Origin of the sequence: Brevibacillus sp. (assembly GCF_003521185.1) — a bacterium.
Lineage (GTDB): Bacteria > Bacillota > Bacilli > Brevibacillales > Brevibacillaceae > Brevibacillus > Brevibacillus parabrevis.
In genome coordinates this window covers 1-49602 of the sequence record NZ_DOTK01000033.1, presented here as the reverse complement: position 1 = coordinate 49602, position 49602 = coordinate 1, and the positions used below count along the sequence as shown (strand labels likewise).

The window sequence follows — 49602 nt, the reverse complement described above, 5'->3', positions numbered from 1 at the left end:
CACAAAACTTTTTACGCTCTCGAAAGCTTCGGGATTAGCACTGTAGAGCAGGTCAAATGTAGACGACCAAGCACCTGCGTTCGAAAGCCTAGTGGAAAGCTTCAAAATCAGCACAATATCACCGTTCCATTGACGTTATACTCGTTTTTGCCTGTCGAAAACTCAGTAAAAAATTCAATCCCCGCATAACAAACAATGCCCCTACTCAACGTTAGGGGCATCTTTCTGTTCTTCAAGCCTACGGCAAAACTCCGAAGTCTCCAGCACCACCACTATCCCCGCTTAACACTAGCCTTTTCCCTCTCCTCCATCATATCGGCAATATCCTCTAGTTGCCCCATCACAGAAATCGGATCAGAGAAATAGAAGCGGTAACCGTCAATTTCGTACAGATGGTTTTGTTTGACGGCATCCAAGGTGTTCCAGATTGGATCATTCGCGTAATCAAATGACTCGGCTTTGGCATCGACAGCCATGAAAATATAATCGCTGGCGTATTTTCCAATGACTTCGCTGGAAATTTGCAGCCAGCCTACTTTCGGGTCGATGTCGCGTTTTACATTTTCGTTCATTGGCAGACCCAACTCGCCATGGATTGTTCGTCCGGTAAAGGCGTTGCCGTAAAGGATAAGCGTTTTAACAGCGCCGCCGTCAAAAACAGTAACGGTCTTGTCTTTTCCTACAATGTGGTCAATACGCTTCTTGGTTGATTCGACTTGTTTGTCCAAGTCTTGCACCAATGAGTCCGCCTTGGCTTCTTTGTTCAGCATAATGCCCAACATCTGTTACGACCCGCTCCGGATGGGCTGGGATTTCCACATCGCCCATCGATGTGGAGACGATGCGGGTTGCAGGCTTGGTATCGTTCTCTGCTGTTGCAGCGGGTTGTGAAGCTGCCGTTGCGCTGCCGCCTTTGTTGCCAGTTGCCGACTCGGTCGGATTGCTGCCGCATGCGCCGAGCAGCAGACCAAATGCTAACAATAAGCTGGCGGGCACCATCATTTTGTTTATAAACATGTGACTTGACCCTCCGTCGTTATTTTGATAATAATTATCATTATCAAAATAACATGTCCCATCTGGAGCAACAATGTGATTTCTTCCTGCTGCGGATGTAAGATGTTCATTTGCAGCAAGCTGTTTGCGCAGCAGGCTGGGAGGCAAGCCGAAATGTTTTTTGAAGGCATGGCTGAAATAGTACACATCCTGATAACCGACTGCCATAGCAACCGTCTTTAGCGATATAGCGGTTTCTGCCAGCAGTTTGCGAGCTTTTTCCATGCGCAAGCGGATCAGGCAATCAATCGGACCGCGGTTCAATACTTGCTTGAAGCGATTGGACAAATGCCCCTGGCTGCAATTCAACGCGGAAGCCAACGATTCGAGCGTCAATGGCTCGGCGTAATGGTCCAGCATGTATTCGAGAGCTTCTGTCACCAGTTCGACCGGGCTCGTCGTCCGGGGCGCAGGCGATTGTGAGTGGTATTGCTTCACGACCTGATAAATCCATTGATAAAATTGCGCTTTTAGTTGAAACTGTGCCATCGCATGCTGTTGGCGCGACAAGTCATGCATCTGTTCCAAGATGTCATACAACAGAGTCGGCTGGGCAGGAGTGAAGGAATAGGGCATGTGGAATGAATGCTCAAGAGAATGCATAGGCGTTTCGAATTTGGCAGGAGCAGCACGGCTAACACTAGCTTCGTACAGCACCAGGCTGAAGTCCAGGCCATCTTTGCCAGCGTTCAGTTCAACCCAGCTTTTGGCGGCTGCATGAAACACCTGCATGCCATGTGCGGAGTAAATCTGGTTGTCGAAAAGCATCAGGGCGCTTCCTATGCTTGTGCAGAGAAAGCCGTTTGAGGGAAAAGAGAATGAAAAGGCTTTGGCGCCTGCCGCCAGTGTATGCCTTTGGATCGAAACCATTTGAATATCGGCATGTTGCCATAGTTGAATATGTTCATCCTGGTGCAAATCAAGAGGCAAGGGTTGTCACCTCATTTATAAACGGATTTATTGCGTGCCCATTATACAATTAGTTGGTTTCGCGGCGCAAAGAGAAATTGGGACGCGTCCTTTGAAAAGGGTGAGGAAAGCTAGTAGAGGTCGGCACATCGGATCAGAGCAGGAGCGAGGGCGACAAAAAACAGCGGAGCACACGCAATCCCCCTTTTTCGGTTTGGCCCTGCACGTAGCGGCATCAACCGGGACAGGTGCATCAGCAAGGGCACATTCAGGCAAATTCGCGAGAGGCATGAAGCTGTTGTTGGCTTTTATGTGAAGTTGCTGTTCGCTCTTTGTGAACTTTTTGCCATGGAATTGTCATCGCTTCTTAACGAAATATGACCCGATTGGGGCATTTCGGAGCAGTCCCGACAGGAGTAGGATTAAGAAAAAGCGGAGTGTGGTGAAACTAACATGACAGAGATGATTACAGTATTGATTGCAGACCACAACCGGGAGGCAAGAGAGCAGTTGCGGCGACTGCTTCAGTTGGATAGCGGGTTTCAGGTCGTGGCTGAAACCGATACGGCTGCGGAAGCGGCAGTGCTGGCCAACAAGTTTGCGCCAAAAGCAGTGCTGATTGATTTGAATTTGCAGGATCAGGATGAATGGCAGGCGATTGCGCGAATCAAGGAACAAAATCCTGGCAGCAAAGTTATCGTCCAGTCCGATTCGACGGATGTGCAATGCTTTTTTGAAGCGTTGAAATACGGTGCCCAAGGGTACTTGCTGAAGACGTTGCATCCCGCATCGCGGCACGAATATTTGCGCTCTGTGCTGATAGATGATGCGCCGATGCCGCGTGAGCTGGGTTATCATATTTTGCAGGAATTTATGGCAGACAAGCCATGCCACTTCAACCGCCCTGGCTTGAACCCGACGGAGATGGCGCTGCTCGGCTGCCTGTGCAAAGGGTATAAAAACAGTGAGATTGCGGAAGAGTTGCTGCTTTCCGAGAACGAGGTCAGGAAGCAGTTCAAGGAGCTTTTGTTCAAGCTGCGGTTGAAAAATCGGACGCAGCTTGTTCGGTATGCTTACGAAAGAGGACTCTTTACGCCAAGCCTCCGACCGGGGAGACGAAAAAAGCAGGGGGCGAAGGAGTAGCGCCTGTAGCAGCGAGTGGGAGATCAGTTCTCAGCGAAAAGAAAAAACACCGCTGGAAACGAGCGGTGCCGTGTCTAGAAACAAGCAGTTCCATGTCCAGTAGTAACAAAGCGACAGCATGTTAAAACCAAGCCGTGCAATAACCGAGATAGCCCGACATCCGCTCACTTCCGCAGCTGCGCAAGTGCTTTTTACCCATGCGCTGGCGCTCGCAGCTTGTTTTTCCAATAAACAAACAGCGCAAAGGCAGCGCAGAGTACGACAGCGGCGAACATGTACGGGAAGTTGATGTTCCAGTCGAACAAAATGCCACCGACTGCGGGACCAACAATAATTCCGAGGCTTGTATAGGTGGAGTTCATCCCGGCGACAAAGCCCTGGTCCTCGTCGGCCATCTTCGAAAGCAGCGTGGTTACAGCAGGGCGTAGCAAGTCGCAGGCAAAAAACACGATGCTGCTGACGACCATGATTCCCCAATAGCTGTTGATGAAGACCGTCGCAAAAATAAACAGCGCGGCTGTCACGAGCGTCGTTTGAATCATGTTTTTCTCGCCAAACTTGTCCACCAGCTTCTCAAAGAAAGCGATCTGGGCAACTACGCCGAAAACGGAGCCGACGGTAATGATGACGGCGATATCTTTGGCAGTGAAGCCGAATTTGGCATCAACAAACAGGCTGAACATCATCTCGTATGCGGCAAGGCCGAAAGAGAGCACAAACACAATCAACAGGGGCACAAAATAGATCGAGCGGAACGATTTTTTGATCTCACCGATGAAGCTGACGCTCACTTTTTGCGCTTTATTTTTTGCCATTTGTTCTTTCGTCAGCGACTCTTCCAGGACAAACAGCGAGATAACGGCGGCGATACCAGCAAATCCGGCTGCGAAAAAGAATGGAGCGCGTATCCCAAGCTCTGCGATGAATCCGCCCAGTCCGGGACCGATGATGAAACCGCCGCTGATGGCGGCAGCCTGATAGCCCAGCACGCGAGCGCGGTCTTCCAGCGAAGTGCGATCGGCAATGTAAGAGATGACAGCTGGCATAATGAAAGCGTCGCTGATTCCGCCTAAAACTCGCGACAAAAACAAAATCCAGACCTGGTTGCCCAATCCGAACATAAGCTCCGAGAATGCGAACAAGAACAGGCCGAAGACAATCATTTTCTTTCTGCCAAACGTATCGACCCAGACGCCCGTAATCGGCGAGGCGAGAAGCTGGGCGAAGGCAAAGGCGGAAATCAAGTAGCCCACGACTTCTCCGCTCAGGTTCAACTCATGGGCAAAGGACGGCATGACCGGAACGACCAGGCCAATTCCGACGTACGCAATAAATAAATTAAACAAGACTAAACCTAAAGACCAGTTTTGGTTGTTGTTCCTTTTCATGGTTTTCCCCACTAACTCTCCAATGAATTTACAATCCGCTCACAGCCGCGGCTGCTTGCTTTTACCGGCTTTCTGTATCTGCTGATTCTTTTATGGCCCGGTTGACCTTTTTGATCGTTTCCAGCATTTGTTCGAGCACGCTCATGTCGATTTGGGAAAAGTATTGTTTCACAAACGCTTCGTCTGCTTCATCCATCAACTCCGCGTATTTTTGCCCCGCTTCTCCCAGCAGGATAAACGACTCCCGGCGATCTTCCGGATTGCTTTCCCGCCTGATAAACGTCCTGGATTCCAGATGAGACAACACTTGGCTGACTGCGCTTTTCGTAATGGAAAAAAAGGCGGCGATCTCGTTGACGGTCACCCGTTCATTGCGAATGATGTACTGCAACAAGTTTTCCTGCTGAAGCGTCAACTGAAACTCATCCAGCTTTTTCGCGACTTTATTGTAGTACATGTAATACTCGTAAAAGGCATCGTTCAACTCATGGACGATTTTTCGATATTCGGCAAGCATGGATTTCCTCCTCGTGAACAATAGTATTTGCGCGAAGTCTGAACAAAATGAGCCGGGAGAAGACAGAAGACAGAAGACAAGATCAGAAAGCCCTTGCAAAGTAATTTAGTTTAGTTAACTTAACTATAGTAACTATATATCCCGATGCTTATATTGTCAACGGGCGCATAAAAAAATCGCCTGAACGTCGAGGCGTCCAAGGCGATCTCTGCTATTCGCGAGTGACAGACAGGGGTTCACTCACGCAAGTTTTTACGAATCAAGCCTGTTTTTTGGTTGCGCGGTTTGGGCTACTACCACCCGATTTCTGCCGGACTGCTTTGCCTGATACAACGCTTGGTCAGCAAGCTCAATCAAAGCGGGAACGGAGTGAAGCTGACGTGTGCTGCTGACGATCCCGATGGAAACAGTGATCGTCTGGCCAGTTGGTGTGACACTGTTTTCCATGCTGCATCTGATTTTCTCGGCGATGGAAAAGGCATCTTCGCTGGAGGCGCCGCCGAGCAGGGCAATAAATTCCTCTCCGCCAAACCGCCCGCAAACATCGCTTTTGCGGACAGAGGTTGTCATGATCTGGGCAAACAGCTTCAACACTTCGTCTCCCACAGGATGGCCGAAGGTGTCGTTTACATGCTTGAAGCGATCAATATCCAACAGCAGGATGGAAAAGCTTTTGTTCTCCCGCAACCATTGTTGCAGCAAATTTTCGACGGAACGGCGGTTGGCAAGTCCCGTAAGCGCGTCAGTCGTTGCTTCATGCGTGAGACGGTCTGTTTTCCGCTTGATTTTTTTGGCGGCATTGCGAAAAGCTTTGGTCAACAAATCAGCTTCCCGGTTCCAGTGATGCCGATTTTGGGGAAGCTCTACTTTTTCCGAGCCCATCTTGCTCATCAGGTCGGCAAGCTGAACAAAAGGTCTGGCAAGCGTGTGGGCCAGCTTGATGACAATCAGGAGCAAAAGCAGGGAAGGGGGCAGCAAATAAACCAGCATGAGTCTCACCTGACTATGCAGCTCGTTGTAGACAAACTCGATGGGAGAGGTGACCATGACGCCCCAGCCGTTTTCGGCAACGGGGGCATAGCCGGCCAGCAACTGCCCGCCCTGTATGCTCGCCATTTGTTCATGACCGCTTCGCCCAGCCATCAGCTTCCTTACGACAGGATTGGATTTGAGATCTTTTCCGATCAACTGTTCATCCGGATGGAACAGCAACTGCCCGTTGGAGCCGACGATGGAAAAAGAAGATCCGGTCGTATCCGTTGCCGCGCTGCCGAAGATCATGTTCATGATGTTGTGCTCCTGGAGGTAGATGGTTCCGCCGATGAAGCCGCGATATTTGCCCTCTTTGTCGTAGATCGGCTCGCTCATGAACAAAATATGGCGGTTGCTTCTCGCAGATATGTAGGGCAAGGAAATGTAGGGCTTTTTCAGTTCCAGGGCATAGTTGCCTTCCTTGGTGATAATGTGTTGGCCGACTGTGCCGATGGACGCCGGAGAAACGGTGCGGATAATCCCGTTTTCATCCACGACAGTTAGCGAATTGAAATAGTTGCTGCTTTTGCGAAGGATATCCAGATGTTCGTCGGCTTCTTTTTGCGTCTGCGAGGGGTGGTCGATTACGACTGAGGCGGAATAACGCAAGCTGCTTCGCATGGAGATGAACAAGGAATTGATCATTTGACTCATTTTGCTTGCGCTTGAATAGTTCAAAGTAAGCGTGGTATCGATCAGTGACTTCTTCTTGGACTGATAAGATGCGACGAGCAAAATTGTCACCGTCAACACGATGGACAAGGAAACCAGACCCGTCAGAAGGGCAGTCAGACCAATCTTTTTCCCCGGGCTCAGCTTGAAACGATGTATAACAGGCATATGGCTATGGCCTCTCTTTGCGTTGGATCGATCCATGATGGAAGGAAAGCAAACGGAAAAAATTCATGTGTATTATAAGCGATACCAGGAGGACATGCTATGCAGAAAAAATAATTTGATGGAAAAAAGTTGAGGTTCGTTCACAGTTGTAACAATTAGGTAACATTATTGCCATAAATGCAAAAAACTGCCCTCAAAAGAGGACAGTTTCAGTGGAATTTTTGCCAATGGTTTTTACGTGTTCAAGCCGCGAATTTGTTGCTCGATCTTTTCGAAGCCGCCAGATACTTTGACGATCTCTTCTTTTTGGTCAGAGACGAGCACGAGAACTTCTTCGAGGCTTTCCTTGTTCTTGTCGGTAATGTCTGCGTTGACTTCGACTTTTGCATTGACTTCCTGGATCATGCTGTGCACGTGGACGATGAACTCTTGCAGATTTTTGGTTTTTTCCGCGAAGTTGTGCATGTAGTTGTCCACGTTTGTAAACATTTCTTGGACCTCCATAATGCCTTCGCTGTTCTTTTCAAAAGACACCTGGGACTCGGAGATCATGTCGGAAACGAGCTTCATTTTTTCGCGAATCGTCATCAACAAGGTCGAGATCGATTCGGAGGATACTTTGGAAGACTCGGCCAGCTTGCGCACTTCATCCGCTACGACGGCAAAGCCACGGCCATGCTCACCGGCTCTGGACGCCTCGATGGTGGCATTGAGTGCGAGCAGGTTGGTCTGTGCCGAAATATCGGAGATCGTTTGGATGATTTTTTCAATCGATTCCGTTTCTTTGTTCAGCTCTTGAATCAGTCGGTTCGTATCCTGGATGTCCTTGATGAAGCGTTCAAAGTCGCTGCCGATGTTATTGATGCGCTTGCCGCTTTCATTGGTCGCTTCTTTCGTCGATTCTACGTAATCGTGCATCTCTGTAACAGAACGGGTCATGTCTTCTACCTGGAGATTGGTCGTGCCCATCTCGCGGCGCAGCTCGTTTGTGTTGTCGGTTTGCACAGAGAAGGAGCGCATGATTTCCTGAAGGGAAGCGACGGTTTCAACTGCCCGGACATTCACGCCATCCGTCACCTTGTTCAGATTCTCCTGGTATTCCTGCACAGAGCTGAGCGATTCGTTGATCTGATCCAAAATGCGTTGCAGCGATTCTTTGGAAGCGATCGCCTGCTGCTTCTGTTCTTCGCTCTCCTGTTGCAGTCTGTTGTTGAATATCGCGTGCATCATGCTTGTTGCCGATACGAAGCAGAAGGTAAGCAGGTAGTACATCAAATGAACCGGATTGGAGGTATAAAAAATCGCCTCGCCATTTGTCAGGAAGTAGTACGTGACGATCCCGAGCGCTGCCACGATCGTCAAAATGTTGATCAGCCTGTCCTGATAAATCCCCATGACGGCTACGAAGAACATGATGGTCATAATATTGACCAGCCAAGGATCAAGCCCGGTAATTATGAACATGAAGATGCCGATTACCGCGAAGTTGAAAAACTTCATGAATGGAGCCATTTTGTCGCGCCACGCCGGACGATTGGACAAATACGCGAACGGCGCCAGCACTCCGTACAAAATACCGAGCACAGTCAAGACGAAGGAAATCGGCACTCCCATGATGAGATTCACGATTTGCACCACGGTAATGATGCTTGCAAAAACAATGACGACCCAATTATTTCTTCTTTGTAAAAGTTCCATGTCAGCTAACCTCAACTTTTATTTGTTTGCAAAGCGTTTGATACCAGGAAAATGCGGGATGGTCCTTGCTTGTATAGGCTTCCTGCAGGTGAAAAATGGTCGGGATGGCGTTCGCCCCTTTGTAATAGACCATATCCTTCACTTGTGTCGCTTTGACGTTGTATTTTGTATTAATCAACTGAAAAAAAGCCGGGTCTGCTAAACCGACTGCATGCGTATAACCGTGTTTTTCAGCATAATCGATCATGAGGGCAACGCCCCAACGTCCCAGTTTTCCGCGGTATTTCGGCAAGACGGCGAAACTGTCTACTTCCACCACTTTCATATCGGCGCTCAACACGTCCTGAAACAAATCGCGGAGAAAAGCAGAAGATTTTTCATGTGGCGTAAATTCAAAAGTACCGCCTGCTTCGTCATCTTCTGACAATAGCAAATAAGCATCGGAACCATTTTTGACGTATTCCATTTCAAAGCCCATGGAGGTCCAAACGCTCTCCTTGATTTGGTGAAAACTCGCCAAAGACTCTACTGAATCAACCAGTTTGTACATAATACTCCACTCCATTTTTATCTCTCTTTTGATTTTTCATGTACAAGTTTACTGTTGATAGATGGACTGGCGCCTCCTTTCTATGAGATTGCACACAAAACGGCCATGACCGTTTTGTTGACCGCAAGCGGCCACATCCAATTTCCTGAAAAACGTCGAGACGTTTTTCACACAAAAAAGGCCATTCCACACACGGGAACAGCCTTCAGTCACCATCATCGCACAATTACGCACATGATGTATGGCAACCCGGCTGTCATGGTCGAAGACTTTAGACCCGTGGTTTTGCGTCGCCACCTTTCGATGACTTTGCCTTTGTCATTCAGTTTGCGAAAAATGTATAGTCATGTCGAATCATGCAAAATATAATCCAAAAGAAACAGTCTTGTCAAGTTTTGGTAGGGTAAAAATAACCAATTCTTTATAAAAATAGTCAGAATTAAGGTAACGGTAAGAGTAGCGTAACAAAATTTTACCATCCATCCGATAAAGATAGAGAGAAGAGGAGGGATGAGAGGATGGCAGAGACGAAAACAATCGAATTTCACTTTTCAGGGGGAGAAGTGATCCGCATTGAGACGACAGAACCGGAAGAGATCATCCAGATGGTCGCCAACCAGAAAGATGGATGGCTCCAGTACGACGACATCGTCATCAATGTGCGAAACGTTTCTTATATTAAAGTGAAAGAAATCGCTTAACAGCATGTGTGAAAAAAGCTCTCGAATGCCGAGGGCTTTTTTTGTTGCATGTTTGGCGGGAGAGGCATTATAGTGAGTATAAGACTAACGACTAAAGAGGACGATATGGACGACATTTACAAAGAGTTGCAAAAGCTCGGTTTTTCCCAATACGAGTGCAAGGCTTACATTGGCTTGTTGAAGCATTCTCCGATTACCGGATACGAAATCAGCAAGCGCTCCGGCGTACCGCGCTCGATGATTTACGAGGTCATAGGCAAGCTGCTGGAAAAAGGGGCGGTCTATACGGTGCCTTCAGAGCCTGTGACTTACGCGCCGCTTGCGGCCAGAGAGTTGATTCGCAGATTGCGTGGACAGTTCGAGCAGTCCTTCGACTATTTGGAAAAAAGCTTGTCCGCTTTGGAGTCTGAGCAAGAAGTCGATGTGATTCGCCGGATCAGCGGCGACGAACTGGTGCTGACGGAGATGCGGCAAATGATCAAGCAGGCGACAGGAGAAGTATGGCTGTCGATCTGGGAGCCGCAGGTGCCGGCTATCCAGGAAAGTGTAGATGCGTGCACAGAGGCAGGCATTTCTGTTTTTACCGTGCTGTTTGGGCAAGCACAGACGCGGGTGGGAACGACGTATCACCATGACTACATGGCGCCAGATGTCGCAGAAGAGCGCATGGGCGGGCATCTCACGATCGTGGCGCGAGATTTGGAGGAAGTCCTGATCGCCAATTTTGCGCCAAATACGGCTGCCTGGGCCGTCAAAACGAAGGACCCGGCTCTCGTTTTGGTGGCTGTCGAGTACATTCGCCACGACATTATGTTTGCAGAAGTGACAAAGGTGCTGGGACCGGAAAAAGTCGAGACGCTTTGGCGAAACAAACCGGATCTTTACCAGGTGGTTACGGGAAAAAGCTTTCTTAACCAGCAGTGAAAAAGAGAGAGAGGGAGAACAGTGGGGCGAGAGCAACTGCACGTAGAAACGTTGTCGAACGCAAGAGATCAGGGAAGCTTCATGCAGGGGGTCAAAGATTGCATTCCGACCTTGCTCGGTTATTTGAGCATCGGATTTGCGGCAGGTGTCCTGGAAAAGACGGCTGGGCTGAGCATCATGGAAATTGCTTTGATGAGCATTTTGCTGTACGCAGGCTCTGCACAGTTCATCGCGGCAGGCATGATCGCGGCGGGCAGCTCGGCTACAGGAATTATCATTACGATTTTGTTTGTGAATTTGCGCCATATTTTGCTGAGTGCGGCTCTCTCTCCTTATTTTCGCCATTTGTCAGCGTTCAAGAACATGCTGGTAGGCTCGCTGTTGACGGACGAAACATTCGGGGTTGCCATTAACGAAGCGGCGAAGAAAAAACAGATCGACGAAAAATGGATGCACGGTTTGAATGTGACGGCTTATTTGAACTGGATCGTCGCCAACCTGGCAGGCGCCTATTTTGGGCAATGGATTGCCAATCCGGAAGGGCTGGGGCTTGATTTCGCCTTGCCAGCCATGTTCATCGGGCTTTTGGTTCTGGCGATGATGAGCCGCTTGCAGATCAGGCGGGACGTTCTCGTGGCTGTGTGCGCCGTCGTGATCGCAGTCGGGGTATCAGTCGTGTACCCGGGCAACCTTGGCGTCATCGTTGCCACGTTTTGCGCATCGACAATCGGGATGGTGATCGAACGATGGAAGTGAGATGGGACGTCTTTCTTATCATTGCTGGCTGCGCCTTGGTCACGTTTTTGCCGCGGGTACTGCCGTTGATGGTGCTGTCTCGCATGCAGCTTCCCGAATGGGGTGTCCGCTGGCTGCATTATGTGCCGATTTCCGTCATGGCCGCGCTGGTCGGACAGGAGCTGTTTTTGCACGAAGGCAAGCTGGCTCCGCTGTTGACCAATGTCGAGCTGATGGCAGCAATCCCGACTTTTCTCGTGGCGATCTGGACGCGCAGCTTGCTGGGAACGGTGGTCGTGGGGATGGCTTCGATCATGGTCCTGCGCTACCTTTTTTCTATTCTATAAGGGCAAAAGCAATGCAGAAGTGGTTATGCTAGAGAAAAAGGGAGGGCGAAAGACATGACTGTGGAAGAAGTCTTGCAAAAGCTTGAAGCGCTGGGGAGCGAGCAGACAAAAAAGACCTTTTTGCGCCACGGCGCCAGGGAGCCGTTCTTCGGCGTGCGCATTGGCGATATGAAAAAGCTGGTGAAAGAGGTCAAGCGCGATCAAAAGCTGGTGCAGGCTCTGTACGAGACGGGCAATCATGATGCGATGTATTTGGCAGGGCTGGCCATCGATCCAAAAACGGTGACGAAGGAGCAGCTGCAAGGCTGGGTCAGACAGGCGTACTGGTATATGCTCGCGGAGTATACGGTAGCGGGAGTGGCGGCAGAAAGCCCTTTCGCACTGGAATTGGCCCGCGAGTGGATAGAAGCGGAGGCGGAAATGATCGCCGCATGCGGCTGGAGCACGTACGCGAACTACTTGTCGGTCGCTCCTGACGAGCAGCTGGACTTGCCGGAGATCAGGTCGTTGCTTGCGCGAGTCCAACAGACCGTGCACGAGGAGCGAAACCGGGTGCGGTACACGATGAATCATTTTGTCATCGCGGCAGGAGCCTATGTTCCTGCTCTGCATGCCGAAGCGGTGGAAGTTGCCGAGGCTATCGGGAAAGTACACGTCGACGTCGGCAATACGGCGTGCAAGGTGCCGCTTGCGACTGCGTATATCGAAAAAATCGTAGCGCGCGGAGCCATCGGCAAGAAGCGCAAGACGTGCATCTGCTAATTCGCATCCCGTGATTGAGCGGGAGAATCCGCATACAAACAAGCGCACGCTGGGAGAAATCCCGGCGTTATTTATTTGGAATCTTTTTCATATTCGCTTTTCTTTGCTAAAGTATCGACTCTTTTCTGATGATGTGCTATCATGATACCTTGTTAACGTATTACCACTTTATCAGAGTAAAATATAGAGATAGTCGGACTAGGGGGAATCATCATGAAAAAATTTGCTTTGCTATCCTTGCTGGTAGGAGCCGTATTTTCATTGGTAGTCGGCTGCGGCAGTCAAAAAACAGGCGCTGACGCGAACAAGCTGATCATCGGGATCGACGACAAGTTCGCGCCAATGGGTTTTCGCGATGAAAAAAATGAGCTGGTCGGTTTCGATATCGATTACGCCCGGGCTGCTGGCGAAAAAATGGGCAAGCAGGTGGAGTTTCAGCCAATCGACTGGGGTTCCAAAGAATCCGAATTGAACAGCGGCCGCATCGATTTGATCTGGAACGGATATACCATTACGGATGAGCGAAAAGAAAAAGTGCTGTTCACCAAGCCGTATTTGCAGAACGCACAAGTCGTCGTAACGCTGGCGAACTCGGACATGAAAAAGCTGGCGGATCTGAACGGCAAAGTGGTAGGGCTGCAAAAGATGTCGTCGGCAGCTGACGCGCTGAATGCAAGCGAATGGAAAGATCAAATCAAAACGATCACCGAGTTTCCTGACAACGTGCTGGCTCTCAGTGACTTGAAAATCGGCCGCATCGATGCCGTCGTGATTGACCAGGTGGTAGCGGACTATTACATGACCAAGGATCAAGGAACCTTCAAGTTCCTGGAGGAATCGCTGTCTCCCGAAGAGTACGGCGTCGGAGTCAAAAAAGGCAACGAAGCACTGCTGAACGAGCTGCAAAAGGCGCTTGACGCCATGAATCAGGATGGATCTGCCGCGAAAATCTCGGAAAAATGGTTTGGTGAGAATCGCGTCTTGAAATAGGAAAGAAACGTGGCTTCGCCAGGCAGATGGGCGAAGCCACGCTTTTGTCGCGATGAACAAGAGCAAACGCCTACCTTTTTCAAAATAGGAGCATGCACTATGAGTCTAGAATATATCGTTTCGATTACAAAGCCGATGCTGGAAGGGGCGCAAATGACGGTCCTGCTGTTTTTGATCGCGATTGTGCTGTCTATTCCGCTCGGTTTTCTCCTGACGTTGTTGGCCAAAAGCAACGTCAGACCGCTGGCTTGGCTGGCACATACGTACATTTACGTCATGCGCGGGACGCCTTTGCTGTTGCAGTTGTTGTTCATCTGCTTTGGGCTGCCGCTTTTGCCCGGGATTGGCGAATATTTGGTAATGGATCGCTTTGTCGCTGCCTGCTTGGGTTTTGTCCTGAATTACGCGGCTTACTTTGCGGAAATTTTCCGCGGCGGGCTGCTGTCCATCGATCGCGGACAGTATGAAGCGGCGCAAGTTCTCGGCTTCAGCAAATGGCAGACGACAGTCAAAATCATTTTGCCGCAAATGTTTCGCGTGGCGCTTCCGGCTGTCTCCAACGAGTCGATTACGCTGGTAAAAGATACGGCTCTGCTCTACGCTGTCGCTGTACCTGAGCTGCTGCATTTTGCCCAAACTGCCGTAAACAGGGATTTTACGATCGTTCCCTTTTTCATCGCAGGCATCATCTATTTGTTGATGACGCTCCTGTTGACGCTGTTTTTTAAATGGCTGGAGAGAAGATTCAAATTCGAATAAAGGACTGGCGTGAAATGGCAATCATTCAAGTAACCAATCTGAAAAAATCGTTTGGCGAGCTGGCCGTCTTGAAGGATGTCTCGTTTGAGATCAACAAGAATGATGTTGTCGCTGTGATCGGCCCGTCCGGTTCTGGAAAAAGCACGATGCTGCGCAGTCTGGTCTATCTGGAGCAAGTGAACGGCGGGAGCATCCGTGTGACGGACGACTTTTTGGTGCAGGACGGCGTCTATAGCACCCAGCAGCAAATCAAGCGCATCACGGCGAAAATGGGGATGGTCTTCCAGCATTTCAATCTGTTTCCGCATCTGACTGTGCAAGAAAACTTGGAGATCGCCCCGAAGGTGGTCAAGGGAGAGGCAGACAGCGCCATTCGCGCACGCAGCGCGGAGCTGCTGGAGAAGGTTGGACTGGCGGACAAGGCGAAGGTGTACCCCGCCAAGCTGTCAGGCGGACAAAAGCAGCGTGTCGCCATCGCCAGGGCGCTGATGATGAATCCGGATATTTTGCTGTTCGACGAACCGACGTCAGCGCTCGATCCCGAGCTGACTGGCGAGGTACTTCAAGTCATCAAGCAGCTCGCTTCCGAGCATATGACGATGATGGTCGTCACGCACGAGATGGGGTTTGCCAGAGAAGTGGCGAATCGGATCATGTTTATGGACAACGGGGAAGTCGTAGAGTCGGGAACGCCGGAAGAGCTGTTCACGAATGCGCAATACGAGCGCACACGCGCCTTTTTGCAGCGTGCGCTAAAATAATAGCCTATGAAGATGATGACGCGCGCAAAGCCCTCTGGAATGTATCCGGAGGGCTTTTTACAGTCCAGTTATCGCGCTTCTACATAACCTGGTAGTGCAAATAACGATGACTGATGAAGGCATGAAAATGATCAGTGAACGAATCAGCACTACATTTCGCTTAGATGTAACCCTTTTTTGTAGCAGATATTTTATATGCAAAATTTTCCTTATATGATTTAATTATCCTTGTAAAGGAGGATGTATTATGAATAAAAGGAAAAATATAACTGCGTTGATGATTGCATTATCTATATCGTTGTGTTCTGTCGTCTCTGCATCGGGTCCGCTCACTGGAGCAAAAGCATTCTACTCTGGCGGGGGATTTAAGAATTTGTCAGTTACTCAAAATTTAAGATATATGATAGCCCCTAGCGCTAAAAGTTTGTTTTCAGAGGAGATCGATTGGGCGATTTCCGAATATTCCTCTATAGACGATGTTAATTTCGGCTTTGAAAAGGTGTCCTGGATCAGTGACCGTCCAGACTTGATGATTTTTAATTCAGATGACAATCCCCATCTAGGAGATCTGCCTGGGATTATGTTACCTTGCAACTACAATAGTAACGGTGCTTGCAAAGACACAAGCTATAACAGTCGGTGGGACGCATCGGTGGTGCTTTTATCCTATGAAAATATGAGAAAACATAAATTTGACAATACGAACCGAAAAAAGACAGTAGTACATGAATTTGGGCACGTATACGCATTGGAGCATCAGCCAGCGAATACTGACTCAGTTATGGTTAGCGGAAAAGGGACTCTTACTAGCCCCACAGATTTGGATGTCAGCAATCTACAATGGAAATATTAAGGGGTGTAAATCGAATATCATGAAAAAATGGATAATGACAGGATCGGTTGCTTTAGCCGCTGGGTTAGTACTATGGACATCGAATTATTTGACTGTCGATGCGAGAAAAAGCGAAAAAATCATTTCTTATCATGGGCAAGTTATGCCGTTCAGTAATTTGAGTGAGCTGGAAGAAGATGCACCGATAATCGTTCACGCCACGTTTACTGGAGAGCGAGAAACGATACCTTCTAACTTAGTCGAAGGCAAAGTATTTCGTTCAGATTCCGTTGTAGAAATTAAAAAGGTATTCGAAGGAGATCTCCAGAAAAACGACAATATTATCGTATACGAACCTGCTATCGTGGATGAAAACGGCGCCTATTTTACTATTAATGGGTATAGTCTTATGGTCGAAAACGAAACATACACCTTGTTTTTAAAACCGGTAAAAAATAAAAAAGGCTATGCAATTGCTGGTTTGTATCAAGGTAAATATAATAACAGAATCCATGAGAATGGAAAAAACATACGAAAAAACTTTGACTATAATGATTTGAGCGAAGTTGATTATTTTGGAGATCAGATTGAACATTATAACCAGTTAAAAGAACAGGTAGTCAAAAAATACAAGTTAGTTGAGTAATAACATTAGATCCGATTGGAGAACATCCATTCGGATTTTTAATACATCGCGGAAATACGTAACAAATTGGTAATGGATGCGTCTTGGAATTTAGATCAAGGTAATGGAGGGCGTGCAATGAATCTTGCGTTAATCCCCCTGACGATAATGCTTTTGTTGAATGACACGACACATCTTCCCAGTAATCTCATGTCCACGCAAAAACCCATGATCAATAGCGGTCAGCCGACTACGCAAAAATGCAAGATCATAGTCGATGAGTATGATGCCATTTTGATGTGGAACGACGTAAAGTATCTCCGCAATTACGAATCTGATACAAAAGGTTTGGAACGCGGCAAGAAAATAGGCGAAGTCTCTTTTAAGGTAAATGGAAACGTTTGTTTGGGCTATCGCATAAAAAATGGGGACGCAACCTGGGCCGAAATTGGAACGCCGATTTATCAAGTCAAAGGATATTTGGAGAAATTCCGGGTGTTCGTTGGGAATGTACTCTATGAAGCAAATGAAAATCCGGATGCGAAAAAAATAGAGGATTTTTTCGATATCTCAGGAAAAGTGAAGAAAGTCACCTTGGAATATACTGATAAAAACGATAAGGTGTATTCAGTTGATTTATCAGATGAGGATACTTTCCAATTTGCCGCCGAATTTTTATCACTGGACCATGTCCCATTCAAAAAAATTTACAAGAGTCTGCCACCCAGGTCCCAAGAATATATGGTAATCATCTATCTCCATGATGGCTCCAGTTCTCGCACTTTGTACTGGTCCAAAGAAAATGCGTTCATACATGGTTACGGAAATGACAAGATCAAAAAAATCATTGTGGACTATGTGGATCAATTAACGAAAAAAGCACAAAGTCATAAATGAACAGATCAGATATTGCGCTCCGTTAAAGAACGGTGAGTTGCAAGCAGCACTCTGGACATCCTCTCTCTGCGTTGTTCTTTCGGAACTATCATCTGGTTGTAGAGCACAGAGAAATTTTGCAAATGAATCTGTAGGCTATGCAAACCGCTGTACAAAATAGTCTATAGATGACGCGCGCAAAGCCCTCTGGAATGTATCCGGAGGGCTTTTTACAGTCCAGTTATCGCGCTTCTACATAACCTGGTAGTGCAAATAACGATGACTGATGAAGGCATGAAAATGATCAGTGAACGAATCAGCATTCAGGAAGGCATTATAGGCATACGGGGAGACCTTGCAGTAGACAAATTCGCGGCCATCGTGAAACTGGATGTAGAGGTGATTGGCTTCCAGATCGTAGCGGGCTGCTTTGATCAAGTCAGAATCCAGCTGCTTGTACTTGGGCTCTTCTTCGGTCTTTGTTTGTCGGGAAAACATTTGGCGAAAAAATGATTTCACTGCGGTGCAAACTCCTTTTGCTTTTGCTTCTCTTGCTTCACATGCTTCTCATGTTGCATCTATGGCTTCTATTCCTTAGAGGCTTTTATTTTACTCAAAAACTTGTATTCGGCATATAGAAATAGCACACCGATAATAAAATGAGCCAAGAGAACCGTGTTAAGAGCGATGTTTGGAAGGGTAGCAAGCATGTTAATTCCTCCAGTTTGAGAGAATGAAGTCACAAAATGAACGTTGATCTGCAAGCAGTGCTCAGGACATCTTCCCTCCGCCCTGTTCTTTGGACCTATCATCTGGTTGTAGAGCAAGGAGGAATTTTCTGAATAAATCTGTCGACCTATGAAAAGTGTTGTCGAAAATAGTCTATATTACCTATTTTATTTTTGTCAATAATTACATAGAATCAAAAATATTTTGTTTGGATTTGCCTTTTTTAAGTACCTTGTATTGCGATGTATATTGTGCTACTCTCTATTCATGCTCGCGAAGGAGTTGTTACTGTGAACAAGGAGTTGTTAAAAGGGAGCATCGATCTGTTGCTGCTCTCGCTGATTGCCCAGAAGGATCAGTATGGCTACGAGTTGGCCAAAAAAATCCGGGAGAAAAGTGACGAGATGTACGAGATTGGCGAAGGGACGCTTTATCCGGCCTTGAAGCGGCTGGAGACGCAAAAAGCGGTGGAGTCGTACTGGGGAGAATCCAAGGAAGGCGGCCGCCGCAAGTATTACCGGATCACCGGGGAAGGGCAGAAGCTGCTTGCTGCCAAAATGAAAGATTGGCAGAGTCTGACGAGACTGGTTGCACTCTGCAACGAGGGAAGTGAGTAAAAACGTGAAACTGGAAGAATACGTCGACCAGGTCGTTCGGGATTTGCCGTGCTCGCGCAAAGAAAAGCAAGATATGAAAGACGAGCTGTTGGACCATCTGACGAGCATGCAGCAGGAGCTGATCGAAGAGGCGGGACATACGGAGCGGGACGCTGCTTCCTTGACGATCCAGCGCTTCGGGCCTGTGGACATCCTGAAAAGGCAGCTTGCGATGTCTATGCCGCTCATCGACAAGTACGTGAGGAAGTGGGTTCTTGGCTTGTTTGGACTGTATGTGGCGGTGAGCTGCTATTTGCTGCTGCTCTCCCCGGACAGATGGCACCGCAGGGCGTTTACACTGGACTGGAAAGCGCGGATGCTGCAATACGGTGCGGCTGAATATACGCATATTTTTCAGAACACGCTGCCAATGCGGACGCTTTTTGATTATGTGCTCCACTTTGAACATTACAGCGTGTATACGATCGCTTACAATCTGCTGGGGAACATCGCGCTGTTTGTGCCGCTCGGATTGCTGTTGCCGCTGTTGTTTTTATCGTTCCAAAGCATTCATCGCGTGTTTTTTACCGCTTTGTTTGCCAGCTTGGGCGTCGAGTTTTTGCAGTTTTTGCTTGCTTTGGGCAGCTTTGATGTGGACGATCTGCTGCTGAATGTGCTTGGCGGGCTGTGCGGCTACGGATTGTTTCGCGCAGGCGCGGCTTTTGTGTACAAACAACGGGGCAAAGCTGGGACGGACAAGCCGTTTTCCACATTTTCCTGATGAAAAAGCAGGTGCGTCAGCGCAGGAAATAGCAGGAGGAAAGGTCGTTCTTTTTCTCCACGCTTCCTGCGGCCATAAACATCGTAATACGATGTATGTAGTCATTCGATAATGGAGGGAACCATGAAAAGACATATTCCGCGACTAATCGTTCTCGCCTTGCTGCTGCAAATGGCAAGCGGGTGTGAGAGTACCGCGCAAGTTCAGCAAACATTCGAGCAGACAGGCGCTGCAACAGCGGGGCAAGCCGGAGGACAAAAACAGCTTGCCAAGCAGCCGGAGCAAGCGCTGCCGTTTTCTTTTGAGGTGAAGCCGGAGACGTTTGAGCTTTTTGTCGAAAGCGGCGGTAGCCGGGAGCGGGCGTCAGAGCCTTTGCCAGCGCGCCGGGTCGAGAATTTGCACAAGAGTGAACAGGAAGTGAGCTGGAACTACCCGGACGACAAGCTGCAAGTCAAGATCGCGAAAGAGGCAGACCATCTGCAAATTTCCTTGACTTCGACGGGAGCGGAGAGCTTTTCCTGGCCGCAAGTAAAGGCTCAGAGCTATATGCTGCCGCTCGGGGAAGGCAAATGGATTCCGGCGGCAGACAAAGCCTGGCAGTCGTTTTTGCGGGAGGAGAGCCTGGCGTTTAGCGAGTCGTTTTCCATGCGCTTTTTCGCCTTGAACCAGGAAAAGTTCGCCATCTTTTACATGGTGGACAACATGTTCAACAACACGCTCGATTTTGCCGCCGACCCGGCTATCTCGATGCAGTTCACGCATGAGTTTCCTTCGATAAATCCTGACAAGTCGTACAGCTTTCGCCTGTACGTGACCGAAAATGACCCGGTGCAGATTGCCGGACTGTACAAGCAAATCATCCAAAATCAGGGCGAGTTCACGACTCTCGCACAAAAGGCGGCCGCCAATCCGAACGTGGAAAAGCTGTACGGAGCACCGCATTTCTACATATGGAACAAAACGTTTTTGGCGGAGGACGACGTCAAGTGGGCGATGCTCGCTAAAAAGCTGGGCAAAGACTTCACGAACTGGCTCGTCAAGCTTTTGGCCGACAACAAGGAGGACGGGCAGGAGAGCATTGCGCAACTGAAAGAGATCATGAAGCAAGATTACGTCGCTGCCTATCAAAGGAAGGCGATTTTGAACGGCTTCAACTACGCGCTGCGCTCCCGCGACTTTTACAATCCGCAGCTGTTTGCAGGTATCGCGGACAGCAAGGCAAAAGCGCTGATCGCAAAAGGCGTGGAGCAACTCGATGAAGTCGAGTTGTACGAACTGAACAAGCGATTGCTGAAAAGCGTCTTGCAGGATGCCGTTCCCGCTGTGGAGCAATGGGGGGATACCGATTCCCTCAAGCTGTTGCAAAAAATGCAACAGGCAGGCATTGCGCGCGCCTGGATCGGTCTGCCAGACTGGACGGCTGCCTACATGAAGCCTGCGTTCATCGGGCAAGCGAACGATGCCGGCTATTTGATCGCGACCTACGATTCCTACCATTCGATTCATAAAGAAGAGAATCCGGATTGGAACACAGCGATTTTCGCGGACAAAAGCTTGTATGAGAAGGCGACGATTGCGAAGAAAAACGGGGAGAAAAAAGGCGGGTTTTTGCAGCGGGGCAGATTGTTGAATCCGACTTTGTCGTTGCCCAGCGTGAAGCAGAGAATGAGTGAGATCATGGGGACTGGCGTGCGGTTTAACTCGTGGTTTATCGACGTGGACGCCGCCGGGGAGTTCCACGACGATTATTCCAAGGAGCATACGACTACACAGCAGCAGGATATGCAGGCGAAGCTTGCGCGGATGAACTACATCCGCGACGAATGGGACATGGTGATCGGATCGGAGACGGGCAATGACTTTGCCAGCGGCAGCATCGCTTACGCCCACGGGATTGAGACTCCGGTCATTCGCTGGTCAGACCCGGATATGCGCCAAAACAAGACCAGTCCGTACTATGTAGGCGGCTACTGGTCGCCAGCGGGCGAAATTCCCGAGCGCTATGCCAAACAGGTTCCGCTCAAGGACGAATACCGGCATGTCTACCTTGATCCTGCGTACTCGCTGCCTTTGTTCAAACTCGTGTACAACGAGTCGGTCATTACCAGCCATCATTGGGAATGGGGCAGCTTGAAAATCAAAGGCGAGGTCGGCACACGCATGCTTGGCGAGCTTTTGTACAACGTGCCGCCGCTCTACCATCTGGACAACCGCGTCTGGGAGTCCAACAAAGAGACGATCATGCGGCATTTGCAAGTCTGGACGCCGTTCCATCAAAAAGCCGTGCAACGCCCGATGACTGATTTTGCCGTATTGACCAAGGACAGGTTGGTGCAAAAGGCCGTCTACGGACAAGACTTGCAAGTCATCGTCAACTATTCCAGCAAGGATTTTACGTATGAGAACAAGCTGGTCAAGGCGAAATCTGCGCTGATCATCGATGGTTCCATTACCCGGACTTTTCAGGCGGGAGTGGAATAGGAAGACGAGATGAAAGCAGGCGAAAAGGCTGTCCGTCCGTGTACGGCGGCCTTTTTCGCGCTGGACGGCACAGGCTGTCGTCTGTCTTCAGGACAGCGGCCCGAATTTTTTCTTTTTCAAATCCGCCAGAAGACGGTCCGTGAAGCCTTTTGCCAGGCGGGAAAAATGCCGTTCCGAGGATCGGACCCAGCTTAGGTGAACGGGTTGCTGCTCGGGAATGTCGAGATCGAGAGTGCGCATGTCCAGCGTTTGCAAATGCGGGTCGTGCATGAAGGAATAGTCCAGTCCGATCGTGACGGCGAGATTTTCCCGCACGGCATTGCGGATGGCATCCGTGTTGTTTGTCGTGAACAAAATATCGACAGGGCCGTATTTGGCGGCAAAGTCTGCGACAAACCATTTGACGTAGTCGTCGTTGTAGAGCACGAAAGCATGCCGCCGCAGCTCTTCGGGGCTGACAGACTCCTGGAAGGCGAGCGGCGAGCTTTTGCTGATGCCTACGACCATTTTGCCTTCCAGCACAGGCTCGAAGCTCAGCCTTTGCCCGGCGCTTTTTTTCAGCAAACCTTCGTACATAATAATCAGGCCGATATCGAGCTTGTCCTGCCCGATGTCCTCCAAAATTTCCTGCGAACCTTTTTCGGCGATCTCGATGCGGATTTGCGGGTAGTCCTTTTTAAAGCTGGACACGGCGTTCACCAACAAGTCCATCGGGCCGGGAATGGTCGCCAATCTCAGTTCGCCGCTGAGCGTATTGGCACTGCTTTGCGCTTCCTCCTGAATTTCCTCGATCTTGCTCAGCACCTCGAAAGCTTTTTTGATAATGACTCGACCTTCGGATGTAGGAACAGCTCCGAGACGGGAACGAGTGAACAGGGCGATGCCCAGCTCCGCTTCCAGACTGGAGAGGGATTGGCTGATGGCGGACAGCGTGACGTGCTTGTTTTGCGCGGCTTTGGTCAAAGAGCCTGCCTTGGCGATTTCCACGATGTATTCAAGCTGTTCCAGGTGCATGGGATTCCTCCATCCTTTAGCTATACTTAATCTGCACTAAGTATGTTTGCATATGATTGAATATAAAGCAGGTCTATAATAGAAGCAAGGCAAGCCAATATGGTGCTTTTCCTCGCTTCTGACGAGTCTGCCCACGTAACCGGGGCGGGATTCGTCAGCGATGGCGGAGGAACAGCGCGTTCATCTCCTGTGCGTTAGCATCCATTTGAAAACGGAGGGAAACAATCATGAAACTGGCAAATAAAGTGGCAATCGTGACAGGCGGAGCAAGCGGGATCGGGGAAACGACGGTGCGTCTTTTCGCGCAGGAAGGGGCAAAGGTCGTCATTGCCGACTTTTCCCCGCGTGGCGACGAGCTGGCGAAAGAGTTGAATGAAGCTGGCTTCGAAGCGTTGTTTGTGAAGACAGATGTGACGAAAGAAGCGGAAGTGAAGCACATGGTGGACGCTACCGTGGAGCGGTTCGGCCAGGTAGACATTTTGTTCGCCAACGCCGGGATCGCCAAGGACGCTCCTGCGCATCTGCTCAGCACCGACGATTGGCAAAGAACGATCGACATCAATCTGACGGGTGTGTTTCTGTGCGATAAATACGTCATCGAGCAAATGCTGGCGCAAGGAACGGGCGGAGCGATTGTCAACTGCGGCTCGATTCACAGCCATGCCGGAAAAGCGGGAGTTACTGCCTACTCTTCGGCAAAAGGCGGCGTGAAGCTGCTCAGCCAGACGTTGGGCATTACGTATGCGAAACAAGGCATCCGCGTGAATGCCGTGTGCCCAGGCTATATCGATACGCCGCTCATTGCCGGACGCAATGAAGCAATGAACGAGCATCTCGTTTCCTTGCATCCGATGGGACGGCTCGGCAAGCCGGAGGAAGTCGCGAAGGCAGTCTTGTTCCTCGCCAGTGACGATGCATCTTTTGTGACAGGGACAAGCCTTTTGGTAGACGGCGGATACACCGCGCAATAAAAGCAGAGCGAATAAAAGGGGAAAATTCGAGTCTTCCGTGTGGCAGTTGTCATGCGGGAGACTTTTTTTGTGGAACCTATCAACCATCGTCCAATCAGGCGAGTTTTGCCGAACATACTGTATAAGTAGTCCAAAAGCACAAGGGCAGGAGGGAGAGGAGTGCCGACATATGTGGGAAATGTACAGATTACCAACAATTCGGGTACTGTCAATTTTGGCGATACGGCGAACAACTCTCCTAAAAGCGTCAGCAAATCCTTTTCCGGTTCAGGCGGCGGAAACAGCGGGAATGTTGTGAATGTCATCAACAAGCAAAGCGAGACGAATACATGGGGCGTGGGGGAGAGTCGGGGGAGTTTGCGGCTCAAGAGACGGAATAGACGGACGAGACAGGCGGGACGGGTTAGACCGACAAGACGGGCCAGGCGGGCGAAACGGCGGAAACGGAGCTAACGTTTTTGCAGGTTGCCTGCGGCTTTAAACCGGACAAGCTGCAAAACGTCAGTCTGGTGACGGAAGTTTGCAAAACTGTCGCTTCTGACGCATGCGTGGATGTTGATCTTTAAGCAATACATGGTAAAATGAAGCAAACTTGTCGCCAACATATTCAGATCCTTTGAAAGAGGGTCATTTTTTTTGAGAATCTAGGAATTTGTCAGTGCGAAAGTTACTCCTTTTGTTTTTGCTTTGACGGCAAACAAAATTTGGTAAAATTATCGGCGTCGTGCACGGTGCATGAGCGCAAGCAGGTGATAGGATGAGAAGCAAATTGATGGAAGCCTTGACCCCACAAGAATGGGAAGAATTGCTACAGGAAAAGGACGGGGAATTGAAAGTGGTCTTGCGAGAGCTTGCTGACGTAAAGTATGCACTAGATCAGTCGACGATCCTGGCGATCACAGACCATCGCGGGATTATTCTCCGGGCAAACGAGCAATTTTGCCGGATATCCAAATACAGTCGCAGTGAGCTGATCGGGCAAGATCATCGCCTGCTCAACTCCGGGCACCATCCCAAGTCATTTTTCAAGCAAATGTGGAAGTGCATTGGCTCGGGGCAAGTGTGGCGGGGAGAAATATGCAATCGGGCGAAAGACGGCAGTCTGTATTGGGTTGATACTACCATTGTGCCTTTTGTGGATACAAAGGGGAAAATCTATCAATACGTTTCCATTCGCAACGACATCACGGCGCGCAAACATATGGAAGAGGAAGTCAGAAAAAGCGAGGAATTGTACCGACTCATCGCTGAAAATACATCCGACATCATCAGTATCGTCAATGCCGAAGGAGATTTTTTGTACTTGTCTCCGGCTCACAAGGCCGTTTTTGACCACGATGTTCCGGACGAGCGTTTTCACAATCTGTTCGAGTGGATTGTCGAGGATGACCGGGATATTATGGCTTTTGCGATTCAACATACGTATTCCACGCGAAAAGAGTACACGGTGGAATGCCGCATTCAGACGAGCAGAAAAGAAACGATCTGGACCGAAAGCAAGATCAATCCGATTGTGGACGAGCTGGGCAATGTGAGCAAGCTGCTGTTTGTCACTCGAGATATTACAGACCGCAAACAGTCGGAGGAACTGATTCATCATCTGGCCTATCACGATGCCTTGACCGATCTCCCGAACAGGCGCATGTACACCCAGCACCTGAGCAGGGAAATTATGCAAGCCAAACGTTTTCAGTCCAATCTGGCCGTCTTGTTCCTCGATCTGGACCGCTTCAAGGACGTCAACGATTCATTCGGTCACGATGTAGGGGATTTGTTGCTGGTGGAAGCAGCCAATCGCCTGAAGGCGTGTCTGCGGCCCACCGATGTGGTCGCGAGGCTGGGCGGAGATGAATTTACCGTATTGCTCAGCCAATTGGCGGATCGCGAAGAAGCGGCCGCGCTGGCCAATCAGATCATGGAAGCTTTGCAACGACCGTTTATCCTTCAAGACCACTCGTTCAACGTGTCGTGCAGCATCGGCATTGCGCTGTACCCGCAGGATGGAGATAACGCCGACGATTTGCTCAAACGGGCGGACACCGCACTGTACACCGTCAAATCGCGCGGGAAAAACGGATACGACTTTTTCGATCCGACGATGGAAGCCAAGTCGCTGGAGCGCATCCTGATGGAAAACGAGCTGCGCAAAGCGATCGAGCAAGAGCAGTTCCAAATTTACTACCAACCGAAAATAGACATCGCGACAGATACGCTGACGGGGATGGAAGCGCTCGTGCGCTGGGTTCATCCGGAGCTTGGGGTCATACCGCCGAATCGGTTTATCCCGATTGCCGAAGAGACGGGGATGATTATTGCTCTCGGGGAATGGATTTTGCGGCAAGCATGTCGCCAAAACAAAATTTGGCACGATCAAGGCTACTTGCTGAAAGTGTCGGTGAATTTGTCGGCGAGGCAAATTTATCAAAAAGACCTTGTCGAGATGATCAAGCAGATTTTAGCGGAGACAGAGCTGGCTGCGGAGTGGCTGGAGCTGGAAATTACAGAAAGCATCTTTGTGAAGATGGAGGAAGCTACGGCCGTTTTGCAGCAAATTCGCGATATCGGCATCCACATTTCCATCGATGACTTCGGGACAGGCTACAGCTCGTTTAGCTATATTAAAAGCTTGCCGGTGGACACGATCAAAATCGATGCCTCGTTCATCCGCGATATTCACCATAACCAGGAAAGCCAAGCGATCGTAAAAGCCATCGTGACCATAGCGCAAAGCTTGAACATGAACGTAATTGCCGAAGGCATCGAACTGAACGACCAGGCGGCCGCCCTGCAGCAAAACGGCTGTGATCACGGCCAAGGCTACTTGTTCAGCCGACCGTTGGCAACCGATGATTTCGAGCGTTATTTGCGCAAAGATCAAGTGTCGTGATGGTAGTTTGAAGAATACGAGATGAAGCAAAATCAAGGGAAGTCCGACGATTTAACGAATCGGGCTTCTCTTTTTTCTTTTTTGCCAAACGGCTGTTCAACCTGCTTCGGGAGTGCTTTATGCAAGGGAGTAATGGTGATAAGTAAAGTAAGAATGTTCATATTGAGTCTCAAAAATGGTAATATTTTACTTGTAAAAGAGGAAGAGTGATTCTCGGGTTAGGTAAGTTTTTTCTAAAGACTTTTACTTTAAGAAATAGGAGAGATTGAATGAACAGAGTAAATATCGCTTCCAAAAGCTTGCTTGTTATTGCTTGCCTTGTTTTGGGTGTAACAGGTTGTGCTTCTAATAACACAATTGCCGATAATCAAGGCGTGGAAAAAAAGGAGTTTACTGCTAGTGCCAATGTCAACACGACTGCACAAGAAAGCACGAAAGATATATTGACACAAGCAAACGCTGAGGTGCTTGTTTCTCTCCTGGAAGACTACGCTCCTTCTGAGTTGGATGACAGTGTATTAGCCTCAAAAGAACCAGTTTATATTTGGGACTGGTTTAGGAAACTGCAAGTCTGGACAGACGATTTGACTCGTCTAGCAAATGGAAAGCCGAAAGCAGAAGGCGCTGTAAAAGATGTTATTTCTTCAAGACTAAATAAATATTTTACACCAGAAGCATCTGAAAAAATATTTGACTCCTTCTTTAGAGCGGCTACTGATGGTTCGTATGAGACCTTTGAAAGAGAGCGCTTTGAAAAAGGCCTGGAAGCGATTGACGAAAATTTAAAAGTGGACATTCAGAAAAACGATCAGGACATAAACGTTACATTTACCGGAATTGAGTATGATTATTTCAACCCAGGTGCTAAGCAAAAGTATGATGTCAATGTACAATTTAAACTGGTAAAAGACGGAACCAAGTATTTGATTGACGATATTAAACATGATTAAGTTTTTAGTAAACGGACAGGATTCTCTTGCTGTAATGAGCGTGACAGTATTCGCAGACGACAAAAAACGGAAATAGCTGACGTCAGGTGGATACCGACGTCAGCTTGTCGTTTGGCGTTTTCATTGTCTGTAAAATGAAAGATTTACCTTTCTTGCTCGCCCTGTCTTACACCCGCTGCTCGCGGTAAATGCCTTGCTCGTAAATGTACGCGAGGCACGCATCTGGCAGCAGGAAGCTCGGGTCGCCGCCTTTGCGGATTTCATCGCGGATGTAAGTCGAGCTGATGCCCATGTTGATGCCTTTGCTCATGATCAGAAAATGCTCGTCGTGGTTGCGCAGAAGCGCGTCTTCGGCAATCAGGTCGGCGGTCGGGTACCCTTCCCGCGACATGACGATGAACTGAAACTGCGAGACCAGCTTTTCGGCATTGCCCCAGTTCGACAGTCCTACCAGCAGGTCCGAGCCCATGATGAAAAACAGCTCGTCGTTCGGATATTTCTTTTGCAGATGGACCATCGTGTCGTACGTGTATGTTTCGCCAGGCAGGGCATCCATCTCCACCGTGGAAATTTCAAACAGCGGCTGCCCGAATTGGTTCGTCTTATGCTCGCAGGTGGCCAGCGCCAACTTCAACATGTGCAGGCGATGGACATCCTCCGTCTGCATTTTTTTGTCATGGCGTTTGGAGGAGCAAGGGACAAAAATGACTTTGTCCAGACGTCTTCTGTGCGCGACAGTAGCTGCCGTAAACAGATGGCTGTAAGTAATCGGATCAAAGCTGCTTCCGTATATGCCGATTCGCATGATCGTAACCTCCCGTGTGCATCTGGGTGTCCATGCCTGCCAGATGTTATTTTTTCACAACGGCCATGCCCAGTTGATGTTGAAAATGTCCCAAAGCCCACTCGTGTCCTACCGGATTGAAGCTGGCGACGGCGTCCTCGTGAATGACGACGCGAAAACCGTGGTAGAAACCTTCGATTGCCGTGTGCAAGACACAAATGTCGGTGCAGACGCCAACCAGATGAATTTCGCTAATGCCCCGCGCCCGCAGCTGCAAGGCCAGATCAGTGCCCTGGAAGGCGCTGTAGCGCGTTTTGTCCATCCAGTAGATGGTGTCCTCAAATTCCTCGTAGATGCCTTGGATGCTCCCGTACAAGTTCCTGCCGGACGTGCCGATGATGTTGTGCGGCGGATACAGCCCGGTTTCCGGATGGTACGGGTCCTGCTCCTTGTGAGCGTCCACCGCCATCACGACAAAATCACCTTCTGCGAGAAAATCGCGGATCAATTCGCCGATGCGTCCTTCAATAGCTTGCCCTGGTTCTTTGCAGGTCAGGGCACCGTCTAGCGCGACAAAGTCGTTGGTATAGTCGATCACAATCAAGGATTTCATGGCAAAAACCTCCTGAAGTGAATGTGGGTAAGCCTGTCAGTAAATCATGGCAGTCGGGATGAAGTCGGAAAAGCGGTACAGCTTGGCGGGAGAGTTGGAATACTCGGTCGAGTAAACAGGCTGGCCCGAATCATCTACTGCTGCTTCCAGAATGCCTTGCCTTCTCGTAGTGGCGAGCAGGCGGCGTTCAAAATTGCCCCGATCGTTCACTTTGAAGCTGGGCACGACTGTTTCGATGACCTGCAACAGCTCGCTCAGCGTAAACCGCTCAGGCAGGAACGCTTTGGCGATGTTCGTTTGCAGCATTTTTTCCCGCACGCGCTGCAAAGCGTCCGTCAAAATCTCGCGGTGATCGAATGCCAGGTTGAGAGCGAAAGCTTCTTCGATGGGAAATAATTGCGCATCGGAAGCGTCGTCGGCAGCCTGCGCATGTTTGAGCAAATCTTCGTGAACGAGGGAAACGTACGCGACGCTCGGAATCCAGCCGCGCGGGTCGCGACCTGGCTTGTAGTATGTTTTCAACTGCTCAATGTGGACGTCGCGGTCGATGTTCGTCTCTTCCTTCAACTCGCGGTAGGCGCATTCATCCAGCGTCTCGCTTTCCTTGGAAAAGCCGCCGGGCAAAGCCCACTGCTCCCCGTAGGTGTCGCTTTTGCGCTTGATCAAAAGAACAGCCAGCTGCTTGTGCGGCAACGATTTGGTTTTGGTTGCACGCGGAACGGACAGGATGGTAAAGAGACAAATATCGGTCGGAAGCCCGTCTGGCGAGCGATGCTTCTTGGTGCGAAAAAAGAGGCGTTTGGCTGACAGGCGATGCATGCTCACGATCGCATCCTTTCTGTAATGTGCTGGTCGATCCTGTTATGTTTATATTATAATGCCTTTTTAACAATGTCAATATGACAATATAATATTTTTCCAATAACTGACGCTGGAACGAACGAACGCAAAAAACGCCTGAGCTGCTCATGCTCAGGCGCTTCGTTTATGAAAAAGGCGAGACGGTTTCCAACGGGGCGGTAATCGGTTTGAGTCGCTGTTGAAGCGACGGAGCGGACTGGCACGGCTGGCTGGACTGAACAGCTTCTTCCCAGAAAAATAGCTGGCTGTTCAGAGGCGAGAGGTTTTTTGGCTGCACGCGCACATACGTGCCGTCTGGCATGAGCACGTTGGCCTTGGCGTCATCCTGCAACATCGTAGCCAGGACGTGCATGATCCGCTCCTTCAGATCACGCTGCACCACGGGAAACAAAATCTCGACGCGGGCGATCATATTGCGAGTCATCCAGTCCGCGCTGGACAAGTACACTTTTGGATCGCCGCCATTGCAAAAGGCGTAAATGCGACTATGCTCCAAATATCTGCCGACGATGCTCGTGACCCGGATGTTTTCGCTGACGCCGGGAATGCCTGGACGCAGGCAGCAAATGCCGCGGACGATCAGATTGATTTTCACCCCGGCGCACGAGGCGCGGTACAGCGCTTCGATGATTTCCTTGTCGGTCAAAGCATTCATCTTGGCGGTGATGTAAGCAGGCTTGTCCGCCAGGCAATTTTGAATTTCGCCTTCGATCAGATCGAGGAACGCTTCGCGCAATCCGACGGGAGCAGTGGCGATTTCCTCCCATTTTGGCGGGTGGGAATAGCCGGACAGATGGTTGAAAAAGTGGGTGGCATCTGCCCCGACCTGTTCACGCGAAGTAAACATGCCCATGTCTGTGTACACGCCTGCGGTTTTGTCGTTGTAATTGCCCGTGCCAAGGTGCACATATCGGCGCAGGCCATCGCCCTCGGAGCGGACGACCAGCGTGATTTTGCTGTGAGTCTTTAGCCCTGCCAATCCGTAGATGACGTGGCATCCGGCGTTCTCCAGTTTTTTGGCCCAGACGATGTTGTTTTCCTCGTCGAAACGCGCTTTCAGCTCCAGCAGGACAGTGACTTGCTTGCCGTTGTCCGCAGCTTGGAGGAGAGCATTGACGATCGGGGAATCGCCGCTGACCCGGTACAGCGTCTGCTTGATTGCGAGCACCTTGGGGTCGTTCGCTGCCTGTTGGACGAACCGGATGACCGGCTCAAAAGATTCGTAAGGATGGTGCAGCAGCACGTCCCTTTTTTGGATGACCGCAAATAAATCCTCGTCCTGCTTCGCCAAATCAAGCGGCTGCTGCGGATCGAGCGGTTCAAAGCGCAAATGGTCGTAGCCTGCCAGCGCATGGAAGCGGAAGAAAAACGCAGGATCGAGCGGACCATCGAGGCAGTACACTTCTTTGTCAGTGAGATCGAGCCAGTCTTGCAGAGTGGCTTGCAAGTATGCGCTCATGGACGAAGAGACGGCCAGGCAGGAAGGCTCGCCCATCTTGCGTTTTTTCAGCGTTTGCTCGATCGCTTCCAGCAAGTCATCGGCTTCGTCCTCGTCAAAAGTCAAGTCGGCGTTGCGTGTAATGCGAAACGGACTGACCTCGACGATGTTGTAACCGTGGAACAGGCTGTCCATATGCTCCGCGATGACGTCTTCCAACAAGATAAAATGATCCTCGCCATCGAGGGAAGGCAGCTCCAGAAAACGCGGCAAGACAGACGGCACCTGCACAACAGCAAACAGCGGGCCTTCGCTTTCTTCCTCCGTGTCTTCCAGCAAGACAGCCAGATTCAAACTTTTGTTCAACAGCATGGGAAACGGATGGCTGGCGTCTACGGCCATCGGAGTCAGCACCGGATACAGGTGATGATGGAAAAAGGCGCGCACGAATACGGCTTGCTCTTCGCTCAGCTGATTTGCCTGCAAAAAGCGGATTCCCGCCTTGTTCAGCTCCGGCGTAATCTGGTGCTTGAGGATCGAGTACATCCGTTCCATCACCAGATGAGTGCGATCCCACACAGCGAACAGCTGCTCGTTTGCCGTCATCCCGGATTTGTTGTCCGGCTTGGTGAAGCCGGCTTTGACCTGGTCCTTTAGACCTGCCACCCTGACCATGAAAAATTCGTCAAAATTGCTGCTGGCAATCGCGATGAACTTGAGCCGCTCCAAAAGCGGATTGTCTGGATTGGAAGCTTCAAAAAGCACGCGCTCGTTGAAAGCGATCCAGCTTAATTCCCGGTTGATATAATAATCTGGAATACTAAAATCCTTCATCATGAACCAACCTTTTTCGCATAGTAAAAGATAGATCATAACTGGCAAGGAATAGTATAGCAGTCTACTGTTAAGCGATTGTTAAGTTTTGTCGGGGCTACGCGTCCACGACGACTTTCAGCGGGATTTTCCAAGCTTTCGAGAGCTTGGACAGCGGCTCATCGAGCAAGGAATACTCGAGCAAATCCGGCTGTTTTCCCGTGCAGGACAAAACGAACTCGCCGCCAGTTGAAGCAAGGCGGACGGCGCTGATCGCTTGGGTCATCGAGCGATCCAGCACTCTGGAAAAAAGCAGCAAATGGCCCAGCTTCTCTACGAGACTTTTGTCCTGCTTGCCGAGCAAATCCGGGTGACGGGCAATCTGGCTCTGCGCCAGCTTGTTTGTTTTATAGGACGCAATCATGGCGAGCAGCAGCCGTTCCCGATGGGTATAGCCTGCCATCAGCACGTTGGACAGCAGGTAAAAAGTATGCTCGGAAGCTTCGTAGACGTTGATCGTGCGTCCGGTGTCATGCAGGAGGGCGGCGTTTTCCAAAAGCTGTCGCTCGAACCCGCTGAACGAATGGAGCGCATGCTGTTGCAACTGGTCAAACAGCGACAAGGCCAGGTCGCGCACATGGCGCGAATGCGGCTGGTCAACCTGGTAGCGGTTCATGAACTGCAAGGCGCTGCGCTCCCGGACGATGGCGGTCGAGGCAGGCGGCTGTTCACCCCAGACGGTTTCGTACAACACCCCGTCACGCAGCCCTTTGTTGCTTACGAGCAGGCAATCACTTTGCGCGTAGTGAAGCAAGCTTTCAAAAGCCGCCATGCCCGCGAGAATGACATCGGCGCGGTCTTTGGATACGCCAGGGATTTGTCGGCGTTCTTCCAGCGGCAGCCTGCGCAGGGCGTTCAAAATGTTCGTTACCGCATCTGCCTGGATAGGGTAATGGTGCAGGCTGTCCATGCTGTAGTGAACCTGGCGCTGGTGAATTTTGCCCAGATTGCGCGCTGTGCCGCCGATGGCGATGACGGGACATTGGCGGTTGGCAAGCCAGGGACAAGTGGCAAGCGAATCGGCCAAAAAGGTGCGCAGCTGCGCAAATTCTTCCTCACTCGGAACCTCTTCGCGGAAAAATTGACTGGTCAATGTCACGATGCCGAATGGAAAGCTGTGGCTTTCGATCAGCTGGCGGTCGCGGAAGTAAGTAACCTCTGTGCTGCCGCCGCCGATGTCGATGGTGATTCCTTCGTCCACAGGCATGCTGTTCAAGACGGCGAGATAGCCGTATCGCGCCTCTTCCTTGCCGCTTAATACACGCATGGAAATGCCGCTTTCCCGCTCGATTGCCGCTGTCAGCTCCCGGCCGTTTTCCGCCTGGCGAACTGCTGCGGTGGCAACTCCGATGGCTTGGGTGACTTTTCGCGCGTCCAGCAGTTTCTTGAACTGGCGCATCGTTGTCAACGTTTTGGCAACGCCTTCCTCGTCCAGTCTGCCCGCACGCAGGTGGTTGCTCAATCGCAAGCTGTATTTGATATTGTCTATCTCTGCTACCATTCCCGAATCGTCTTGCTCGTAAATGACCAATCTGGCTGTATTGGAGCCGAGATCGATGACGCCGATGCTTTTTTTCATGTGATTCCCCACTTACAATAGGCTTGGATTCTCGCCAAAATTTTCATGTTTGTTCTCATTATGCCATAGAAATCGGACTTTCCACCCATGAAGTTGTCAGTTGACAATAACGAAAAACCTTTTTATAATCTGAGACATTCAAGCAAACAACGATACGCACACAAATACATGGCTGTGAAAAGGAAAGTAAAAAAGGGATTTGACGACCAGAGAGCTGCCTGATTGCTGGGAGGGCGGCCGCGAACTCTTTTTGAAAGCCACCTTGGAGCCCTGCTTTTGAACGGTTCAGTAGAAAGCAGCGTTTTCCCCGCGTTACGGGGCGCATGTCTTTTTGACAAGACTGCACGAGTTTGCCTTTTGCGAGAGAGGCAAAAAAGCTGAGTGGTACCGCGATACCTTCGCCTCAGCAACCCGATTCATGAAAGCATGGATCAGGTTGCTGGGGCTTTTTGATTTTGGCCAAAAAGAGATAGGAGTGGTGGGGAATGGATCGCTTGAAGCAAAGGGAGCTGTTGCACCTTTTGGAAGAAGATAGTCGCATGAGCGCCGAGCAAATCGGCAAAATGCTGGCAGAGCCTACGGAGGTAATCGAACAGGCGATTGCCGAGCTGGAGGCAGAAAAGGTGATCGTGAAATATCCGGCGCTGGTCAACTGGGAGCGCGTGGAGGATCATCCTTACGTCAACGCCATGATCGACGTCAAAGTGACGCCCAAGCGCGATGTCGGATTTGACGAGGTAGCCGAACGCATTTGCCGCTTCCCTGAAGTGAAGGCCGTCTACTTGATGTCTGGCGCCAGCTACGATTTGTCGATCATTTTGGAAGGCAAGACGATGAAAGAGGTCGCTACCTTCGTATCGCAAAAGCTGTCAACGCTCGATTCCGTCGTATCGACAGCGACGCACTTTATTTTGAAACGCTATAAGCACGATGGCATTGAGCTGGAAGATCGTGACGAAGATCGCAGGATGGTGGTTACGCCGTGAGTACACAATTGACAGTCAAAAAAAATCGCTTGTCGTCTACAGTCGCATCTTTGAAGCCATCGGGCATCCGCCGCTTTTTCGATCTGGCGGCATCGATGGAAGGGGTCATCTCGCTCGGGGTTGGGGAGCCGGATTTCGTCACACCTTGGCGCATGCGCGAAGCTTCTATCTCCTCGCTGGAGCGCGGACACACTGCCTATACTTCCAATGCGGGCATGCTCCCGCTGCGCGTCGAGATTCAAAAGTATTTGGAGGAGCGCTTCTCGGTCAGCTATCATCCGGAGACGGAGATTCTCGTAACCGTAGGAGCGAGCGAAGCGATTGATATCGCCTTGCGTGCCATTCTCGATCCAGGTGATGAAGTGCTGGTAGTAGAACCGTGCTACGTCTCCTACGAGCCTGTCATTCGGCTGGCTGGCGGCGTGCCGAAGTTTTTGAAAACGACGATGGAAAAACAGTTCAAGCTGACGCCGCAAGAGCTGGAAGCGAATATTTCAGAGCGCACGAAAGCGATCATCTTCTGCTACCCGAACAACCCGACAGGGGGCACGATGACAGCAGAGGAGTGGAAGACGCTTCTGCCGATTATTGAAAAGCACGACCTGCTGGTGATTTCCGACGAGATTTATGCAGAGCTGACGTACGGACGCATGCATGACAGCATCGCGGCTCTGCCGGGAATGAAAGAGCGGACGATCCTGATTTCCGGCTTTTCCAAAGCGTTTGCCATGACAGGCTGGCGGCTCGGCTACGTGTGTGCCACACCTGATCTGCTCGCGGGCATGCTGAAAATTCACCAGTACACGATGCTGTGTGCGCCGACGATGGCCCAGATGGCTGCACTCGAAGCGTTGCGCCATGGCCGCGCGGATATGGAGCGAATGATCGAGAGTTACCGTCAGCGCCGTAATTACGTAGTCGATGGCTTCCGCCAGATCGGACTTACGTGCCATGAACCGGATGGAGCGTTTTACGCCTTCCCGTCTGTGGCGGCAACAGGACTTAGTTCCGCCGAGTTTGCCGAAAAGCTGCTCATGGAGGAGAAAGTGGCAGTCGTGCCGGGAGACGTGTTTGGCGAGAGCGGACAAGGCCACATTCGCTGCTCGTATGCGACGTCCATGGAGCAGTTGAAAAAGGCGCTGGATCGGATGGAGCGCCTGATGGGACGATTGCAGTAGGGCAGGCGAGGAAAACAGCAAAGAGGACAGTGCCAGTAGCGCTGTCCTCTTTTTTATGCAGCAGCATTGCTTTTTCGGATAAATTTATGACGACATGACGATCGTGGCGACGAGCTGTGTGACAAGCGCAGCTACGATCATGGAAATACTGGAGACAGTGCCTGAGATCGGACTGATTTCAAACGCCTTGGACGTCCCTGCGCCGTGCGCACTTGTGCCCAGCAGGACACCGCGCGCGATATCATCGGAAATCCGCAAGTAAGCAATAATGTACGGCCCGATGATGGAACCGAGCACTCCGGTCATCAAGACGAGCACGGCGGTAATCGAAGGAACGCCCCCGATCATTTGCGATACGTTCATGGCGATTGGCGTCGTGATGGAACGCGGCAAAAGGCTGTAGAGCACTTGCTGATCGGTATGCAAAAGCAAAGCGAGCACAGCGGAGGAGATGACGGCCACCGCCGAGCCGGACACGACACTGATCATGATTTGTGCCGCGTGTTTCTTCAATAAAGGATAGTGCTTGTAGAGTGGCACAGCAAAGGCGATAGTCGCAGGCTGGAGCATGTACGCCAGCCATTTTCCCCCTTCGTTGTAATCGGCGTAAGGGATTTGGGCGCACAGCAGCAGGACAACCAGCAGAAGCGGTGTGAACAAGATAGGCGAAAAGAGCATAATCGGTCTATAGCGATAAAGCCGTTTGGCCGTCAAATAAATGACGATAGTCAGCAAAAAGCCAATCAGTCCGGTCATCATGAGCGTGTATGCCCCTTCCGCTTCGAGATGCTTTGGGCGATCAAGCCGCTGCAGACCATGACGAACGCAGTGCCGATCACGATAATCAGAACAATTTGCAGCCCTTCATGCAGCATCAGGCTTTGGTACGAGACAATGCCGACAGACGGCGGAATAAAAAACAACAACAGCTCTGCCAAAAGCCATGCGGCTCCGGTTTCAATCCATTCCAGCCGCAAAATTTTGGCCTGGAGCAAGAAAAACACAACAAACATCCCCAGGATGCTGCCGGGGATTTTCCAGCCGAGCGCAGAAACAAGCAGGTTCATCAAAACAGACATGAGAATGAAAAATGCTACTTGCCCCGCGATGATAATCAGTCTTTTCATGATGGTCCTCTCCCTTTGGGAAAAGTGTACATCAGCTTTTTTCATAGGTAAAATGCATATATAGAATGAGTAACATTCATCTTATCTATAGAAGAAACGGAGCGAAGAGCGGATGGACATTCGCCATTTGCAATACTTTTTGGAGGTAGCGCGGCATAGCAGCTTCACCAAGGCGGCAGAGTCGCTGTATATTACCCAGCCGACGATCAGCAAGATGGTGCGCAATCTGGAGGAGGAAATTGGCGTAGAGCTGTTTGAGCGGGTCGGAAAGCGCATCACGTTGACCGATGCGGGATGGGTTTTGTTCTCCCAGGCGGAAGTCATGGTGAAATCGTTCGAGAATATGAAAATCAGGCTGGCAGATTTGATGGAGCTAAAGCGCGGAAAAATTCGCATCGGGCTGCCGCCGATGGTAGGAGCGAGCTTTTTTCCAAAAGTCATCGGGAAGTTTTGCGAGCAGTATCCGGGGATCGAGTTGGAGCTGCTGGAAGTCGGATCGAAAAAAGTGGAGGCAGATGTCGCATCGGGGATGCTGGACAGCGGTGTCGTTTTGCTGCCGACAGATGAAGCGCTTTTTGAGTCGTACTCGTTCGTCAACGAGCAGATTCGCGTCGTGGTTCACCCGACTCATCCATTGGCCGAGCAGCAGGAGGTATCGCTGATCGAGCTTGCGCAGGAGCGCTTTTTGCTGTTTCACGAAGACTTTTCCTTGCACAACCGGATTATTGACGAGTGCGTGCGAGTCGGCTTTCACCCTGCGGTCATGTACAAAAGCTCCCAGTGGGACTTTCTCTCGGAAATGGTGGCAGCCAATGTCGGGATTACTTTGCTGCCCCAAACGATCTGCCGGGAGCTGGACCCGCGCCGTTTTCACAGTCTTGCGCTGGTCAATCCGACGATCAGATGGCACCTCGGGATGATTTGGCGCAAAAACGCCTATCTCTCGTATGCGACGCGCGAATGGATTCGCTTCACCAAAGAAAGCTTGCCCCATATGAAAAGCAAGGCTTCATCTTCTGAATGAAGCCTTGCTCGTATGGGAGTGGCCGCAATTGGCTGCGACCGAAAATGGTATGCATGTATATGGTAGAAAAGGCGGCTGGTTGATAGGAGCAGCCTGTTACAACAATGGGAATGGTCGTATAGGAAAAAATGAAATTATTATTTCGTATTGCGAAGTTTTAGAAACCAACAGATTGATTCAAGGCGCTTACAGCCAGATTGTATTGATAAAGAGCGTCGGCAGCTTTGGTTTCGGATTCGAATAATTCTGCTTCTTTGTCGATCAGGTCATTCAAAGAGCCTTTTTTATTGTTGGCGTAATCGTAAAGAGTTTGTTCGTATTGTTTGGCAGCTTCTTCTTTGGCAGCGTTGCTCGCTGTCAGTGCAGCTTTGGCAGCTGTCGCTTTTTCGTAGGAATCGCTGACTTCCAGACTCACTTTTTGCTTGAGGCTTTGCAGCAGCAGCTCTTCTTTGCGCAGGTCGTTGCGCGCGATTCTTCCTTTATATGTGCTTCCCGCGGAGTATTCTGCCGTAAAATCGGCTTTGATTTGGGCGTACTCTCTTTTCGCTTCGGCTTCGATCATGTCAGGGCGCTTTTGGTAGGCCAGAGCAAGAGCTTCTTCCACTGTATTCAGCGGGGCAGAGGTCAGTGCGCTCGTTTGCAGCAACCACGCTTTGTCCTGTTTTTCATTCAGCAAGCTGTTGAGCTTGGCCAATGCTTCCTTGTAGCTGGTTTCCAGAGCGGACAGCTTGTCTTTGGCGTCATTGTCATCGGCCCAGTATTGGCGCTGGATGCTTTTCTTTTGCACCTTGATTTTTTCTTCCAGGGCGCGAACTTCAAAATATGCTTTTTGGACATCGAGGCGCAGAGCGTTTTGCTTGGTGGCAAAGGAAGCTTCACCGACGAGCAAATCTTTTTTCGCTTCAGCTTCATCTCCGTACTTGTCAGAAGCTTCACTCAGCGAATTGACGTCATCCTTTTTGATTGCCGCTGTGTCTCGAAGGGTCAGGAGAGACTCATAGCGAGTGGTTTCGTAATCGAGTCTCGCCAGTTCCAGGTCAACACTGTTTTTCAATGCTTGCTCAACAGCGTGATCGAGAGAGAGGGGAGCTACTGCTGTTTGTTCCACCGCCGCTGCGAGAGGGGCTGCCAGAGCCAGGTGCGAGCTGCCGACAAAAAGCGCAGTGACCAGTGTGGTGCTGTAAAGATGTTTGGACAACCGGGACTTCATTTACAAAGCCTCCTTCATTTCATGAGTAATGAAAACGATAATCATTATCAATTTTCATGAACAGTATATATTTCCAACCTGATGTTCGTCAATACGAAATCGAGAGTTGGAATGATAGAAAACATCATTTATCAATCAAAGAGTTTAAATAATTTACAAATTTTGTGTAAAGGCAGAGTGCAGCAAGAAAGGCATCCAGATAGCGGACGCCTTTCTTGCTATGAGCTTGGTCAAAAGTAAAGAGGAGAGAGCCGCTGATCTATATAAAAGGCAGTCTGGAGCTTGCTGCCTAATTCATCAGATAAAAAGAAGGGAAAAGGACGAAAAAATATTACGTGAAGCGAAATATTAGAAACCGATCGATTGATCCAATGTGCTGACAGCAAGGTTGTATTGATAGAGCGATTCAGATGCTTTGGTTTCTGCTGCAAACAGGCTTGCTTCTTTTTCGATCAAGTCTTTCAAGGCTGCTTTTTGACTCGTGTAATCCGACAAAGCTTGCTGGTATTGCTTGGCAGCCTCGTTTTTGGCAAGGACGCTCTCAGCCAATGCTTTTTTCGCCGCGGCGACCTTTTCGTAAGAGTCGGCTACTTCTTGATCGACTTTTTGCTTCAGTCGTTCCAGCACCAGGTCGGACTTGCGCAATTGCTTGACGGCTACTTTGCCTTTATAGGTGCTGATGGGCGTGTAATCTTTCGTGTAGTTAACTTTGACTTCGGCAAAATCTTTCTCGGCGACAGCTTTCATCATGTCAGGCCGCTTTTTGTAGGCTTGCGCTTTGGCTTCTTCCAGAGTGGCAACTAGCGGTGCGGACAGCTCGCGGGTTTCCAAGCGCCAGGACTTGTCCTTTTTTTCGTTCAGCAGGTCGTTGAGTTTGGCCAATGCCTGCTTGTAGCTGGTTTCCAGAGCGGACAGCTTTTCTTTCGCTTCGTCGTTCTCCGACCAGTATTGGCGTTGGATGCTTTGCTTTTGCAGCTTGATCTTTTCTTCCAGAGAAGAGACTTCAAAATACGCTTTTTGCACTTGCAGCTGCAAATTGTTTTTTGAGGTTTTCAAAGTGACTTCGCTAAGCGCCAGGTCTTTTCTCGCTTTGGCAGCGTCTTCGTATTTTTTCTTGGCATCATCGAGCGTATTGACGTTTTCGAGCTGGATGGCCGCTTTTTCTCGCAGCGTATAGAGCGTTTCATATTCCGTAACATCGTAATCTATTTGCAGCAGCTCAAGATCGATGCTGGTTTTCAATGCCTGCTCGATCGCACCGTGGAGAGACAGAGGAGCGGTCTGGGGTTGTTCTGCGGCTGCAACAACTGCAGGAGCGGCCATAGCCAAATGAGTATTGCCTGCAAGAAGCGCGGCAACCAGTGTAGTGCTGTAGAGATGCTTCGATAACCTGGACTTCATTATGGGGCCTCCTTGGGAATAGGAAAAGAGTTTGTCGATAACGATTCTCATTATCAATTTTTCATGAACAGTATATATTTCCAGTCTACATTCGTCAATATGTAATCATAAGAAAGTTGATCGGAAAAATAAAATGAAACAAAGAAAAAGCTCCCTCGACGTGAGGGAGCCTGCAATGACTTGTTTGGCAAAGCTATTTATTTTTCGTCCATGCTGAAATCTACTTTATGGAGCGGAACAAGCTTGCTCTTTTTCGTATACTTGTAGACAAGCCAAACGATCAAAAACAGCGGCAAGCCAACATAGGAGACGAACACGCCGTTCCAGTCAATCTCGCCGCCGATAAACGCCGAGTAGTTTTGGCCGACAATGACGACGCAGCAAATGATAAAGGCGAAAATCGGGCCAAACGGGAACAGCTTCGCCCGGTATGGCAGCTCACGCAGGTCGCGGCCTTGGGCCAGGTACGCTTTGCGGAAGCGGTAATGGCTGATGGCAATGCCGAGCCAAGCGATAAACCCGGACATGCCGGATGCGTTCAGAAGCCATACGTACACCTCGCCATCTCCAAACAGGGAGGACAGAAACGCCAGCGCACCGATGGCAGCCGTCATGATCAAGGAATTGATCGGGACGCCGTTGCGAGTGACTTTGGCAAACCATTTTGGCGCTTTTCCTTCCTTCGCCAGCACCCACAGCATGCGGGTGGATGCGTACATGCCGGAGTTCCCGGCAGACAGCACGGAGGTGAGGATGACCGCATTCATCACAGAGGCGGCGAAGGCAAAGCCGGCTTTTTCAAAGACGATCGTGAACGGGCTGATGGCAATATCGGTAATATCACCGCTGATCAGATTCGGATTGTCGTAAGGAACGAGCAACCCGATAATCAGGATTGCGAAAATGTAGAAGAGCAAGATGCGCCAAAAAATCTGGCGGATCGCTTTCGGGATATTGCGCGCAGGGTCTTCGCTCTCACCAGCGGCCACCCCTACAAGCTCGGTTCCCTGGAACGAGAACCCGGCAATCATGAAGACGCCGAGAAGCGCCATGAAGCCGCCATTGAACGGTGCATCGCCTTTGGTGAAGTTTTGGAAGCCGACTGCTTCGCCACCCATAATGCCGAAGATCATCAAAATACCAATGATGATAAAGACGACGACGGTGACTACTTTAATCAAGGCAAACCAGTATTCAGATTCGCCGTAGCCTTTGACAGACAACAGATTAAGAGCAAACATAAGGACGAGGAACAAGGCACTCCACAAAATGGCGGGAGTATCCGGGAACCAGTATTTCATAATGAGAGCTGCGGCTGACAGTTCGACCGCAATCGTAATTGCCCAGTTGTACCAGTAATTCCAGCCAAGCGCGAAGCCGAGTGACGGGTCGACGAATCTGGTGGCGTAGGTGGAAAAGGAGCCGGATACAGGCATGAAGGCGGCCATTTCCCCAAGACTGGTCATCAAAAAGTAAACCATGATACTGATAGCGATGTAGGCGACCAAAGCGCCCCCTGGTCCGGCTTCGTGAATCGAGCCTCCACTCGCCAGGAACAAGCCCGTACCGATGGAGCCGCCGATGGCGATCATCGTCAGGTGGCGGGCTTTCAAACCACGTTGCAGTTGATTCTGTGACATAAGATGCTTGCACGACCTTTCGAAGATTTTGAGAAGGTCGGTCGGAAACGAAAAAACCGCCAATAGCCAAAAACGGCATAGGGCGGTATCATCCAATCCCCACCAAGCCTTCACTGAAGATAGCACACCACGTTTGCCCGGCAAGCAAACGTGACAGTTCTGTCCCTTTCGGGTACAGCCCCAGCCCACGCGCACAGAGATGCGATATGAGCTTCGGCGGCTTTTCCCTTTCCTGGAGTCATAGATTTCTTCTGAATCTCGTACAGGATGACATAAAAGCCGCGACCTCTACCCTCACCGTGAAAGATGAGGATAACATGTATGAAGTTGATTTATTTATCAACTATATAAGATTGATCGTTATTAATCAATGAAAAAAGTTGTGCTGCAAAATATTGCTAGAGTGGGAGCAAGGGCTACAAAAATGACCTGCGCGCAGGCCAAGAGCCTTGCAGCTTGCGGATTTGCACAATTTGTCCCGTATGAAAAGCGTCGTGCAAAATGATGCTCATCACGCTTTGCCCGATGGAGATGGTGGGCAGCGGCTGATCGAATGCATCGCCGGAAAGGGAGCGGAGCTTTTCATGAATGCCGCGATGTACTTCTTCCATGCGCTGCACCGCCGCTTGCCAAGCTGCTTCGTCGTCTGGCGCTCCGGATGGTTGGAAGGTGTCATCGTTCGTCTCAGCCGTACCAGGAAAATCCGTACCGGATAGACGGTGCAGCAAACGCTCTTTGAAATAGAGCAGATGACTGAGATTTTCCCAGATCGTGTTCGCTGCCTCTCCTTCGGGACGCCAGCTGGCTTGGGCCACGGTCACGCCATCCAGGGCGTGCTTGAGCGGCGGATACCAATCTTCTTTGTCATACGTGCACTCCCATTCATGAACAAGCAATTCCATCCGATTCATGTGTTTCCTCCTCGTCTGTCAAACAGATTGGTGAAGCGCTATAATGGCAATAAGAAGAAGTTTGTAACGCTCAAAATGAATTTTGGTGGTTACAAGATGATCTTACCATATGTTGGTGTTACCTACAAGAAGCGAAAATAGATGGGGGAAGAGAAGTGTGCAATGGCTATGCATCGATTTTTTAAACAGCGATTGGCGTGACTGGCGCGGGACAGGCCGCAAGGAAAATCGCCTGGCAAAGCGGGAATGGCAGGAATGGTTTTTGCAAGAGCACCAATTGCAGGCACCGCTGCCGCTTGACGAGGAAACCGTCGCTGTTCTTGTGCAATTTCGCGAGTATATGCGAATGCTTTTGGAAAAGGTGGTCAGCGGGGAGGCATTGCTGCAAGAGGAGTTGGAGCAACTGAACGAGACGCTGGCAAAAGCTCCGTTTTACGTTCGCGTCGTGCCTAGTGAAGAGGAAGCAACTTATGCGCAGGAATGGCATAGCGCGATTGAAGGATGGCCACTGGTCATGGCGCGGATCGCCGGGTCTTTTGCCACGCTGTTGCTTCCGTCCCATCTGGAGCGGATCAAGATTTGCGACAACGAGGACTGCTGCTGGGTGTTCTACGATGAAAGCCGGAACCGGGTGCGGCGCTGGTGCGACGATAAAATGTGCGGCAATCTGATGAAGGTACGCCGTTTTCGGGAGCGGCAAAAGGAGAAAAAATGAGCGAAGGAAAAGGGGCAGAGAAACAGACTGCGCCTTTTTTCATGTCTGGGCAAAAGAGCAGGGAGAAGCCCACGATCTGCTGTCGCTGCCATCGTTGTAGCAAACGTTTTACGGCATGGGAAGCGTCATGCTTTCAGTATGTGTAGCCCGCGAATCCGCAAATGCAAATGACGTACATGGAAAGGAAAATGGAGGCATAATAAGAAGCAGGTAACAAGGGACCGGAAGCGAGGTGGCGGGATGAGTCGCAAACGGAAAATATGGCGCAGGGCACTGGTTTTGCTTTTGCTTGTAGGAGCGTGTACGGCGATCTGGTATTTGCGTCCTTACCAGCACGATCAGGCTGCCAAAGATGCGATGCAGGGCGGCGAAGGCATCACCGTTATCGATACGGGGGACTGGATTGCTTTTGAAGGCGGGGAAGCCCGGGAGCCAGGGCTGATCTTGTATCCAGGCGCTTTGGTCAAATCGGAGAGCTATGCACCGCTGGCACGAGCTTTGGCTGGTTCCGGATATCGGGTATTCGTAGCGAGAATGCCGCTGAATTTGGCTATCAGCGATGTCGAGCGAGCCAATCAAGTGTTGAAAGCATATCCCAAGCAATCGTTTGTGATCGGCGGGCACTCTTTGGGCGGAGCCATGGCAGCCCGGTTTGCGGTCCAACACCTCGATCGGATCGATGGCGTCTTCTTTTTGGGAGCTTATCCGGACAAACGGGGAGATTTGCAAAAAGCGGAAATACCCGTCTTGTCCTTGCTCGGATCGCGGGATGGCGTGGTGAATCGGGAAAAGTTTGCGGCCAGCAAGGCATTTTTGCCGGAGAATGCGGTATTCATGACAATCGAGGGCGGCAATCACGCGCAGTTCGGCAGCTATGGCGCGCAGGAAGGCGACCAGCCTGCTGCCATCACTCCGCAGGAGCAGTGGCAGCAAACAGTAGCGGCGATCAAGGATTGGCTCCTGTCAGACGTCATTCCCCGAAAGAGAGATAATGCCGGAAACGACTCCGGTAATCCGGATGTTTTCGGAAGGTAACAGGAGCGGTTCGTCTGTCGGACGCGTGGTCGTAAACAAGCATTCTACCGGATTGACATCTGTTGCGATGCGGACGAGAAACTGGCCTTCCTGTCTGATCAGGACGGGCCTGTCTTTGATCGGTTCCATGGAGAAGTCGGAAATAAGCAAAGCGTCTCCGGGAAAAATGCCGAGGCCGGAAAGACCGTCATCTTGCATGATCAAAGCGAATCGCGCCACGTGATAGCTCGCCACTTCAAGAGACGGACGCAGCGACAATTCCTCATCCTGGTCGAGTGGCAGCTCGAAAAAACGGCTGCTGTAAGCGTCTCCCGCTATAAAGATTCGTTTCACGAAAAATCGCCTCCGAAAAGATGGTCAAAAATGCCTAGACGGTCTATCAATCAATCGTAGACGGGAAAGCCTTTGGCGTACAGGCGGCTGAGAATCCGGTCAAAGCGGGTGCGCGCGAGAGCAAGCGGGACCTGAAAGCGGCTGGCCAACAGCACAGGTGCCTGGTAGCGGGAGCAATCCGCAAGCACAGAGCCCATCATGAAGAGCGGGAGCAAAAGGTGCTCGGCAAAATGATTCGCCTGCGATTCCTGCCAATCGATCATCCATTCGCTGGACTGCGGCTGTACTCCTTCATGCAGGAGCAGGTGCCCAAGCTCATGCGCGATTTTTACCCGCTGGGTCGCAGGGTCGAGACGTTCATCTACCGCGATGATGTAGCGATTCGGCAAGCTGGGATGGGCGTGGGCGCGGCTGCGGCCGTTGATGAAATGGATTTCGATGCCGTATGTTTCGCACAGTTGCGCGAGATTGATTTGTTCGGGCAGCTCCATGCCATGGTGGCGCAGCAAAAGATAGACGCGGCTTTCCAGCCAGGTTTGCGGTTTGCCGATTTCTTGTAAAAGGGAAAAGTGCATCAGGAACCTCCTGAAAAATTGGAACGTACGTTCTGTTTTGTGTCGAAAAGAAAACCCCTCTGTGGGGTTATTTTTTTTTCAGCTCTTCCGTGATGTCAAACAAGGAAGGCGGGCGTGATTCGCGTACCTGGCGAGCTTTCCACTGCTTTTTCAGGTCGTACCAGTAGCGGCGGATTTCTTTCTTTTCTTCTTCAGAAGCTTCCAGATACCCATCGAGAAAATAGTAGTCGTCCGGGTCGTCGATTCTCTCCTGCAACAGCTCGTCCAGTGAACGCTGGCCTGTCTGCGCAGACGAAGAAGCCACATAAACAGCGCCGTCTTCGGTTCGTCCCAGAAGCCAGTCGGTCGTAACCTCCAAAATATCTGCCAGCTGCATCAGCATGTCATTGGGAGGGGTGCTGTGGTTATTTTCGTAGTTGCTGATCGTGCCCTTGGTCGTGCTGACACGTTCGGCCAGCTCTTCCTGAGTCAGACCTTTCGCTTTGCGAGCTGTGCGTAAGCGCTGAGATAGCATGAGCGCCAGTCCTTCCGTTACAGATGTACAACTATATTGTACTAAAAGACAAGAAAGAAAAAAAGTATGTATGAAAATATTGTATTTTTCATTTGACATACAAGTATTTTGTACATTAAGATGCTTATACAAACGAAAACAAGAACAAGCGTTCTGATTATGAAAGGAGGTGGACACGTTGAACGAAAAAGTGTCTGCGCCAGCGTACGAGCGCAGAGACGCAGCGCAGTGGGGGCAGAGAAACCACGAAAGCAAAACGAAAGCCAAAAGGAAGAGGTGAGGACACATGAAACAAAAATCGTTTGTGCTGCTGTTACTGCTGGCTGTAATCACAGTCGTTTGCCTTCCGGGAAGGGCGGTTACGGCAGCAGCAGATCCACTGGCTGACATCTACCAGCTGGATCAGGAGTTGTTGAAGCTTTCGCAGACGCTCGACTTTTTTCAGGAGGTCGCTACCAAGAAGAACAACGAGCCGCTTGCCAAGCAAATTGGCGAGGAAGCGTCCGTGTTGTTCGAGCAGGCCAAAGCGCTTCATCAAATTAAGGAAGCGCCTGGTCAAACGGAACGGGCTGCAAAGCAAGCGGCTGTAGAAAATCAGCTGTCGGTTCAAAAAACACCGCTTGCCGAATTGGTTGAGACGTACAACGAAAAGGCAGATGCCTACTGGGAGCAGCTCATGCCAGAGTTATCCGCTGCCAGGACGGGAAAAAACAGTCCGAAGCAGGCGAAATTGCATGCTGCTGCTGTCAATGCTACTGCTACTGCCGCCGCCGTCTTGGACCCGTTTGAGCCGAACGACGATGTTGGCAGTGCTTACCCGATTACGCGAGGAAATATGTACAATTCCAAGCTGTCGTGGAAGCAGGACACTGATATTTATCGCTACGATTCGGGAGCGCAAAGCGGACAGGCAACGGTTACCTTGTATGTTCCTGACGACGTGAACTACGACCTGGTTGTGATTGAAGCGCCAAACAAGGCGATCGGCACCAGCATGAAGCCGACACTGGGGCAAGACGAGATCATCACATTCCAGATCGAGCCGAACAAGACGTATTATTTTTCCGTGTTCAGCATGGACCGTCACTTTAGCGAAACTGCGGAATACACGCTTTTGCTCAGCGATGTGAAGGCGGTGCTTTCGCTCAATCAGCCTGTCGATATCAGTTTGCCCGCCGGAGAAGTGCCGGCTTACCGCTTCACGGCTCCTGTAACAGGCAACTATCGGCTGTACACAAGTCCGTACGGCGGATTTGGGCCGCTGTTCGATACCGTTCTGCTCGTGTCTCGCGACGAAAAGCTGCAGCAAGTGGTGAGAATCAATGACGAAGCAACGCCGGGCGAGCTTTTTTCGGAAATCAACACACCGCTGGAAGCGGGAGTGACGTATTTTGTGTGGGTCTCTTCTTACGACAAGCAAAAAGGCGTTCACGCCCGATTGACAGCGGCGCTGGATACGAAGGCAACGGTGGCTTCGCCTGTGCTGCATGAAGCGGCTGCAAACGACGGCAGCCTCGCGGAACAACAGGTCGTCACGATCAGCAACGGAATTTTGACTTCGGACGCAGCGAGTGCCGTGTCTGTCAGCAACGTTCCGGCTGGACTTACGCCAGTTGTCACAAGGAACAGCAACTCGATGCTGACGATTCAGTTTGCGGGGAAAGCAGCCACGCACGAGAGCAAGCACAGCGTCCAGAACTTGTTCGTCACCATCCCGAAAGCCAAGGTAGCGGGGATGGATGCGGACGTGGTAGCAGGGCCGTTTGCCATTGAGTTTTCCGACACGGAACCGTTTTTCATGAATGCTCCCAAAGATCTCAATCTTGGGGCAGGCGCGAAAAAAATCGTGAAGTTTACACCGCCGTCCTCAGGCAGCTTCGAGCTGTATACGAGCTTTTACGGCGACAATCCGGCGGAAGGGACAAGCAATACGCAGCTCGCCATCTATGAGGATTACGCGGGCACGCGCCTGATTGCGGCCAATGACGACGGGGATCAGCCGCCATTTTCCAAGGTGCGACTGTCCATGCAAAAGGGACAAGATTATTACGTCGTTCTGTCAGCGGCAGGAAACGGTGCGGTGCATGCGCGACTCGCAGCCCGTTATTTGGGAGTGGAATACATCTACAACGCCAAAGGGCAGCTTGTACAAATCAAGCAAAACGGCAAGGTTTTGGCCGAGTATACGTATGACGGAAACGGAAATCTCACACGCAAACTCATTCATCAATAAGAGGGGGGATATGATGCGACACAATCGTTGGATCAAAAAGATAGCAAGCGTCGTGCTGACCAGTTCGCTGCTCATGCCGAACATTGCTGTTGCCGAGGCGAATCTTTTGCCGAAGCAGGCAGCTTCCCGTGCTGCGGATGAAAGCGCCACGACGAAGAAATGGCTTTCCGCTTATCAGGCAGCTTTGCAGGCCGGAGCGGGAGCAAAGGAAAAGCAGCCGGATGAGCAGCCGACCTACACAAAGGCAGAGGTCATGAAGCTGGAGTGGGGGCCGCTTTCAGCCGAAAGTGTCTGGCAGTTGTACCAGACTGGTGACAGAAAATTGCTGCAACTTGCGGCGTATGTGCACCCGCAGCTCGACCAGTTTTTGTCGCATAACGAGCAGGTCGACAAGTATCAATGGCTGGACGAGGCGTTCCAGAAGAAGATGGACGGCCTAACGGCAGCCGAGAAAAAGCAGTTGGCGGCGTATGCACCACAGGTTGTCGCTTTGCACGAAAAAGGCAAGGAGGTGGCTGCGGCGAAAAAAGCGCTCTCGCCAGCAGGCAAGGCGCAAGCGACAGAAAGCGCAGCGTCTGCCACACAAGCCGCGTCTGCACTGGCAAGCATCCCCGATGCCATGTTTGAAACGGAAGGCTTGACCTACAAATACCAGCGCACCAATACGGACAATCCGGTGGATGAGCTGTACCGGGCGGCAAACGTGCAGGAAGTGGAT

At 50.5% G+C, this 49602-nt stretch carries 48 protein-coding genes, 1 pseudogene, 2 riboswitches and 1 other annotated feature; of the genes and pseudogenes, 26 read left to right on the top strand and 23 right to left on the bottom strand.

From position 1 onward, the window contains the following. Positions 1–272: 272 nt before the first annotated feature. Both DEP07_RS08095 and DEP07_RS08090 read right to left on the bottom strand, forming a co-directional pair. Positions 273–737, bottom strand: coding sequence for an ABC transporter substrate-binding protein (locus DEP07_RS08095; RefSeq protein ID WP_287102353.1), 465 nt, complete (start codon positions 735–737; stop codon positions 273–275). Beyond that, positions 691–1986, bottom strand: coding sequence for a helix-turn-helix domain-containing protein (locus DEP07_RS08090; RefSeq protein ID WP_287102352.1), 1296 nt, complete (start codon positions 1984–1986; stop codon positions 691–693). Before DEP07_RS08090 ends, DEP07_RS08095 begins: the two co-directional genes overlap by 47 nt. Positions 1987–2418: 432 nt before the next feature. On the opposite strand from DEP07_RS08090, the gene DEP07_RS08085 reads away from it, so the two are divergent. Continuing rightward, positions 2419–3108, top strand: a complete 690-nt coding sequence (locus tag DEP07_RS08085) for a response regulator (protein WP_173600155.1) — start codon at positions 2419–2421, stop codon at positions 3106–3108. A gap of 191 nt (positions 3109–3299) precedes the next feature. Here the strand turns inward: DEP07_RS08085 and DEP07_RS08080 are convergent, their stop codons facing one another. From DEP07_RS08080 to DEP07_RS08060, 5 genes are all read right to left on the bottom strand, one after another. Then, positions 3300–4496: an MFS transporter gene (locus DEP07_RS08080; protein WP_122962686.1), complete on the bottom strand. Its 1197-nt coding sequence runs from the start codon at positions 4494–4496 to the stop codon at positions 3300–3302. A 61-nt stretch (positions 4497–4557) separates the two neighbouring features. Then, positions 4558–5013 carry a MarR family winged helix-turn-helix transcriptional regulator gene (locus DEP07_RS08075; protein WP_122962687.1) on the bottom strand — a complete coding sequence of 152 codons (456 nt, stop codon included), beginning with the start codon at positions 5011–5013 and terminating at the stop codon, positions 4558–4560. 252 nt (positions 5014–5265) lie between these two features. Then, on the bottom strand, positions 5266–6885 hold the full coding sequence (locus DEP07_RS08070) for a sensor domain-containing diguanylate cyclase (protein ID WP_122962688.1): 1620 nt from the start codon (positions 6883–6885) through the stop codon (positions 5266–5268). Positions 6886–7119: 234 nt separating this feature from the next. Next, complete coding sequence (locus DEP07_RS08065) at positions 7120–8583, bottom strand: methyl-accepting chemotaxis protein (protein WP_122962689.1); 1464 nt, start codon at positions 8581–8583, stop codon at positions 7120–7122. A 1-nt stretch (position 8584) separates the two neighbouring features. Then, positions 8585–9133, bottom strand: a complete 549-nt coding sequence (locus tag DEP07_RS08060) for a GNAT family N-acetyltransferase (protein WP_122962690.1) — start codon at positions 9131–9133, stop codon at positions 8585–8587. Positions 9134–9373: 240 nt separating this feature from the next. Then, positions 9374–9457: riboswitch (cyclic di-GMP riboswitch) on the bottom strand. Between the two features lie 194 nt (positions 9458–9651). On the opposite strand from DEP07_RS08060, the gene DEP07_RS08055 reads away from it, so the two are divergent. The 11 genes from DEP07_RS08055 (at position 9652) to DEP07_RS08005 (ending at position 17466) form a co-directional block, all read left to right on the top strand. Further along, the gene (locus DEP07_RS08055) at positions 9652–9834 is read left to right on the top strand and encodes a hypothetical protein (protein ID WP_122962691.1); all 183 of its coding nucleotides are present in this window, start codon (positions 9652–9654) and stop codon (positions 9832–9834) included. A gap of 105 nt (positions 9835–9939) precedes the next feature. Further along, positions 9940–10758 (top strand): TrmB family transcriptional regulator, encoded by an 819-nt coding sequence (locus DEP07_RS08050; protein ID WP_122962692.1) that lies wholly within the window; start codon positions 9940–9942, stop codon positions 10756–10758. Positions 10759–10839: 81 nt separating this feature from the next. Continuing rightward, positions 10840–11514: an AzlC family ABC transporter permease gene (locus DEP07_RS08045; protein ID WP_122963243.1), complete on the top strand. Its 675-nt coding sequence runs from the start codon at positions 10840–10842 to the stop codon at positions 11512–11514. After that, entirely contained in the window at positions 11505–11840 is a 336-nt protein-coding gene (locus tag DEP07_RS08040) for an AzlD domain-containing protein (protein WP_122962693.1), read from the top strand. The genes DEP07_RS08045 and DEP07_RS08040 overlap by 10 nt, the downstream gene beginning before the upstream one ends. 54 nt (positions 11841–11894) lie before the next feature. Next, entirely contained in the window at positions 11895–12602 is a 708-nt protein-coding gene (locus DEP07_RS08035; protein WP_281869416.1) for a DNA alkylation repair protein, read from the top strand. A gap of 213 nt (positions 12603–12815) precedes the next feature. Further along, positions 12816–13592, top strand: a complete 777-nt coding sequence (locus DEP07_RS08030) for an amino acid ABC transporter substrate-binding protein (protein ID WP_122962695.1) — start codon at positions 12816–12818, stop codon at positions 13590–13592. A gap of 99 nt (positions 13593–13691) precedes the next feature. Continuing rightward, entirely contained in the window at positions 13692–14351 is a 660-nt protein-coding gene (locus DEP07_RS08025; RefSeq protein ID WP_173598127.1) for an amino acid ABC transporter permease, read from the top strand. 14 nt (positions 14352–14365) lie between these two features. After that, on the top strand, positions 14366–15112 hold the full coding sequence (locus DEP07_RS08020; RefSeq protein WP_217365384.1) for an amino acid ABC transporter ATP-binding protein: 747 nt from the start codon (positions 14366–14368) through the stop codon (positions 15110–15112). A gap of 247 nt (positions 15113–15359) precedes the next feature. Next, positions 15360–15965: a hypothetical protein gene (locus tag DEP07_RS08015; protein ID WP_287102351.1), complete on the top strand. Its 606-nt coding sequence runs from the start codon at positions 15360–15362 to the stop codon at positions 15963–15965. A 19-nt stretch (positions 15966–15984) separates the two neighbouring features. Continuing rightward, entirely contained in the window at positions 15985–16590 is a 606-nt protein-coding gene (locus tag DEP07_RS08010; RefSeq protein ID WP_173598126.1) for a hypothetical protein, read from the top strand. A 117-nt stretch (positions 16591–16707) separates the two neighbouring features. Next, complete coding sequence (locus tag DEP07_RS08005; RefSeq protein WP_287102350.1) at positions 16708–17466, top strand: hypothetical protein; 759 nt, start codon at positions 16708–16710, stop codon at positions 17464–17466. A gap of 231 nt (positions 17467–17697) precedes the next feature. On the opposite strand, the gene DEP07_RS08000 is transcribed toward DEP07_RS08005, so the two are convergent. Further along, positions 17698–17964 carry a KTSC domain-containing protein gene (locus DEP07_RS08000; protein WP_063229664.1) on the bottom strand — a complete coding sequence of 89 codons (267 nt, stop codon included), beginning with the start codon at positions 17962–17964 and terminating at the stop codon, positions 17698–17700. A gap of 500 nt (positions 17965–18464) precedes the next feature. On the opposite strand from DEP07_RS08000, the gene DEP07_RS07995 reads away from it, so the two are divergent. From DEP07_RS07995 to DEP07_RS07985, 3 genes are all read left to right on the top strand, one after another. Then, positions 18465–18791 (top strand): PadR family transcriptional regulator, encoded by a 327-nt coding sequence (locus tag DEP07_RS07995; RefSeq protein ID WP_173598124.1) that lies wholly within the window; start codon positions 18465–18467, stop codon positions 18789–18791. Positions 18792–18795: 4 nt separating this feature from the next. Then, positions 18796–19551 (top strand): VanZ family protein, encoded by a 756-nt coding sequence (locus tag DEP07_RS07990; RefSeq protein ID WP_217021841.1) that lies wholly within the window; start codon positions 18796–18798, stop codon positions 19549–19551. 123 nt (positions 19552–19674) lie between these two features. Further along, entirely contained in the window at positions 19675–22032 is a 2358-nt protein-coding gene (locus DEP07_RS07985; protein ID WP_287102349.1) for a glycoside hydrolase, read from the top strand. Between the two features lie 87 nt (positions 22033–22119). Here DEP07_RS07985 and DEP07_RS07980 read toward each other — a convergent pair whose 3' ends face one another. Then, positions 22120–23046, bottom strand: a complete 927-nt coding sequence (locus tag DEP07_RS07980) for a LysR family transcriptional regulator (RefSeq protein WP_173598123.1) — start codon at positions 23044–23046, stop codon at positions 22120–22122. A 227-nt stretch (positions 23047–23273) separates the two neighbouring features. Here DEP07_RS07980 and DEP07_RS07975 point away from each other — a divergent pair, with 227 nt between their 5' ends. The 4 genes from DEP07_RS07975 (at position 23274) to DEP07_RS07960 (ending at position 27854) form a co-directional block, all read left to right on the top strand. Next, the gene (locus DEP07_RS07975) at positions 23274–24017 is read left to right on the top strand and encodes an SDR family NAD(P)-dependent oxidoreductase (protein ID WP_122962705.1); all 744 of its coding nucleotides are present in this window, start codon (positions 23274–23276) and stop codon (positions 24015–24017) included. 159 nt (positions 24018–24176) lie between these two features. Next, the gene (locus tag DEP07_RS07970) at positions 24177–24470 is read left to right on the top strand and encodes a spore germination protein (RefSeq protein ID WP_173598122.1); all 294 of its coding nucleotides are present in this window, start codon (positions 24177–24179) and stop codon (positions 24468–24470) included. A 319-nt stretch (positions 24471–24789) separates the two neighbouring features. Continuing rightward, on the top strand, positions 24790–26904 hold the full coding sequence (locus tag DEP07_RS07965) for an EAL domain-containing protein (RefSeq protein WP_371736969.1): 2115 nt from the start codon (positions 24790–24792) through the stop codon (positions 26902–26904). A 269-nt stretch (positions 26905–27173) separates the two neighbouring features. Then, positions 27174–27854 carry a hypothetical protein gene (locus DEP07_RS07960; RefSeq protein WP_217021843.1) on the top strand — a complete coding sequence of 227 codons (681 nt, stop codon included), beginning with the start codon at positions 27174–27176 and terminating at the stop codon, positions 27852–27854. Positions 27855–28020: 166 nt separating this feature from the next. On the opposite strand, the gene nadD is transcribed toward DEP07_RS07960, so the two are convergent. The 5 genes from nadD to ppx form a co-directional block, all read right to left on the bottom strand. Continuing rightward, complete coding sequence (nadD, locus tag DEP07_RS07955; RefSeq protein WP_063229672.1) at positions 28021–28659, bottom strand: nicotinate-nucleotide adenylyltransferase; 639 nt, start codon at positions 28657–28659, stop codon at positions 28021–28023. A gap of 46 nt (positions 28660–28705) precedes the next feature. Next, entirely contained in the window at positions 28706–29251 is a 546-nt protein-coding gene (locus DEP07_RS07950; RefSeq protein WP_287102348.1) for a cysteine hydrolase family protein, read from the bottom strand. A gap of 36 nt (positions 29252–29287) precedes the next feature. Continuing rightward, complete coding sequence (locus DEP07_RS07945; protein ID WP_122962710.1) at positions 29288–30070, bottom strand: NUDIX hydrolase; 783 nt, start codon at positions 30068–30070, stop codon at positions 29288–29290. Positions 30071–30236: 166 nt separating this feature from the next. After that, positions 30237–32387, bottom strand: a complete 2151-nt coding sequence (locus DEP07_RS07940) for an RNA degradosome polyphosphate kinase (RefSeq protein WP_274874938.1) — start codon at positions 32385–32387, stop codon at positions 30237–30239. A gap of 94 nt (positions 32388–32481) precedes the next feature. Then, entirely contained in the window at positions 32482–34002 is a 1521-nt protein-coding gene (ppx, locus tag DEP07_RS07935; RefSeq protein ID WP_287102346.1) for an exopolyphosphatase, read from the bottom strand. A gap of 165 nt (positions 34003–34167) precedes the next feature. After that, positions 34168–34411, top strand: a binding site (T-box leader). A 76-nt stretch (positions 34412–34487) separates the two neighbouring features. Here ppx and DEP07_RS07930 point away from each other — a divergent pair. Then, entirely contained in the window at positions 34488–34988 is a 501-nt protein-coding gene (locus tag DEP07_RS07930; protein ID WP_122962713.1) for an Lrp/AsnC family transcriptional regulator, read from the top strand. Continuing rightward, entirely contained in the window at positions 34985–36166 is a 1182-nt protein-coding gene (locus DEP07_RS07925; RefSeq protein ID WP_287102345.1) for an aminotransferase, read from the top strand. Before DEP07_RS07930 ends, DEP07_RS07925 begins: the two co-directional genes overlap by 4 nt. A gap of 84 nt (positions 36167–36250) precedes the next feature. Here the strand turns inward: DEP07_RS07925 and DEP07_RS07920 are convergent, their stop codons facing one another. Both DEP07_RS07920 and DEP07_RS07915 read right to left on the bottom strand, forming a co-directional pair. After that, positions 36251–36925, bottom strand: coding sequence for an LrgB family protein (locus tag DEP07_RS07920; protein ID WP_122962715.1), 675 nt, complete (start codon positions 36923–36925; stop codon positions 36251–36253). After that, the gene (locus tag DEP07_RS07915; RefSeq protein ID WP_122962716.1) at positions 36922–37293 is read right to left on the bottom strand and encodes a CidA/LrgA family protein; all 372 of its coding nucleotides are present in this window, start codon (positions 37291–37293) and stop codon (positions 36922–36924) included. The genes DEP07_RS07920 and DEP07_RS07915 overlap by 4 nt, the downstream gene beginning before the upstream one ends. 112 nt (positions 37294–37405) lie before the next feature. Here DEP07_RS07915 and cidR point away from each other — a divergent pair, with 112 nt between their 5' ends. Continuing rightward, a complete protein-coding gene (gene cidR, locus DEP07_RS07910; protein WP_122962717.1) occupies positions 37406–38317 on the top strand; it encodes a cidABC operon transcriptional activator CidR in 912 nt (303 codons plus the stop codon). A gap of 157 nt (positions 38318–38474) precedes the next feature. Here cidR and DEP07_RS07905 read toward each other — a convergent pair whose 3' ends face one another. From DEP07_RS07905 to DEP07_RS07890, 4 genes are all read right to left on the bottom strand, one after another. Beyond that, positions 38475–39527, bottom strand: a complete 1053-nt coding sequence (locus DEP07_RS07905) for a TolC family protein (protein ID WP_287102344.1) — start codon at positions 39525–39527, stop codon at positions 38475–38477. Positions 39528–39875: 348 nt separating this feature from the next. Further along, a complete protein-coding gene (locus tag DEP07_RS07900) occupies positions 39876–40928 on the bottom strand; it encodes a TolC family protein (protein WP_287102343.1) in 1053 nt (350 codons plus the stop codon). 197 nt (positions 40929–41125) lie between these two features. Further along, complete coding sequence (locus DEP07_RS07895) at positions 41126–42568, bottom strand: amino acid permease (protein ID WP_122963244.1); 1443 nt, start codon at positions 42566–42568, stop codon at positions 41126–41128. Between the two features lie 112 nt (positions 42569–42680). Further along, a riboswitch (Lysine riboswitch) is annotated at positions 42681–42867 on the bottom strand. Positions 42868–42984: 117 nt separating this feature from the next. Beyond that, positions 42985–43479 (bottom strand): DinB family protein, encoded by a 495-nt coding sequence (locus tag DEP07_RS07890; RefSeq protein WP_122962720.1) that lies wholly within the window; start codon positions 43477–43479, stop codon positions 42985–42987. 157 nt (positions 43480–43636) lie between these two features. On the opposite strand from DEP07_RS07890, the gene DEP07_RS07885 reads away from it, so the two are divergent. Continuing rightward, the gene (locus tag DEP07_RS07885) at positions 43637–44194 is read left to right on the top strand and encodes a CGNR zinc finger domain-containing protein (RefSeq protein WP_274874942.1); all 558 of its coding nucleotides are present in this window, start codon (positions 43637–43639) and stop codon (positions 44192–44194) included. A 240-nt stretch (positions 44195–44434) separates the two neighbouring features. After that, the gene (locus DEP07_RS07880; RefSeq protein ID WP_217021847.1) at positions 44435–45229 is read left to right on the top strand and encodes an alpha/beta fold hydrolase; all 795 of its coding nucleotides are present in this window, start codon (positions 44435–44437) and stop codon (positions 45227–45229) included. Here DEP07_RS07880 and DEP07_RS07875 read toward each other — a convergent pair. The 3 genes from DEP07_RS07875 to DEP07_RS07865 form a co-directional block, all read right to left on the bottom strand. Continuing rightward, positions 45158–45562: a hypothetical protein gene (locus tag DEP07_RS07875; RefSeq protein ID WP_287102342.1), complete on the bottom strand. Its 405-nt coding sequence runs from the start codon at positions 45560–45562 to the stop codon at positions 45158–45160. The two genes, DEP07_RS07880 and DEP07_RS07875, sit on opposite strands and share 72 nt — an antisense overlap. A 50-nt stretch (positions 45563–45612) precedes the next feature. Further along, a complete protein-coding gene (locus DEP07_RS07870) occupies positions 45613–46137 on the bottom strand; it encodes an ImmA/IrrE family metallo-endopeptidase (protein ID WP_063231495.1) in 525 nt (174 codons plus the stop codon). A 67-nt stretch (positions 46138–46204) separates the two neighbouring features. Next, complete coding sequence (locus DEP07_RS07865) at positions 46205–46651, bottom strand: helix-turn-helix domain-containing protein (RefSeq protein ID WP_063231496.1); 447 nt, start codon at positions 46649–46651, stop codon at positions 46205–46207. 286 nt (positions 46652–46937) lie between these two features. Here DEP07_RS07865 and DEP07_RS07860 point away from each other — a divergent pair, with 286 nt between their 5' ends. Both DEP07_RS07860 and DEP07_RS07855 read left to right on the top strand, forming a co-directional pair. Continuing rightward, positions 46938–48884 carry a hypothetical protein gene (locus DEP07_RS07860; RefSeq protein WP_287102341.1) on the top strand — a complete coding sequence of 649 codons (1947 nt, stop codon included), beginning with the start codon at positions 46938–46940 and terminating at the stop codon, positions 48882–48884. Between the two features lie 13 nt (positions 48885–48897). Beyond that, a pseudogene (locus DEP07_RS07855) lies at positions 48898–49602 on the top strand (RHS repeat-associated core domain-containing protein); the annotation flags it as partial.

Bases quoted from the DNA above. Each gene is read 5' to 3' on its own strand.
- DEP07_RS08085 (WP_173600155.1), top strand. From the start codon at position 2,419: ATGACAGAGATGATTACAGTATTGATTGCAGACCACAACCGGGAGGCA.
- DEP07_RS08080 (WP_122962686.1), bottom strand. From the start codon at position 4,496: ATGAAAAGGAACAACAACCAAAACTGGTCTTTAGGTTTAGTCTTGTTT.
- DEP07_RS08075 (WP_122962687.1), bottom strand. From the start codon at position 5,013: ATGCTTGCCGAATATCGAAAAATCGTCCATGAGTTGAACGATGCCTTT.
- DEP07_RS08070 (WP_122962688.1), bottom strand. From the start codon at position 6,885: ATGCCTGTTATACATCGTTTCAAGCTGAGCCCGGGGAAAAAGATTGGT.
- DEP07_RS08065 (WP_122962689.1), bottom strand. From the start codon at position 8,583: ATGGAACTTTTACAAAGAAGAAATAATTGGGTCGTCATTGTTTTTGCA.
- DEP07_RS08060 (WP_122962690.1), bottom strand. From the start codon at position 9,133: ATGTACAAACTGGTTGATTCAGTAGAGTCTTTGGCGAGTTTTCACCAA.
- DEP07_RS08055 (WP_122962691.1), top strand. From the start codon at position 9,652: ATGGCAGAGACGAAAACAATCGAATTTCACTTTTCAGGGGGAGAAGTG.
- DEP07_RS08050 (WP_122962692.1), top strand. From the start codon at position 9,940: ATGGACGACATTTACAAAGAGTTGCAAAAGCTCGGTTTTTCCCAATAC.
- DEP07_RS08045 (WP_122963243.1), top strand. From the start codon at position 10,840: ATGCAGGGGGTCAAAGATTGCATTCCGACCTTGCTCGGTTATTTGAGC.
- DEP07_RS08040 (WP_122962693.1), top strand. From the start codon at position 11,505: ATGGAAGTGAGATGGGACGTCTTTCTTATCATTGCTGGCTGCGCCTTG.
- DEP07_RS08035 (WP_281869416.1), top strand. From the start codon at position 11,895: ATGACTGTGGAAGAAGTCTTGCAAAAGCTTGAAGCGCTGGGGAGCGAG.
- DEP07_RS08030 (WP_122962695.1), top strand. From the start codon at position 12,816: ATGAAAAAATTTGCTTTGCTATCCTTGCTGGTAGGAGCCGTATTTTCA.
- DEP07_RS08025 (WP_173598127.1), top strand. From the start codon at position 13,692: ATGAGTCTAGAATATATCGTTTCGATTACAAAGCCGATGCTGGAAGGG.
- DEP07_RS08020 (WP_217365384.1), top strand. From the start codon at position 14,366: ATGGCAATCATTCAAGTAACCAATCTGAAAAAATCGTTTGGCGAGCTG.
- DEP07_RS08015 (WP_287102351.1), top strand. From the start codon at position 15,360: ATGAATAAAAGGAAAAATATAACTGCGTTGATGATTGCATTATCTATA.
- DEP07_RS08010 (WP_173598126.1), top strand. From the start codon at position 15,985: ATGAAAAAATGGATAATGACAGGATCGGTTGCTTTAGCCGCTGGGTTA.
- DEP07_RS08005 (WP_287102350.1), top strand. From the start codon at position 16,708: ATGAATCTTGCGTTAATCCCCCTGACGATAATGCTTTTGTTGAATGAC.
- DEP07_RS07985 (WP_287102349.1), top strand. From the start codon at position 19,675: ATGAAAAGACATATTCCGCGACTAATCGTTCTCGCCTTGCTGCTGCAA.
- DEP07_RS07980 (WP_173598123.1), bottom strand. From the start codon at position 23,046: ATGCACCTGGAACAGCTTGAATACATCGTGGAAATCGCCAAGGCAGGC.
- DEP07_RS07975 (WP_122962705.1), top strand. From the start codon at position 23,274: ATGAAACTGGCAAATAAAGTGGCAATCGTGACAGGCGGAGCAAGCGGG.
- DEP07_RS07965 (WP_371736969.1), top strand. From the start codon at position 24,790: ATGGAAGCCTTGACCCCACAAGAATGGGAAGAATTGCTACAGGAAAAG.
- DEP07_RS07960 (WP_217021843.1), top strand. From the start codon at position 27,174: ATGAACAGAGTAAATATCGCTTCCAAAAGCTTGCTTGTTATTGCTTGC.
- nadD (WP_063229672.1), bottom strand. From the start codon at position 28,659: ATGCGAATCGGCATATACGGAAGCAGCTTTGATCCGATTACTTACAGC.
- DEP07_RS07950 (WP_287102348.1), bottom strand. From the start codon at position 29,251: ATGAAATCCTTGATTGTGATCGACTATACCAACGACTTTGTCGCGCTA.
- DEP07_RS07945 (WP_122962710.1), bottom strand. From the start codon at position 30,070: ATGCATCGCCTGTCAGCCAAACGCCTCTTTTTTCGCACCAAGAAGCAT.
- DEP07_RS07940 (WP_274874938.1), bottom strand. From the start codon at position 32,387: ATGATGAAGGATTTTAGTATTCCAGATTATTATATCAACCGGGAATTA.
- ppx (WP_287102346.1), bottom strand. From the start codon at position 34,002: ATGAAAAAAAGCATCGGCGTCATCGATCTCGGCTCCAATACAGCCAGA.
- DEP07_RS07930 (WP_122962713.1), top strand. From the start codon at position 34,488: ATGGATCGCTTGAAGCAAAGGGAGCTGTTGCACCTTTTGGAAGAAGAT.
- DEP07_RS07920 (WP_122962715.1), bottom strand. From the start codon at position 36,925: ATGATGACCGGACTGATTGGCTTTTTGCTGACTATCGTCATTTATTTG.
- DEP07_RS07915 (WP_122962716.1), bottom strand. From the start codon at position 37,293: ATGAAAAGACTGATTATCATCGCGGGGCAAGTAGCATTTTTCATTCTC.
- cidR (WP_122962717.1), top strand. From the start codon at position 37,406: ATGGACATTCGCCATTTGCAATACTTTTTGGAGGTAGCGCGGCATAGC.
- DEP07_RS07905 (WP_287102344.1), bottom strand. From the start codon at position 39,527: ATGAAGTCCCGGTTGTCCAAACATCTTTACAGCACCACACTGGTCACT.
- DEP07_RS07900 (WP_287102343.1), bottom strand. From the start codon at position 40,928: ATGAAGTCCAGGTTATCGAAGCATCTCTACAGCACTACACTGGTTGCC.
- DEP07_RS07895 (WP_122963244.1), bottom strand. From the start codon at position 42,568: ATGTCACAGAATCAACTGCAACGTGGTTTGAAAGCCCGCCACCTGACG.
- DEP07_RS07890 (WP_122962720.1), bottom strand. From the start codon at position 43,479: ATGAATCGGATGGAATTGCTTGTTCATGAATGGGAGTGCACGTATGAC.
- DEP07_RS07880 (WP_217021847.1), top strand. From the start codon at position 44,435: ATGAGTCGCAAACGGAAAATATGGCGCAGGGCACTGGTTTTGCTTTTG.
- DEP07_RS07870 (WP_063231495.1), bottom strand. From the start codon at position 46,137: ATGCACTTTTCCCTTTTACAAGAAATCGGCAAACCGCAAACCTGGCTG.
- DEP07_RS07865 (WP_063231496.1), bottom strand. From the start codon at position 46,651: ATGCTATCTCAGCGCTTACGCACAGCTCGCAAAGCGAAAGGTCTGACT.
- DEP07_RS07860 (WP_287102341.1), top strand. From the start codon at position 46,938: ATGAAACAAAAATCGTTTGTGCTGCTGTTACTGCTGGCTGTAATCACA.